General features: G+C 43.1%; 53 protein-coding genes (1 of these 53 running past the window's edge). 18 read left to right on the top strand and 35 right to left on the bottom strand.

Annotated elements, in window-relative coordinates; genetic code table 11:
• The 3 genes in view from LX99_RS12045 to LX99_RS12035 are tightly spaced (at most 31 nt apart) and all read right to left on the bottom strand, a layout consistent with a single transcriptional unit that may run on beyond the window.
• Positions 1 to 628: the 5' portion of an outer membrane beta-barrel protein gene (locus tag LX99_RS12045; protein ID WP_109608119.1), read on the bottom strand. 194 nt of this gene lie to the left of the window's left edge; only the first 628 of its 822 coding nucleotides appear in the window; the start codon lies at positions 626 to 628; its stop codon lies off the left edge, out of view.
• Between the two features lie 31 nt (positions 629 to 659).
• On the bottom strand, positions 660 to 1,466 hold the full coding sequence (locus LX99_RS12040) for a hypothetical protein (protein ID WP_109608118.1): 807 nt from the start codon (positions 1,464 to 1,466) through the stop codon (positions 660 to 662).
• Positions 1,450 to 2,022 (bottom strand): RNA polymerase sigma factor, encoded by a 573-nt coding sequence (locus tag LX99_RS12035; protein ID WP_109608450.1) that lies wholly within the window; start codon positions 2,020 to 2,022, stop codon positions 1,450 to 1,452. Before LX99_RS12035 ends, LX99_RS12040 begins: the two co-directional genes overlap by 17 nt.
• A gap of 117 nt (positions 2,023 to 2,139) precedes the next feature.
• On the opposite strand from LX99_RS12035, the gene LX99_RS12030 reads away from it, so the two are divergent.
• Both LX99_RS12030 and vapC read left to right on the top strand, forming a co-directional pair.
• A complete protein-coding gene (locus LX99_RS12030) occupies positions 2,140 to 2,319 on the top strand; it encodes a type II toxin-antitoxin system VapB family antitoxin (protein ID WP_042727419.1) in 180 nt (59 codons plus the stop codon).
• A complete protein-coding gene (gene vapC / locus LX99_RS12025) occupies positions 2,319 to 2,723 on the top strand; it encodes a type II toxin-antitoxin system VapC family toxin (RefSeq protein ID WP_211319013.1) in 405 nt (134 codons plus the stop codon). The genes LX99_RS12030 and vapC overlap by 1 nt, the downstream gene beginning before the upstream one ends.
• Before the next feature lie 5 nt (positions 2,724 to 2,728).
• On the opposite strand, the gene LX99_RS12020 is transcribed toward vapC, so the two are convergent.
• The 8 genes from LX99_RS12020 to hemC all read right to left on the bottom strand — a co-directional run bounded on the left by LX99_RS12020 (position 2,729) and on the right by hemC (position 11,194).
• Positions 2,729 to 3,262 carry a CopD family protein gene (locus LX99_RS12020; RefSeq protein ID WP_109608116.1) on the bottom strand — a complete coding sequence of 178 codons (534 nt, stop codon included), beginning with the start codon at positions 3,260 to 3,262 and terminating at the stop codon, positions 2,729 to 2,731.
• 314 nt (positions 3,263 to 3,576) lie between these two features.
• Positions 3,577 to 4,602, bottom strand: coding sequence for a uroporphyrinogen decarboxylase (gene hemE, locus LX99_RS12015; RefSeq protein WP_109608115.1), 1,026 nt, complete (start codon positions 4,600 to 4,602; stop codon positions 3,577 to 3,579).
• Positions 4,603 to 4,820: 218 nt separating this feature from the next.
• Entirely contained in the window at positions 4,821 to 5,342 is a 522-nt protein-coding gene (locus tag LX99_RS12010; RefSeq protein WP_109608114.1) for a tetratricopeptide repeat protein, read from the bottom strand.
• The gene (locus LX99_RS12005; RefSeq protein WP_022833401.1) at positions 5,342 to 6,058 is read right to left on the bottom strand and encodes a response regulator transcription factor; all 717 of its coding nucleotides are present in this window, start codon (positions 6,056 to 6,058) and stop codon (positions 5,342 to 5,344) included. Before LX99_RS12005 ends, LX99_RS12010 begins: the two co-directional genes overlap by 1 nt.
• Positions 6,059 to 6,066: 8 nt before the next feature.
• Entirely contained in the window at positions 6,067 to 6,942 is an 876-nt protein-coding gene (locus LX99_RS12000; RefSeq protein ID WP_109608113.1) for a sensor histidine kinase, read from the bottom strand.
• A gap of 49 nt (positions 6,943 to 6,991) precedes the next feature.
• Positions 6,992 to 8,383, bottom strand: coding sequence for a glutamate-1-semialdehyde 2,1-aminomutase (hemL, locus tag LX99_RS11995; RefSeq protein ID WP_109608112.1), 1,392 nt, complete (start codon positions 8,381 to 8,383; stop codon positions 6,992 to 6,994).
• Between the two features lie 155 nt (positions 8,384 to 8,538).
• Positions 8,539 to 9,510: a porphobilinogen synthase gene (gene hemB, locus LX99_RS11990; RefSeq protein ID WP_109608111.1), complete on the bottom strand. Its 972-nt coding sequence runs from the start codon at positions 9,508 to 9,510 to the stop codon at positions 8,539 to 8,541.
• Positions 9,511 to 9,619: 109 nt separating this feature from the next.
• A complete protein-coding gene (hemC, locus tag LX99_RS11985) occupies positions 9,620 to 11,194 on the bottom strand; it encodes a hydroxymethylbilane synthase (protein ID WP_109608110.1) in 1,575 nt (524 codons plus the stop codon).
• A gap of 276 nt (positions 11,195 to 11,470) precedes the next feature.
• Here hemC and LX99_RS11980 point away from each other — a divergent pair, with 276 nt between their 5' ends.
• The 3 genes from LX99_RS11980 (at position 11,471) to LX99_RS11970 (ending at position 15,900) form a co-directional block, all read left to right on the top strand.
• Positions 11,471 to 11,869 (top strand): VOC family protein, encoded by a 399-nt coding sequence (locus LX99_RS11980; RefSeq protein WP_109608109.1) that lies wholly within the window; start codon positions 11,471 to 11,473, stop codon positions 11,867 to 11,869.
• 318 nt (positions 11,870 to 12,187) lie between these two features.
• Positions 12,188 to 14,698 carry an ABC transporter permease gene (locus LX99_RS11975; RefSeq protein ID WP_109608108.1) on the top strand — a complete coding sequence of 837 codons (2,511 nt, stop codon included), beginning with the start codon at positions 12,188 to 12,190 and terminating at the stop codon, positions 14,696 to 14,698.
• 107 nt (positions 14,699 to 14,805) lie between these two features.
• Complete coding sequence (locus LX99_RS11970; protein WP_109608107.1) at positions 14,806 to 15,900, top strand: acyltransferase family protein; 1,095 nt, start codon at positions 14,806 to 14,808, stop codon at positions 15,898 to 15,900.
• A 48-nt stretch (positions 15,901 to 15,948) separates the two neighbouring features.
• Here LX99_RS11970 and LX99_RS11965 read toward each other — a convergent pair whose 3' ends face one another.
• The 3 genes from LX99_RS11965 to LX99_RS11955 all read right to left on the bottom strand — a co-directional run bounded on the left by LX99_RS11965 (position 15,949) and on the right by LX99_RS11955 (position 18,627).
• A complete protein-coding gene (locus LX99_RS11965; protein ID WP_146203109.1) occupies positions 15,949 to 17,358 on the bottom strand; it encodes an ATP-dependent DNA helicase in 1,410 nt (469 codons plus the stop codon).
• A gap of 10 nt (positions 17,359 to 17,368) precedes the next feature.
• Positions 17,369 to 17,686: a hypothetical protein gene (locus LX99_RS11960; RefSeq protein WP_109608105.1), complete on the bottom strand. Its 318-nt coding sequence runs from the start codon at positions 17,684 to 17,686 to the stop codon at positions 17,369 to 17,371.
• Positions 17,687 to 17,784: 98 nt separating this feature from the next.
• A complete protein-coding gene (locus LX99_RS11955; RefSeq protein ID WP_109608104.1) occupies positions 17,785 to 18,627 on the bottom strand; it encodes an oxidoreductase in 843 nt (280 codons plus the stop codon).
• Between the two features lie 237 nt (positions 18,628 to 18,864).
• Here LX99_RS11955 and LX99_RS11950 point away from each other — a divergent pair, with 237 nt between their 5' ends.
• On the top strand, positions 18,865 to 20,013 hold the full coding sequence (locus LX99_RS11950; protein WP_170122687.1) for an IPT/TIG domain-containing protein: 1,149 nt from the start codon (positions 18,865 to 18,867) through the stop codon (positions 20,011 to 20,013).
• A 140-nt stretch (positions 20,014 to 20,153) separates the two neighbouring features.
• Here the strand turns inward: LX99_RS11950 and LX99_RS11945 are convergent, their stop codons facing one another.
• The 12 genes from LX99_RS11945 to LX99_RS11890 all read right to left on the bottom strand — a co-directional run bounded on the left by LX99_RS11945 (position 20,154) and on the right by LX99_RS11890 (position 32,007).
• A complete protein-coding gene (locus LX99_RS11945; protein WP_109608102.1) occupies positions 20,154 to 22,139 on the bottom strand; it encodes a M1 family metallopeptidase in 1,986 nt (661 codons plus the stop codon).
• Positions 22,140 to 22,271: 132 nt separating this feature from the next.
• Positions 22,272 to 22,778: an SMI1/KNR4 family protein gene (locus LX99_RS11940; RefSeq protein ID WP_109608101.1), complete on the bottom strand. Its 507-nt coding sequence runs from the start codon at positions 22,776 to 22,778 to the stop codon at positions 22,272 to 22,274.
• 132 nt (positions 22,779 to 22,910) lie between these two features.
• Complete coding sequence (locus tag LX99_RS11935; RefSeq protein ID WP_109608100.1) at positions 22,911 to 23,261, bottom strand: Spx/MgsR family RNA polymerase-binding regulatory protein; 351 nt, start codon at positions 23,259 to 23,261, stop codon at positions 22,911 to 22,913.
• A gap of 128 nt (positions 23,262 to 23,389) precedes the next feature.
• Positions 23,390 to 25,873, bottom strand: a complete 2,484-nt coding sequence (locus LX99_RS11930) for an outer membrane beta-barrel protein (RefSeq protein ID WP_109608099.1) — start codon at positions 25,871 to 25,873, stop codon at positions 23,390 to 23,392.
• Positions 25,874 to 26,147: 274 nt separating this feature from the next.
• Complete coding sequence (gene atpG, locus LX99_RS11925) at positions 26,148 to 27,035, bottom strand: ATP synthase F1 subunit gamma (protein ID WP_022830201.1); 888 nt, start codon at positions 27,033 to 27,035, stop codon at positions 26,148 to 26,150.
• A 132-nt stretch (positions 27,036 to 27,167) separates the two neighbouring features.
• On the bottom strand, positions 27,168 to 28,742 hold the full coding sequence (atpA, locus tag LX99_RS11920; RefSeq protein ID WP_022830202.1) for a F0F1 ATP synthase subunit alpha: 1,575 nt from the start codon (positions 28,740 to 28,742) through the stop codon (positions 27,168 to 27,170).
• Between the two features lie 42 nt (positions 28,743 to 28,784).
• The gene (gene atpH / locus LX99_RS11915; RefSeq protein WP_109608098.1) at positions 28,785 to 29,327 is read right to left on the bottom strand and encodes an ATP synthase F1 subunit delta; all 543 of its coding nucleotides are present in this window, start codon (positions 29,325 to 29,327) and stop codon (positions 28,785 to 28,787) included.
• A 115-nt stretch (positions 29,328 to 29,442) separates the two neighbouring features.
• Positions 29,443 to 29,937, bottom strand: coding sequence for a F0F1 ATP synthase subunit B (atpF, locus tag LX99_RS11910; protein WP_022830205.1), 495 nt, complete (start codon positions 29,935 to 29,937; stop codon positions 29,443 to 29,445).
• Between the two features lie 102 nt (positions 29,938 to 30,039).
• Positions 30,040 to 30,249, bottom strand: a complete 210-nt coding sequence (gene atpE, locus LX99_RS11905; protein WP_022830206.1) for an ATP synthase F0 subunit C — start codon at positions 30,247 to 30,249, stop codon at positions 30,040 to 30,042.
• Positions 30,250 to 30,294: 45 nt separating this feature from the next.
• Positions 30,295 to 31,377 (bottom strand): F0F1 ATP synthase subunit A, encoded by a 1,083-nt coding sequence (atpB, locus tag LX99_RS11900; RefSeq protein WP_109608449.1) that lies wholly within the window; start codon positions 31,375 to 31,377, stop codon positions 30,295 to 30,297.
• A gap of 14 nt (positions 31,378 to 31,391) precedes the next feature.
• Entirely contained in the window at positions 31,392 to 31,772 is a 381-nt protein-coding gene (locus LX99_RS11895; protein ID WP_022830208.1) for a hypothetical protein, read from the bottom strand.
• Positions 31,773 to 31,776: 4 nt separating this feature from the next.
• Positions 31,777 to 32,007, bottom strand: a complete 231-nt coding sequence (locus tag LX99_RS11890) for an AtpZ/AtpI family protein (RefSeq protein ID WP_022830209.1) — start codon at positions 32,005 to 32,007, stop codon at positions 31,777 to 31,779.
• A gap of 70 nt (positions 32,008 to 32,077) precedes the next feature.
• Between LX99_RS11890 and porW the strand changes: the two genes are divergently transcribed.
• Both porW and LX99_RS11880 read left to right on the top strand, forming a co-directional pair.
• Complete coding sequence (gene porW, locus LX99_RS11885) at positions 32,078 to 35,041, top strand: type IX secretion system periplasmic lipoprotein PorW/SprE (protein ID WP_109608097.1); 2,964 nt, start codon at positions 32,078 to 32,080, stop codon at positions 35,039 to 35,041.
• A gap of 3 nt (positions 35,042 to 35,044) precedes the next feature.
• Positions 35,045 to 37,312 (top strand): transglycosylase domain-containing protein, encoded by a 2,268-nt coding sequence (locus LX99_RS11880; RefSeq protein WP_211319012.1) that lies wholly within the window; start codon positions 35,045 to 35,047, stop codon positions 37,310 to 37,312.
• Between the two features lie 393 nt (positions 37,313 to 37,705).
• On the opposite strand, the gene porN is transcribed toward LX99_RS11880, so the two are convergent.
• From porN to LX99_RS11850, 6 genes are all read right to left on the bottom strand, one after another.
• Entirely contained in the window at positions 37,706 to 38,683 is a 978-nt protein-coding gene (porN, locus tag LX99_RS11875) for a type IX secretion system ring subunit PorN/GldN (protein ID WP_109608096.1), read from the bottom strand.
• Between the two features lie 6 nt (positions 38,684 to 38,689).
• A complete protein-coding gene (gene porM / locus LX99_RS11870; protein ID WP_109608095.1) occupies positions 38,690 to 40,207 on the bottom strand; it encodes a type IX secretion system motor protein PorM/GldM in 1,518 nt (505 codons plus the stop codon).
• 41 nt (positions 40,208 to 40,248) lie between these two features.
• On the bottom strand, positions 40,249 to 41,052 hold the full coding sequence (gene porL, locus LX99_RS11865) for a type IX secretion system motor protein PorL/GldL (RefSeq protein WP_109608094.1): 804 nt from the start codon (positions 41,050 to 41,052) through the stop codon (positions 40,249 to 40,251).
• Positions 41,053 to 41,121: 69 nt separating this feature from the next.
• Complete coding sequence (porK, locus tag LX99_RS11860) at positions 41,122 to 42,438, bottom strand: T9SS ring complex lipoprotein PorK/GldK (RefSeq protein WP_211319011.1); 1,317 nt, start codon at positions 42,436 to 42,438, stop codon at positions 41,122 to 41,124.
• 240 nt (positions 42,439 to 42,678) lie between these two features.
• Positions 42,679 to 43,437, bottom strand: a complete 759-nt coding sequence (locus tag LX99_RS11855) for a uroporphyrinogen-III synthase (protein ID WP_022832696.1) — start codon at positions 43,435 to 43,437, stop codon at positions 42,679 to 42,681.
• 20 nt (positions 43,438 to 43,457) lie between these two features.
• Positions 43,458 to 44,438, bottom strand: a complete 981-nt coding sequence (locus LX99_RS11850; RefSeq protein WP_109608093.1) for a DUF4271 domain-containing protein — start codon at positions 44,436 to 44,438, stop codon at positions 43,458 to 43,460.
• Between the two features lie 736 nt (positions 44,439 to 45,174).
• Between LX99_RS11850 and LX99_RS11845 the strand changes: the two genes are divergently transcribed.
• Both LX99_RS11845 and LX99_RS11840 read left to right on the top strand, forming a co-directional pair.
• Entirely contained in the window at positions 45,175 to 46,167 is a 993-nt protein-coding gene (locus LX99_RS11845; RefSeq protein WP_109608092.1) for a helix-turn-helix domain-containing protein, read from the top strand.
• The gene (locus LX99_RS11840) at positions 46,145 to 46,555 is read left to right on the top strand and encodes a response regulator (RefSeq protein ID WP_022831657.1); all 411 of its coding nucleotides are present in this window, start codon (positions 46,145 to 46,147) and stop codon (positions 46,553 to 46,555) included. The genes LX99_RS11845 and LX99_RS11840 overlap by 23 nt, the downstream gene beginning before the upstream one ends.
• A gap of 591 nt (positions 46,556 to 47,146) precedes the next feature.
• On the opposite strand, the gene LX99_RS11835 is transcribed toward LX99_RS11840, so the two are convergent.
• Positions 47,147 to 47,335, bottom strand: a complete 189-nt coding sequence (locus LX99_RS11835) for a hypothetical protein (protein ID WP_170122686.1) — start codon at positions 47,333 to 47,335, stop codon at positions 47,147 to 47,149.
• 340 nt (positions 47,336 to 47,675) lie between these two features.
• On the opposite strand from LX99_RS11835, the gene istA reads away from it, so the two are divergent.
• The 5 genes from istA to LX99_RS11815 all read left to right on the top strand — a co-directional run bounded on the left by istA (position 47,676) and on the right by LX99_RS11815 (position 53,166).
• Positions 47,676 to 49,043: an IS21 family transposase gene (gene istA / locus LX99_RS11830; RefSeq protein ID WP_245927899.1), complete on the top strand. Its 1,368-nt coding sequence runs from the start codon at positions 47,676 to 47,678 to the stop codon at positions 49,041 to 49,043.
• A gap of 2 nt (positions 49,044 to 49,045) precedes the next feature.
• Entirely contained in the window at positions 49,046 to 49,204 is a 159-nt protein-coding gene (locus tag LX99_RS26060) for a hypothetical protein (RefSeq protein WP_245927898.1), read from the top strand.
• Positions 49,205 to 49,223: 19 nt separating this feature from the next.
• The gene (gene istB, locus LX99_RS11825) at positions 49,224 to 49,970 is read left to right on the top strand and encodes an IS21-like element helper ATPase IstB (RefSeq protein ID WP_109608090.1); all 747 of its coding nucleotides are present in this window, start codon (positions 49,224 to 49,226) and stop codon (positions 49,968 to 49,970) included.
• 604 nt (positions 49,971 to 50,574) lie between these two features.
• Positions 50,575 to 51,459 carry a hypothetical protein gene (locus tag LX99_RS25365; RefSeq protein ID WP_170122685.1) on the top strand — a complete coding sequence of 295 codons (885 nt, stop codon included), beginning with the start codon at positions 50,575 to 50,577 and terminating at the stop codon, positions 51,457 to 51,459.
• Between the two features lie 447 nt (positions 51,460 to 51,906).
• Positions 51,907 to 53,166: a hypothetical protein gene (locus LX99_RS11815; RefSeq protein WP_170122684.1), complete on the top strand. Its 1,260-nt coding sequence runs from the start codon at positions 51,907 to 51,909 to the stop codon at positions 53,164 to 53,166.
• Between the two features lie 83 nt (positions 53,167 to 53,249).
• Here LX99_RS11815 and LX99_RS25640 read toward each other — a convergent pair whose 3' ends face one another.
• A complete protein-coding gene (locus tag LX99_RS25640; protein ID WP_170122683.1) occupies positions 53,250 to 53,399 on the bottom strand; it encodes a hypothetical protein in 150 nt (49 codons plus the stop codon).
• A 415-nt stretch (positions 53,400 to 53,814) separates the two neighbouring features.
• Positions 53,815 to 54,015 carry a transglutaminase-like domain-containing protein gene (locus LX99_RS26470; protein ID WP_407937404.1) on the bottom strand — a complete coding sequence of 67 codons (201 nt, stop codon included), beginning with the start codon at positions 54,013 to 54,015 and terminating at the stop codon, positions 53,815 to 53,817.
• Between the two features lie 135 nt (positions 54,016 to 54,150).
• Here LX99_RS26470 and LX99_RS26465 point away from each other — a divergent pair, with 135 nt between their 5' ends.
• From LX99_RS26465 to LX99_RS11800, 3 genes are all read left to right on the top strand, one after another.
• The gene (locus LX99_RS26465) at positions 54,151 to 54,570 is read left to right on the top strand and encodes a hypothetical protein (RefSeq protein WP_407937403.1); all 420 of its coding nucleotides are present in this window, start codon (positions 54,151 to 54,153) and stop codon (positions 54,568 to 54,570) included.
• The gene (locus LX99_RS11805) at positions 54,561 to 55,766 is read left to right on the top strand and encodes a glycosyltransferase family 2 protein (RefSeq protein WP_211319010.1); all 1,206 of its coding nucleotides are present in this window, start codon (positions 54,561 to 54,563) and stop codon (positions 55,764 to 55,766) included. The genes LX99_RS26465 and LX99_RS11805 overlap by 10 nt, the downstream gene beginning before the upstream one ends.
• A gap of 153 nt (positions 55,767 to 55,919) precedes the next feature.
• Positions 55,920 to 56,909, top strand: coding sequence for a DUF2268 domain-containing putative Zn-dependent protease (locus tag LX99_RS11800; RefSeq protein WP_109608085.1), 990 nt, complete (start codon positions 55,920 to 55,922; stop codon positions 56,907 to 56,909).
• The last annotated feature ends 762 nt before the right edge of the window (positions 56,910 to 57,671 follow it).

Here is a 57,671-nt window from a genome sequence, read left to right as displayed (position 1 = left end):
TCTGCTTTACACGGCCGTTTAACAATATTCCAATCTCCGGACCGGCAACCAACCTGAAGTAGTTACCCCTGTCATCCTCATGGCTGCGGTAGTAAAACGATAACGGGATGCGGAGGTAGCTTGACGAAAAACGGTTTTTGCTGAAATGGATGCTATCCTGCACGTAAGTAAGCACCGGCGCGTTGCGCTGTATGGTAATATCATTACGGATGCGGATATGCGTCCAGTCAAAACCGCCGGATACGTAGATCTTGAAGGCGCTGTTAAAGCGATAGCCAAATTGGAGCACGTCAAAACCAAAGTTGCTGGTTTTCCACTGGCGGTAGCTCAGGAATTTGTTGTTTTGCGACAGGGTGAAGCTTCCGTTATCAATCAGGGTGGCAAAACCAAGGTCGATCCTTGAAAAAGTAATGCCAAATGAAAAGCCCGGCGCTTTGTGGGCATGGTATGCCGTATCCGGATCATTCACGTTAACCTGCGCCACATCATCACCAAAGCCAAGTTTTACTTTAACGTGCTTCCTATGGGTAGTAGTGGTATCTATCTGAGTTGAATCGGGAGTGCTGGTTTGCGCGTAGGCAAAACCAGCGGCAAGGGATATTATGAGGGTAAAAAAGAGACGTTTCATATCTGTTGCAATATATCTTTTCTATTTAATCTTATTTATCTTTTTCTTTTTTCACTTTAATGAAGCCGAGGTTTACACCTGTAATGGTGGCATCGTCATCATCTGTGTTGGTAAACTCAATTACCTTGTCTTTCCGTTTATCCACGGCGGCTATCATCACATTAAACACATCGCCAATACTGCGGATGCGGTGATGTTTCTTTGCCGGTTTTGCATCTGTTGGAGCAGGCCGGGCAGGAACCTGCGCTATTAATGCCTGCTGCGATTTGTCATCATTAAGCACAGCTGGTTTGGGAGTGATAACATTAACCGATGTATCCGGTTTTGAAATGTTAACAACATCATGGTTTACAACAGGAGCTTGCGCAACAACAGGCTGATCTGCAAGGGCATCTACAGGAGGTTTGTTTTCGCTAACGGGCTGTTTTACAGGCTGGGCCAAATTGTTTTTTGTTTTAGGTTTATTTGTTTGCGCTAACGTATTAACAGGTGCTATAACCGGGTTAACTGTTGTTTTGTTTTGAATTGGTGTTGGAGGTGCCACGGCATCATTTTTAACAGCAGCTGGTTGCTTTACAGGTTTAGCTATTTTAACTATTTGGTTTGAATGTTGGGCATCAGCACTTTTAACCGGTTTTTTGGGGATAAACAGTATTCCGGCAGTAACCAGCAATATTACGCCTGCTGCCGCGCTAAGCAGGGGCAATAACATCGTTTTACGCCTGTGGGTATTTAATCCGGAGCTGATGCCTTGCCATACCTCGGCCGACGGTTGTATTTCCAGGTCATCGAGCTGTTGTTTAAACAGCCTGTCCAGTTCCTTATCCTGCATATCCATAACTTTTGCCCTCCATTTTAGCAATTTGTTCTTTCAGTATTGTGCGCGCCCTTGATAGCTGCGATTTGGAGGCACCCTCGGTAATGCCCACAATTTCGGCTATCTCTTTATGCGAATAACCTTCAAGCGCGTAAAGGTTAAATACGATGCGGTATCCCGGCGACAGTTGCTGGATCATGCCCATCAGCACTTTGGCATCCAGGTTGGCCGAGGCTATCGGGTTTACCGAAGGTTCGTTGCCCGCGGCCTCGTCCATATCAACAACCTGCATCATTTTATGATGTTTTCGGTAATACTCGATAGAACTATGAACCATAATGCGCCTAACCCAGCCCTCAAATGATCCGTCGCCCCGGTAATCCTGCAGTTTTTGAAAAACCCTGATAAAACCATTCTGCAGCATATCTTCGGCCTCCATGCGGTCGGTAGCGTAGCGCATGCATACCCCCAGCATTTTCCCGGCAAACTGTTTGTAAAGCAACTCCTGTGCTTTACGCTCGCCTGCCCGGCAGCGATCAATCAATTGGTGAATGGTATAGTTAGGTTCCAAAAACATCATTTATAGGTAAGATGGTGGGGAGATGTAAATGGTTGCATGGGGATTGAAATATTTTTGGTGAATAAATTTAGCAATGAATTTCTAAAATGTGTATATTTATTAAAATTTATGTGTATGAGAACGAATGTAGATTTAAACGACGAATTGATAGCAAAAGCTCAGGAATTGGGTAATATAAAAACCAAGAAGGCTGTTATTGAAGAGGCTTTGAAATTATATGTCACTATTGAAAATCAAAAAAAACTTGCAGAACTGTGGGGTAAAGTTCAACTTGATGATAAAGCTTTTGAATAGTGGATATTGTTTTAGTTGACACATCAGTCTGGATCAATTTTTTTAAGGGCATCGAAACACAAGCAAGTAAGTTTTTAAGGAGTAATCTTGCATATATTGTGGTGGCTACCTGCCCTATAATAATGCAGGAAATGTTGCAAGGCATCGCTTTAGATTCTGAAGTAAAGAAAATCAAATCTTATTTTGATAGCATGACCAAGTTGGCGGAAGACCCCTACGAAATGGCTATTGAAGCTGCCAATTTATATCAGAATTTACGAACAAAGGGGATAACAATTAGAAAGCCGAATGATTGCTTAATTGCGACATACGCAATTAAAAATAATGTTTTGCTTCTACATGATGATCAGGACTTTCAATTTATAATCCAAAACTCGGGGTTGAAGACTGTGAATTTTAATTAACAATCTTATTTCCTCTCCCTAAACCGCTTATAGATTTTCACCGCTATCATCAAGATCACAGCCAGCGAGACCAATCCCACAACGCCGAAAATCCAATTCAAAGCACTTTTAAGTACTACAAGGAAAACAATGGCGAAAAGAAAAATTGTGGCAACCTCATTCCATAAACGGAGTTGAATAGATGTCCATTTGAATACACCATTACGCATCTGTTTTATTTTATTTTGGCAGATAAAATGGTAAACTACCAACCCCAGTACAAAGGTTAGTTTAATATGCATCCAACCAAAATGCAACCAAATTGGTTTCAGGATAAGCATTGTTGCACCCGCCGCTATGGTGAGGTACATAGAGGGGATGGTTATGATATTCCATAACTTGCACTCGATGATCTCAAATTGTTTGGATAGTATAGTACGGTCAGGCTCGGGCTTATCCTGTGCCTCGGTATGATAAATAAACAAACGTACGCTATAAAATAAGCCCGCCATCCAGCAGACTACAAAAATGATGTGTATAGCTTTTACGTAATCGTACATATGTCCCCGCCCCTAAATGGGTGTATTTATTAGCGTTATTCAATGTCCGGCGGTTTACACCCCCACTTGAGAGGGGCGCGGTGGGAAAGAGCGTAAGCAGGGGTGTGTTTCATCCGCGTTCTTATCGCCTTGTTAACACACCCCTCCACCCCTCTCAAGAGGGGAATCGCGCTTCCCGGCCCTCGCCGGTTTATATTCTATAATTTATTTAAAGCCCCTTGTATCGTTGCACTTAGCGCCAATCCCCTCATGTTCTTAAAACTCCCCCTTTAGGGGGCCGGGGGGCTTTGCGCCTCAGTTCCCCCTTTATGGGGTTAGGGGGCATATTCTTTAATCACTTCCACCGCGTACTTCACATTATCAAATGGAATATCCGGCATAATGCCGTGGCCCAGGTTGAAAATAAAGCCGTTCTCTCCTTTCATCCTGTCGAACAAGCGGTAGATGCGTTCTTTAATTACTTTCTTATCAGCATACAAAATATGCGGGTCGAGGTTACCCTGTACTGCGATGCCTGCTGGTAAACGTTTTTTGATGTCTAAAAGATCAACATTCCAGTCGATAGATACCACATCCGGTTTGGCCTCCGCCATTAGTGGCGCGAAAACCGAGCTGCCTTTGCAGAAAGAAATCACCGGGATATCCTTACGGTTTAACTTGCTGATGATTTCGGCAATATAACGGTGGCTAAACTCTTTGTAATCATCCCAAGCCAAAGCCTGTGCCCAGCTATCAAAAATTTGCACGGCGTTTACACCTGCAGCTATCTGCATATTCAGGTAATCTGCCGTAACTCTGGCAATTTTTGCTAACAGCTGATGTGCCATTTCCGGCTCATTGTGCAGCATCAGCTTGGTGCGTTTAAAATCCTTTGATGATCCGCCCTCAACCAGGTAACTCATCACCGTAAACGGCGCACCGGCAAAACCGATTAAAGGGATGCGGCCAGCCAGGCGTTGCTGAATTACTTTAATGGCATCACCCACATATTGCAGTTTATCCAATACATCGGTTTGCAAAGCGTCGATATCGGCCTGTGTGCGCACCGGGTTCGCGAACAGCGGACCAACACCCGCGTTAAAACTCAAGTCGCCACCCATGGCTTCGCCGGTTACCAGGATATCCGAAAACAGGATCGCGCCGTCAATACCCAGCAGATCAACCGGCAGCATGGTAACATCGGCAGCAATCTCCGGTGTTTTGCACATTTCAAGGAAGGAGTATTTGTTTTTGATATCCCAATACTCTTTCATAAAGCGGCCTGCCTGCCTCATCATCCATACCGGCGGGCGTTCTGTAGCCTCTGAAAATGCCGCTTTTATTAATAACGAATCTCTCATAATTTGTGGTAGAAGCAAGAAATCAAGAATCAAGTGCCAAGAAGAAGAGAATCAGGAAGTAAGAAATCAAGATGCAAGAAAGAACTACTCTTCCTTACTCTTATTTTTTGCTTCCCTCGCTTTTTATCTTGTTTCCTGAATCTGTCCTCCCGTCTCTTTATCTTTTTTATTGTCTCTTGCTGTCTTGACTCTTACTTCTTGCTGTCTTGACTCTCTTTTTAGTGCTTTTTCAATTCCTGTTGAAGGCGGTTAATTACCTCCTTCATTTTTGCGGTTATCGTATCCCTGTGCTGCTCGGCCAGTTGCAGGTAGGCTTTGGCTTTTTCGTAGTTGCCGCGCCTTATGCTGATATTGGCCACGCTTACCAACGCGGCTACGTGATCATTTACAGAACGTAGAGGATATTGCGCCGCTATTTCATAATGCCTTTCTGCCCCTTCAAAATCCTGCTTTTGCAGGCATACACCGCCGTATATAAACTCATAATAACCGCGGCGCTTTTTGCTGAGCCATTCGGGTTTCATGATCTGGTTTAGCGAGGCTACCGTTTTATCATAATCCTTAACATGAAAATGTTTGGCTGCTACCACCAACGTACCTTGCCTGAAATAATCCCAGATTAGCAAAATGATCATCATGGCAGCTACAGCGGCCAGCTCATAAATGCGGAAATACAATAACACCCCCAACGATAGCAGGAATACAAAAGCAATGAATATGCGTACCCTGTTGCTGAACATTAATGCTGGTTATCGGTAAATTTATAGCCTACACCGCGGATAGAGTGAAAATAAACCGGGTTTTTAGGATCCGGTTCAAAATACTTACGGAAGGTTAGGATAAAGTTATCGATAGTACGGGTTGACGGGTAAACGTCATAGTTCCAAACAGTTTCCAGGATTTGCTCGCGCGATACAGCGTCGTTACGGCGCTCAATCAGCAGTTTCAGCAGCATGGTTTCTTTTTTGGTAAGCGCGGTGATCGAACCATCTTCATTAACCAGTTCAAACGAGTTGAAGTGGATGGTTTTATCGCCTATTTTATAGCTGTTAAACTCTTTCAGGTCTTCGCCTTTCAGGCTGCGTTTCACCAGGTTGTTCACCCTTAAAATCAACTCTTCCAGGTTAAACGGCTTGGTCAGGTAATCATCAGCTCCTTTTTTCAGGCCCGAAATCTTGTCCTCGTTGGTGTTTTTAGCCGTCAAAAACATGATAGGCACCTCGGTATTTTCAAGCCTGATGGTTTCGGCTACCACAAAGCCGTCAATCTCGGGCATCATCACGTCTAATATCACCAGGTTAAAACGTTCTTCTTTAAAAAGTTGCAAGGCTTTTTTGCCGTTTTTAGCCGGCGAAACCTTGTAGCCCTCAAGCTCAAGGTTAAGCTTAATAGCCTCTAACAAATGCTCTTCGTCTTCGGCCAGTAAAATTCTTTTTTTGTTGGGCGTATTGTTCATCTTGTAATTTAGGTTAATCCAAATGTAACTTCAAAAATGCTGCCAACCGGGCGGTTATCTTTCACCCTGATGCTGGCCTGGTGTTTATCCAACACCTCCTTAACGATGTAAAGGCCCAGTCCGGTGCCTTTGGTGTTACGGGTATCTTCACTGCCTACGCGGTAAAACCGATCGAAGATGCGTGTTTTTTCTGAATCGGCAATACCGATGCCGTGATCTGATACCTGCAAATAAACCTTATCATCTTTCGAGAAAAGTTTTACACCTACCGACGAACACGGACTTGAATATTTTACGGCGTTCTCAATCAAATTAGTCACTACCGAGGTAAGCGCGAACTTATCGCCGATAATTTCCACCTTAGGCTCAATCTCTGCTTCGATGATCTGCTGGTTACAATCGCATTTGGATATTTGCAAACGGTTAACAATGCTGTCAACCAAAACCGAAAGGTTAAAGCTGGCCTTAGGAAAGCTGTACGATTGGTTTTCGAGCTTGGATGCCAGCAGCATGTTCTCCACCATATCATCCAAACGCTCCACATCGTTTAATGATTTATCAATAAAATCGAGAATCTGCTCCCTGGTAAGCTGGCGCTTCTGGATGGTTTGCAAAAGGATCTTGATGGAAGCCAATGGCGATTTCAACTCATGCGTAACCGACATCAGGAAATTCTTTTTCTGCTCCTGTAACCGGCGCTCTTTGTTAAACGAACGGTGCAGGTTAATAGCGCCTATTAAAAACACGGCAATAAACATGGCGCCTTCGCCCATGATCATGCCGGTACGGCGCGGCTGCAGCGTAACCAGCATATAGCCCCACCAAACCAACTCCGCAACAGCGTAGGTAATGAGCGCATAGAAAATTACGAATGTCTTTTTCATTGTACCTCCTCTAAATCTCCTCCAAAGGAGGAGACTTCAAGATTTTATTTTAGCCCTCCCTTCCTGGGAGGGTTGGGTGGGGTTTAAAAACTAAATCCAAACTATCAAATATAGCACGTTTTGTTTTCTCCAGGTCTGTTTTGGTATGGGCTGATGATATAAAGCCAACCTCATAACCCGACGGACCTAAATAAATGCCCCTGTTCAGCAACTCGCGGTGAAGCTTTTTGAATTTCTCCATTCCAGATGCATCTATATCTTCTGCCTTACGAATATACTCTTTATCTGTAAATGCGAACCAAAATATGGAGCCGATGCCAAATACCTTAAATTTATAATTGCGGGCAGTAGCAAACCGCTGAATTGCTTCTACAAACTCTTCTGTTTTATTGTTCAGGTCGCGGTAAAAGCCTGCGCGTAAAAGCTCGCTGAGTTGAGCAATGCCAGCCCCCATGGCAACCGGGTTACCTGATAAAGTACCGGCCTGGTAAACAGACCCTTCCGGCGAAATATTACTCATTATAGCCGCCGATGAACCATAAGCGCCCACGGGCATCCCGCCACCGATAATTTTACCGTAAGTAATGATATCCGGTTTGATCTGGTAGTAACCGGCAGCGCCCTCAAAGCCCACACGGAAGCCCGAAATCACCTCATCAAATATCAACAGGGTACCGTTTTGGGTACAGATGTCGCGCAGGTATTGCAGGTATTCTTTTTCCTGCAGCAATAAACCGTTGTTGGCCGGTACCGGCTCAATAATTACTGCCGCTATCTGGTTTTTAAACTCCTCAAATGCCTTAATTAAAGCTTCCTTATCATTCAAAGCTACCACAATGGTTTCATCAGCTACTGATTTTGGCACACCTGCCGATGAGGTTTCGCCGAAAGTAACCAAACCCGAACCCGCTTTTACCAGCAGGGCATCGGCATGTCCGTGGTAGCAGCCTTCAAACTTCAGGATCTTATCGCGTTTGGTGTAGCCCCTGGCCAACCTGATAGCCGACATTACGGCCTCGGTGCCTGAGCTTACAAAACGGATTTTTTCGATAAACTTGTTGTTTTTGAGGATCAGCTCGGCAAGCTCGTTTTCTAAAGCTGTTGGCGCGCCGAAACTCATGCCGTTTTGCATTACCTCGGTTACTTTTTCGCGTACTTTGGCGTTGTTATGGCCCAGGATGAGCGGCCCCCATGAGCAGCAATAATCTATAAACTCGTTGCCATCGGCATCCCAGATATGCGCACCATCCCCTTTTTGAATAAACAACGGCGTACCGTAAACCGATTTAAAAGCCCTCACCGGCGAGTTAACCCCACCCGGAAAATAAGTTTGCGCCCTGGCATACAACTCTGCCGATTTTTCGCGACTAATATCCGGCTTACCCGTTGTATTTACCGGTTCATCCTCTGCTGAAAACATCTTTTTTATTGAATCAAACATATTTATTTAAGCTTAAAGCTTTTTTTGAGCGTAAAGCAGAAAGCCAAAGGCTTAAAGCTGTTTTTATTAGCTAAAAGCAAAAAGCTCAAGGCTTAAAGCTTTTATTATTGTTGTTTATTGAGCTCTGGGCCTTTAGCCTTCCGCTTTTAGCTCCCCTACAACCACTTATTCTCCAAAACCTCCTTGGCGTGGTAAGTTAAAATGGCGGTTGCACCTGCACGGCGGATGCTGGTGAGCACCTCGGTAATGGCGCGCTGCTCATTAAGCCAGCCGCGTTGTACCGCTGCCTTGATCATGGCATATTCGCCGCTTACGTTGTAGGCAGCTACCGGTAGCTCGGTGTTATCTTTGATCAGCTTGATCACATCCAGGTATGATAATGCCGGTTTTACCATCAGGAAGTCCGCGCCTTCCACCTCATCCAACTCGGCCTCAATCAGGGCCTCGCGTTGGTTTGCAGGGTTCATCTGGTAGGTTTTTTTATCGCCGAATTTAGGCGCCGAGTTCAAGGCATCCCTGAACGGCCCATAAAACGCACTGGCATACTTGGCCGAGTACGACATGATAGATACATTGGTAAAGCCATTATCATCCAGCACATTGCGAATGTAACCCACACGGCCGTCCATCATATCTGATGGGGCGATGATATCCGCGCCCGATTGTGCATGTGCCAAAGCCATTTTACCCAAAACATCTAAAGTTTCATCATTCAGGATCACACCATTCTCTACAATGCCGTCGTGGCCATCGCTGCTGTAAGGATCCATAGCAACATCGGTAATTACGCAGGCTTCCGGAAAGTTTTTCTTTACCTCGCGGATAGCGCGCAGGTATAAACTTTCGTCGCGGTAGCTTTCGGTAGCGAATTTATCTTTCAGTTCCTCGGCAATATTCGGGAACAGATCGAACGAGTTCAAGCCCAACTTCATGCAGCTTTCAATCTCGCGCAGCAAATTATCAATAGAATAACGGAAGATGCCCGGCATTGATGCCACTTCACTTTTCTGGTTTACGCCATCAATAATAAACAGCGGAAAAATCAGGTTAGCCGCGCTAACATGCGTTTCCTGCACCATCTGGCGGATCACTTCACTCTTGCGGTTCCTTCTTGGTCGTTGTAACATAAGCCCCCCAAACCCCCTAAAGGGGGAGTTTTAAAATCAAGTTATTAATTATACACTATATCATTCACCCAACTAATTGTTCCCCCTTTAGGGGGTTAGGGGGCGGGGCTTATATCCCAAACACCGCCTCTGCCAGCCCAACTTCGTCGGGCGAGTAGGGAAGCGTGTATTTTACACCCATTTCGTCAAATTTTTTGCCGGTTGATTTGCCTATCGCCACTACTTTCTGGTAAGGGTCGAGCAGGTTATTGGCAAAGTAGGCTTCCACGTTTGACGGACTGGTAAACACCATCACATCCGCGCCGCTGGCCTCAACATCCTCTTCCAGCACGGTTTCGTAAACGGGCAGGTCGATTATTTTGGTATCGGCCGAAAGCCCCTGCTGAATGCTCCTCATCGGGTTTTCAGCCCCCGGGAACAGCACAATGCTTCCGTTGGCCAGTTTGGCAAATTCTTCGGCTACTTCGGCGGTGTCGGTACCTTCGCCCACATAATCGGTAAAGTGGCCTTTGCGGCGCAACATTTCTTCGCTGCCGCTACCCATTACCCCAAACTTCACCTTTTTAGGAAACTGCGGGTTAAGCTGAAAAAAGTATTCGACAGCGTTTTTGCTCGAAAAGAAGATCCAATCCACATTTCTTAATATGTATGAATCGAGGTGCGTCATTACCGGCACGGTGCGGATCAGTGAGCGCGCCTCTACGGCGATGCCGTGCTTTTCAATCGCTTTGCGGAAATAGCTTTGCTCACCCAACTCGCGCGAAATGAATACGCTTGCAGGGCGCTTGCGGTCCTTGTCAAATTTAGCTACTACCCGCTCGGCAAGGCCTTCGGTGGTTGGCGCTTCTAAAAACAACCTGTCCGGAAACTGGTCGCCTTCTTCAGCTTTCGAGGTGAATACCTGGAACTGCCCCTCTTCTTTACGGCAGTAGCAGCCTAAAGGCAAATGGCAGCCGCCGCCAAATAATTTTAATACAGTACGCTCAACTGCTAATTCCTCGGCTACATCGGCATGATGTAAGGCCTGCAGGGCTTCAAAAAGTTCGTGGTCTGTTTCGCGAATCTGGATAGCCAACGCCCCTTGCGCCGGGGCCGGGATCAGTTCGACAGGGGTAAGTTCCTCAACGTGGAACTCGCTCAGGTCGATCCCTAAACGGGCAACACCGGCTTTGGCCAGCATAATGGCGTCATATTTTTCGTCGCGCAGTTTCCCTATCCGCGTAGGTACGTTGCCGCGCAAATCTTCAATTTCAAGGTCGGGACGGTGGGCCAGCAACTGGGCTTTACGGCGGTTTGATGAGGTACCTACTATACCGCCATATTTAAGCGACAGTTTCTGGTGCACATCAACGCAATCCTTCAATATCAACAACAGTTCAGACGGATCTTCCCGTTCTGAAACTGCCGCGATAATGAGTCCCGGAGGGTTTTCAGTCGGCAAATCTTTATGCGAATGAACGGCCAGATCTATAGTGCCGGCTAATAATTCTTCTTCTAATTCTTTGGTAAAGAAACCTTTGCCTTCCAGCTTATCAAAGCTAAGGTTCAGGATACGGTCGCCCTGTGTTTTGATGATCTTTAACTCGGCGGTAATGTTGATGGCAGCAAGGCTGTCTTTAACAAAATTGGCCTGCCATAAAGCCAATTCACTGCCACGGGTTCCTATAATCAGTTTTCTGTCCAAAAGAATGAATGTTTAACGGTTGCAAATTTAATTTTTTGTGCCGATGATAAGGTACAACAATGGCATGAATTATTGTTAATTGCAACTAAATGACGTATTAAGGTAAAGGAGGAATGTTAAAAGGCCAAAGGTTTTATACTACGGTCCGGATAACGGCTGATGTTTACTGACAGTGTAAAACGGGAGGATCGATTGTGTAAACTATTTTACAAAGCATTCTCACCAACAATACATTAAGAAGCTTATCTTAGTGATCAATAAACCTCACATCTAAATATGAAAAAAGTAACAGGCATTGGCGGCTTATTTTTTAAAAGTAACGACCCAAAATCGATGAACGAATGGTATGCAAAAAACTTAGGTTTCCCTGTAAGCGCGTACGGAACAACTTTTGAATGGCGGCATGATGATGATCCTTCAAAAAAAGGATCAACAACCTGGAGCGCCTTCCCGCAGGATACCAAGTACTTTAACCCATCCGAAAAACCTTTTATGATCAATTACCGGGTAGAAAACCTCTCCGCCCTGATTGATGAATTGAAAAAAGAGAACGTAACTATTGTTGATGAGATTGCCGAATACGATTACGGCAAATTTGTACATATCCTCGACCCCGAAGGCAATATCATTGAACTTTGGGAGCCTAAGGATGAAGAAGAGGGCGCGGCAGAATAAGCTGGTTTAGATATGGTTGGCAGCCTAATTTCTTTTAGGCTGCCAAAATACCCCAGTTGAAATTACGATACCGCTAAACTTCGACCCATAAAGAACCTTCGGCCAACACCCCATTCAGTGTATATTTCCGAACGCTCCACTGTTCGTAAACGGACGATTTAACTTTGGTTTGATATTTTACTGTTTGATATACAGTTTATTATAATGCAGGCATAATATTGGCATGAAAAACGAGCGTTAGCTGACCGGACATTTTTTTTAACATAATAGCTTTAGCTAACAGGGCCTGCTTTATCATTAACACTAAAACAAACACCTATGCTAAAGACCAACCTCGTACTCGCGTTCCGCAACATTTTTCGCAACAAACTGTACTCGGCCATTAATATTATTGGCCTTGGTATGGCAAGCGCTTTTTGTATCCTGATTTACCTGCATGTAAAAAACGAGCAATCGTTTGATAAATTTCATAACGATGCAGATCAGTTGTACAGGGTTGAAGAAACGGGGCTTAACCCACCTAAAGCAGACGATCAAAAGCCGAAAAGTATTTTCTCATTTTTAACCAAAACCGAAGATGAAGAAAATACCCCTGTTACCCCACCGGTTTTAGGTCCCGCGCTTAAGCAAAACTTTCCCGAAATTGAGAGCGCCGTAAGGTTTGATGGCTATTACAAACCGGTTATTAAAGTTGGTAACCAAAGCTTTCAGGAGGACAAGCATACCCTGGCCTTTGTTGATGCCGATTTTTTTAAAACATTTAATTTCCCCCTGCTGCATGGCGATCCGGAAACCATATTATCGGGCCATAACCAGGCTGTAATCAGCGAGCGGCTGGCTAAAAAATATTTCGGCATTGCCGATCCTATCGGTAAAACCGTGCTTATCCCTGGCGATGCCCAGCCTGTGCCCGTAAGTATTGTTGGTTTAATGAAAAACTTCCCAGCCAATTCAAGCATGCAGTTTGATATGGTGATGCCAATTACCTCGATGGACGGTTATGCCGGTAAAATGAAGGATGGGCTTAATACGTTTAATGAGATACTTATTATCAAGCTAAAAAACGGTACGGATATGGCCCGCTTTCAGCAAAAGCTGGACGCCTTTTCTAAAACCTATTTTAAGCCGCTAAATAGCAGCGTTCAAAGCCAGTCGCCAGATACCAAAGTGCCTGATACCTATATCCGCTTAAGGCCCTTTGCCGATGCGCATTACAACACAGGCGGTTCGTGGGAGCATTACACCAATCTTAAAAATATTTATCAGCTGATGTGCCTGATGGTATTGATTTTGGTGATAGCCTGCTTTAATTATGTGTTGCTTACACTTACCAACGCGGTATCAAAATCGCAGGATGTGGGGGTGCGCAAAACTATTGGCGCGGGCAGGCTGCAAATTATTGTACAGTATTATACCCAAACGCAGGTGCTTGCATTTGTTTCGGTAGCGGTGGGTTTTGTACTGGCGGTGGCGGCTATGCCTTTTTTTAATAGTGTTACGGGCGCAGACATCTCGTTAAACAGTTTTTCGTTTGCCGATTTAGGCGTTTTGCTGATGGGGCTTGGTTTACTGCTTGGCCTGCTGGCGGGTATTTACCCGGCCTACGCCATGTCGGGCCTGAAACCTTTAAATATTATGCGCGGGTTTTCGGCTTATCGCATTAATCCGGTGTTATCGAAAGGGCTTATTATGGTGCAGTTTGGTGTTTGTGTGGTGCTGGTGATATCATCGCTCATTATTAACAAACAAATGCGTTTTGTAAGCCAAACCGAAATGGGTTTTGATAAAGACCAGGTAGTGATGGTCGAAAACCCTTATTGGTTTACCGATAAACAACAGGCCACGGCCCTGCAAGCACAGCTTTACCACTGGACCGAAATGCAGCCCTTTATGGCCGGAGCCGTAGCAACCTCATTCGGCTTTGGCGGAGCTAATATGAATACGCACCTCGTGAACGGCGAAAAAGTACAGATAGATCACCTCAATGCCGATTTTGAATACTTTAAATTTAACAAGATCCCCATTGTACTGGGCCGCGATTTTTCGCGCGACATAGCAGCTGACAGCGCGAAGTTTGACCTAACCGACTCGCAAAAGAAATCGGAAGGCACCAAATTGAGGCATAACACCATTGTTAACCAAACTTTGTATAAAATGCTCGGCAAACCGCCCCTGAATGTTTATAACGAAACCATTGGCGGCGTAATTATAGGGGTTTGTAAAGACTATCATAATCGCGATTTGACGCAGGCCATCAAACCTGCTTATCACACGGTAAACCGCGGGCTTACGTTTTTAATCTGGTTCAGGATCAAGCCACATCAAAGCATCCCCCTGGCTATGGAAAAACTGAAAGCCGAGTGGGATAAACTAACCGGTAAGCTGCCTTTTAATTATACTTTTTTAGATGAGGAAGTTGCCAAAAGTTATGATGCTTATTTGAGCTGGATGGCTACGGTTACTACATCATGCATTATGGCTATTATTTTAGCATGTCTTGGTTTGTTTGGGCTGTCGGGACTTACTACCATTAACCGCACTAAAGAGATCGGTATCCGTAAAGTGCTGGGAGCATCGGTAGGCAGCCTGTTTGTGCAGCTTAACCGCGGTACCATGTACCTCGCCGCAGGCGCTTTTGTGATAGCTACTCCGCTGGCCTGGTACCTGGCCAACAGCTGGCTGCAAAACTTCGCATACCGCATTAAGCCCGATTGGCTGTTGTTTGCTACCAGTGCTGTAATATCAGTAATTACTGCCCTGGCTGCAGTTAGTTATCATACCTTAAAAGCAGCCCGCGCAAACCCTGTTGATAGTTTGAGGAACGAGTAATTTTGGACGAGGTGAAAGGATAAAGGTTGAAGGCAAAAGGTAGGAGAAATAGCAAATAATAAGGCTGCTTGGCAACGCGGCCGGAATTACCGCCGTACTTGTGAGTAATGGAATCACAGATACGGCTTTCAACGGCCAGCAGGCCAACACAATTTAACAGTATCCAGGTACTCAGGTTTATAGCGGCACTGATGGTAATTATCTGCCATTCGTCGTTTTATACTCATGAGCGCCTGGTTAAAGAATCGTACATTTATGGGCAGGGCGCCAACGGTGTCGAACTGTTTTTTGTGATCAGCGGTTTTGTGATGATTATCTCGTCGCAAAGCCTTACAGGCGTTAAGGACGGCTGGCAGCGGTTCGCGGTTAAACGTATAGTAAGGATAGTGCCTATCTACTGGCTTATCACCACATTCAAATTACTTTTGTTGCTCAAAACACAGGGCATGGTTTTGCACTCGCAGCTTAGTTTTTGGCTTGCGGTTAAATCCTATTTGTTTATCCCGGCCCTAAATGTGGATGGCGAATACCGTCCGCTTTATGGCGTTGGGTGGACATTGAACATGGAAATGTTTTTTTACATGCTGTTTGGTATTTCGCTCGCCTTTAAGTTTAAACCAATCCATTTTTTTGCCGCGCTTTTTTTGCCCCTGGCTATCCTGTCGTATTTTAAAAAACCGGGATGGCCGGATCTCGCTTTTTATGCAGATCCGGTTGTGCTTGATTTTCTTTACGGAATGATAGCCGCGAAGCTGATTTTAAAGGGGTATAAAATGCCTGCTAAAGTTGCAATCGCTCTCGTTACAATTGGGCTGCTTTATCTGGTTGTTCCTGCCGCTATCGTTTTTCCTAATTTCGGGACTAATCAAATGATTTTCGGTTTAGCGGCCTTTTTAATTATCTATGGGGGTGCATCTTTAGATGGTGCCAGGATACAGTTTAGCAGCAAACTTGTTTATTTAGGTACGGCTTCCTATTCACTTTATTTAATTCACCCGAGTGTGGCTCCGTTAATTCCTGCAGTTTTAAATAGTTTTGGCTATAAACAGCCTTTAATATCAATTGTATTAAGCGTTATTGTAGCCGTTTTTGTCGGCATCGCTTTTTATAAGTTCTGTGAAATGCCGGTTACAAATTATTTAAAAAAGGTGCTTAAAAAGAGCGATATTAAGGGTGACATAGACATTCGCTGCGCACAATAAGTAAGATGCTGCCTCAGTTTTGGCTGAACCGTTACCAGGTAGGAAACATTAAACCACCCACCAGTCGTTCACCAGATTCAGTTCATCTTTGGCCCGTGTAACCGCCGTATACCACCACTTGCAAAGTTCATAGTACGGCGCGCCAAACATACTTTTATCTAAAAAAAGGTAAACTTTGTTCCACTCGCCGCCCTGTGCCTTGTGGCAGGTTACGGCATATCCGTAGGTGGCCTTAAGGCAATTGAGATAAGGGTCTTCGCGCATAGCGGTCAGGTATTCTTCACTGCCAGAGGCTATTCCTTCCGTTTTCATGCGGTTGTTAAAACTCACCATCAAAGCCTTTGATTCATCATTGTCATGGCTACCCTTTAAACTTTCGAGCGCGTTGAGCGATAAGAATAACTTAAACTCTTTTCCGGAGGCTATGGCGGTTACCTGTACCTTTTGAAATTTGATGCCCACTTTTTCAGTAACTTCTTCCAACTGGTCTACCACCACAAAATCGCCATTGGTTAGCGGCACAGCATAATTATTTTGTGTAACCAGCAAAACATCACCCACCTGCAAAGGCACATAACCCGAACCAAAAAGCTCCCGGCGCATATCGCGGTTTATTTGCTGCACCGTTTTATTGCTGCGCGCTATAGCCAGGCATTGGGTTGGGCCGAGGGATTTATAGTTGGCTGCATAAAGCCGGAACATTTCTTCATCCGATTGGTGGAGCTTGACATTACCGAGGTTGCCTGCCGGAATTTTAGGAAACCTGATCCGTTCACGGCTTTCACTCAAATCGCGGATAGCGCCGGCAAGCACCAGTATATCATTATCACCTTTAGTGCGTTCAATTTTTGATAACTGCATTGATATGGGTACTTTCTGCTGCTTTGAAATCCAATCCACATCCAAAGCGGGGCTAAATGATTGCCCAACCGGCGGCAACTGGCAGGGATCGCCCACAAAAATGATCTTGCTTTTCCCCGCTACCTGGAAAAAATCGTTCAATAGAATACCTGAACCAAATACAGCGAAATCGTTATTATCCGATAATTCTCCCGAGAGCATGGAAGCTTCATCGACTATATAAACGGTTGTTTCCTCATCGGGCTGGCGGGTGGTAAACTGTAAGGTCATCTGCCCTGAAATACCGGCCGGCGAATTTTCGGATAACGTTTCCTCATCCAACCCGTCAATCCTGCTGAAATTATAGAGTTCACTATGTACTGTAGATGCGGTGAAGCCTGTTTTACCCCTTAACACAGTAGCCGCCCTGCCGGTAGCAGCAAGCATGCAAAACTTTTTCTTTTTATCCTGCAGCCATTGGGCTATGTGCTGCATTAAAAAGGTTTTACCTGTACCGGCGTAGCCTTTCAGCACAAAAACGTTGGCAACAGGATGATCAAGAAACTTTTGAATTGCCTTGAAGGCAGCTTTCTGATCGGCATTTAACGTAGTAGCCACAATTATTTTGTTAGTTAAAAGGCGTAAAGCCTGCAAACATATCGCCTGCCTCTTTCAGGGTATTCAGCGGTACATAATCACACACTTCCGCATATTCGGCCCACATTTGTTGTACAGCCTGATTATTATGCGCGTTGGCTATGGCTTCGGCGCTGAGCCATTCAAAAACTTCGATGATAGTGCCATCTGTGGCCTCCATAATGATGGACTGGCGATCGGTAACCAATCCTTCCTGCTTAAGGCGCGTTAAATGTGTTCGCATTAACTGTTTCAGCGCCTGCTCCTTACCGGGTTTAGGTTTGTAGGCAACAATTACAATTTGTCCCATAGGATGAATTTTGTTGAGGCAAGTTACTAAAACAAGGTCATTTTTAAAACTTACAGGTATTTGCCGGTTTAAGCGTGACGCTTAAACCGGCAGTTCCTTTATTCACCTTCCGGGAAATCGGCACCGGTAGTTGTATCTTCCCATGCATCAAAATCCCTTTGCAACTCCTGTAATTTGTTACGGGCGCCTTTCAACGCGGCCTTGCCCAGTAATAAACGCAATGGCGGGTTTTCTGCCTCCACTGCCGCAACAATTGCTTTGGCGGCGCGTTCCGGGTCGCCGGGTTGTTTGCCGCTATAACCGCGGATATTGTTTTTGTTGGTTCCGGCAGTTTCCTTATAATCGTCAATAACAATTTTGCTGTTATTGGCCGAACGGCCGGCCCAATCTGTACGGAAACCGCTTGGCGCTATTACCGTAACTTTAATGCCGAGGTGTTTGGTTTCTTTAGCTAAGGCTTCCGAATAACCGTCTACCGCAAACTTAGTAGCGTTGTAAAACCCAACGGCCGGGAAAGCTACCAGGCCACCTATCGAGGCTATGTTAACCACATGGCCGCTGCGCTGCGCACGCATAAGCGGCAGTACGGCTTTTGTCATGTTGGCCAATCCGAAGAAATTAATCTCGAACATGCGGCGAACCTCGTCTTCTTCACTTTCTTCGATAGCGCCGAAATAACCTATACCGGCATTATTTACCAATACATCAATAGTGCCGAATCTTTCCTGCACTGTTTCTATAGCCGCTTTGATCTCGTCAGATTTTGTAACATCCAATTTAAGCGCAACGGCTGTTTCGGGATAAGCTTCTACTATATCCTTCACATCATCGGTATTGCGCGATGCCACGCCTGCTTTATAACCTAAATCTAAAACCAGTTTGGCCAGCTCGCGGCCAAAGCCGGTAGAGCAGCCTGTTATTAACCATACTTTTTTACTCATGATAGCTTGTGTTTTTATATCAAATTAACAGGTAAACGGGCAATTGTTTGTCAGGCGTGTTTCATTGTTGCAGAAGTTGGCAATTATTAGGTATTTTTATACCAAATCATTAATCAAATGCTACACCTAAATCTAAAATTAATTTCGTCTGCCATACTGCTGTTTGTTATTGCTCTTTTGTTTTCATGCTCCAAAAACAGCGAGAATCCAACATGGCCCAAAACAGACCCTCCGGCCTTGGTCATAAGTTCAATCAATGTTAATGAAGGACCTTTTAATACCTTGGTTGAGATAACCGGCGCCGGCTTTAGTACCACCTTAGCCGATAATAAAGTATTTTTTAACGATAAGGAAGGTTTTGTAAAAACAGCTACAGAAACCACACTTACAGCAAACGTACCTGTAGGGGCAGGAAGCGGAGTTATAAAAGTTACGGTAAGCGGCAAAACTGCCACCGGCCCACTATTTACCTATTTGTTAACACCAGTAACCACCACCATTGCAGGCAGCGGAACAGCAGGTGCAAATGATGCTGATGGCACCCTCGCAAGTTTTAACGAACCAATTGGTATAGTAATAGACAATGACGGAAATTTATATGTTGCCGATGCAAAAAATAACAAGATCAGAAAAATAAGCCCAACCGGTACGGTAAGCACGTTTGCAGGAAGCGGTACTGCAGGCCTTGTAAATGGCGTTGGTACAGCAGCTTGCTTTAATCACCCGGATGCGCTAACCTTAGATAATGCCGGAAACATTTATGTTGCCGATGAGTTAAACCATGTGATACGAAAAATCACCCCAACAGCTTCAGTAAGTACTTTTGCAGGCAGTGGTACTTATGGCCTTACAAATGGCTCGTCTGCATTGGCTGCATTTAAAAACCCGACAGGCATTACCCTTGATAACTCAGGTAATTTTTATGTGGCCGATCCGCAAAACAATGTGATCAGAAAAATTGATAATACCGGTATGGTGAACACTTTTGCCGGAAATTCGATATCGGCATTAACCGATGGCACCGGAACAACCGCGAGTTTCAATTTGCCGGTAAGTGTTGCTGCCGACAAAAACGGAAATGTTTTTGTAGCCGATCTGTTAAATCAACGCATCCGGAAAATAACTTCTGCCGGAGTAGTTACAACAGTTACAACAACAGGCGTTCGTATCACATCCTTTGATGGAATCAATGCAATAACTGCAGATGCTACAGGCAATTTATATGTTAGCGCAAACTCATCGGTAATAAAAGTTAATACAGATAACGTTACTACCCTTATGGCCGGTGGCTTAGCTGATGCAGAAGGGCATGTAGTTGATAAAAGCGGCAATATTTTCATTGCCGATACACGGAATAACAAGATACTTAAAATATCATTTCAATAAGCGAGATGTGCAAATCCGGATTAAAGATATTTTGACAACACCGGCGATGATTACTAACAAAAACGGCGATGAGCATTAAACTCACCGCCGTTTTTGTTAACGTCTCCCCTTCAGGGGAGATTTAGTGGGGCATCGGGGTTTTATTTTTTCCAAACGTTATTGTCTGAATTATAATCAGGCAATACTTTGTCAGGATCATAAGTAACCGATTCAATTTCTTCGGTCGACGGATATTTGAACGTCCAGGTGGCGTTACGCTCCCAAATTTCAACCGGTAATTTTATACGGTCGGTTTTACCGCTGGTGGTTTTCACTTCGAGGATCACCGGCATGGCCATTTTACCCAGGTTATTGATGGTGATCAATGAACCTTTGGTTGGGTCGTTATCCACATATTTCACGTCGCTTACTGATACGTCTAAACGCCAATCGTTCATAAACCAGCCTCTCCAAAACCATTGCAGGTTTTCGCCGGCAGCATTTTCCATGGTGCGGAAAAAGTCGTCGGGTTGCGGATGTTTAAATGCCCAGCGGTTAATGTAGGTTTTGAAAGCGAAATCGAAGCGTTCAGGGCCCAGGATCTGCTCGCGCAGCAATACCAACCCAGCGCTTGGTTTTGAATACAACAAAGTGCCGGTATTTCTTTCCTTCAGGTTAGCAGGCTGGCTCATCACCGGCTCCAGATCAGGCTTGGTAAAAAAGTCGCCTATGCGGTGCATATCCAGCGGGCGGTTATTTTTGTATTCGCCGTTATTAAAATCGGCAGTTGAAAGGGTGTTGATGAAAGTGTTAAAGCCTTCGTCCATCCAGCCGTACATACGCTCGTTCGAGCCTACGATCATCGGGAACCAGGTATGGCCAAACTCGTGATCATTTACGCCCCAAAGGCTTGCTTTTCTGGCTTTCGATCCGCAGAAAACAATACCCGGATATTCCATGCCACCAACAATACCGGCAACGGCTGTGGCGGCAGGGTAAGGAAATTCGAACCATTTTTTCGAGTTATACTCGATAGATTTTTTTACGTACTCGGTTGAGCGGCCCCAGGCATCGTTACCATCGCTTTCAACAGGATAAGCCGAAATAGCGGTTGATTTTTTTCCGCTTGGCAAATCCATTTTAGCGGCATCAATAATAAATGCAGCTGATGAAGCCCACGAAGCGTCGCGCGCGTTTTTGATTTTAAAGTGCCAGGTTAAGGTTGGCTTACCGGCCGGGCGTGATTTTGGATCAGTAACCTCGTTAGCGCCGCGGATAATCACGGTAGTCTCGCTTTTTTCGGCAGCTGCCCAACGTTTTAATTGCTCAGGAGTATAAACTTCCTGTGGATTTTGCAACTCGCCCGATGCTACAACAATATGGTTTGCAGGAGCGGTAATACTCAGGTCAAAATCGCCATACTCTAAATAAAACTCGCCCGGGCCGCTGTATGGCAGGGTATTCCAGCCCATTACATCATCATACACACAAACACGGGGATACCACTGTGCAATGGTGTAAATTTTACCGTTTTTGGTTTGCAGGTAACCCATACGGTCTGAGCCGTAGTTTGGCGATACAAACGAATATTCAATTTTCACTTTAGCCTGGCCTCCGTTGGCAGCAATATCTTTGGGTAAAAAGATCTGCATGCGGGTATCGTTAATCAGGAATTTAACATCGTTGTATTCGCCTTTGGCGTTGGCTACTTTTACTGATTTAATTTTATAACCGGCATCAAAAGCCTCGCCCCTGCCCCAGTTACGGCTACCCGAAGGCGGCACAATGGCGGTGCCCCTCGAATCGAGCTTAAACAAATTCTGATCCAGCTGCATCCACATAAAGCCCAAAGTTTGCGGACTGTTGTTGGTGTAGGTTAAAGTTTCAGAACCGGTAATTTCGTTGGTTTGGTCATCAAGTTTGGCGGCCAGTTGGTAATCGGCACGGTTTTGCCAGTATTTGGCACCCGGTTCACCGCTGGCGGCCCTGAATTCGGTACCGTTTTTAGTGTAAAAGCCCGGACCAAAAGTTTCGTGGTAATCATACACCGAGCCCTGCGGGGTGGTGGATGATGCCTGCTGTGCGTTACCTACGGCGGCAGCCAATGTAAGGGCAAGGCTGCAACCTGCCATCAGTTTTAGTTTCATTGTTCAGTCAAATAAATTGCGTAAAGGAACAAGTATACTACAAATTAAGGAGATGCGAAAGTTGGGTAAAACGATTGTTACGGTTTTATTAACGAGGAAGGGTAGATTTAATTCGAGACTCTTAGCTTCATTTTATTTCGAATGTTTTTGCATAAAATGCAACACATTCCTGAAATAAGCTTCCAAATTTTCGTAATAAATGCTGCCTGGTATCCAATTGGCAAACTTCAAATACTTCCAATTAACTGCGCCTGGCAAAGGAGGAACAAGTAAAAAATACTGTTCCGCATCAATCCCTGCAACTACTATGCTTCGTTCCAGGTCAACACGTTCATCCAATTCTGTTTCATTCCAAATTTCCACCAAAAAGGGATCTATATTTTTCAGGAAATCCACCCGATCTGCCGGTTCAAAGCCCGGCTCAATATCGTTGGGCGCAGAAAAACCATTGGCTATTAACAAAAAATCCTTGTAATCAGCAGGAAACGCTACGCCCAATCTATCTTCGGCAGCTTTTATCTCATTTTCTGAAGCCGGTGGTTTACCTAACCACTCTGTTTGAATCTGTTCATCTGTTAACAGGTTCCACCTGTCTTCCGGGATAGCTAAACGGGATATTTCTTTAAGGATGTATTTCATGTATTTGTTATCATTCACTAAAGATAAAATAAAAATCACATCGCCGAATTCCCCGGGATTGGTGTTGTCACGGTTGTCACCAACAAAGGCATACGGGCTTGCGATATTTGATGCTCGTAAGCCACCGCTCTCTTACCTCCCCAAAAAATGATCGGCGTAAACCTTTTCATCAAATCCAAAATAAAGGAAACCGCCATCCTCAATAACCGGGCGTTTAATCATACTGGTTTTTTGCTGCAATAGTTGCAGGGCATCGGTATTGGTTTTGATGCTTTCTTTAACAGCCGGGTCGAGCTGTTTCCAGGTGAGGCCCTGTTTGTTCATAAACTTTTCGTAGCCTGCCTTGGTATCCCATTCCTGAAGCTTTTCGGTGCTTACGCCAAGCTTTTTAAAATCCTGAAAATCGTAGGCTACATTATTTTGTTTTAGCCAGTCGAGGGCTTTTTTTACTGTGTTGCAATTGGTTATTCCGTAAACTTTCATGGGGTAAATTTAATCATTAAAACTACAGGCCTATCAGCGCATAAACAAAACCTGCAGGCCTCTGCAACAGAAAAGGCGCCTCACGGCGCCTGATGGTTATTAATAGTTGTATATGCTCAAATAGTTAATTATCCGTTACCGCCGCCATTGCTTTTGCCGCCGCCTTTGGTATCATCATTGTTAATACCGCGCTGATTCTTTTTAATCTCGCTGTTGAGCTTACCGAATTTAAAGTTAACCCTCACAGCAAAGTTTCGGTAGCGGTTATGGAACAACGATTCCTGGTCAAAATCGGCGGTATGGGTGGTCGACCGGAAAGTGCGGTACCTGCTGTACGGGTTATTGGCTACTGCCGATATGGTAAGCTTTTTATTCAGGAACTCTTTGGAGAGTACGTACGAGTTAAAAATAAAATTGCTCGATTTGCCCTGCAGCGTAACATCGCCGCTAAAAAAACCGGCATCAAGCCCCAGGCGGTAGCCACCGTCAAATTTATAGGCTAAGTTGGCGAAAGCATTGCCTGTGTACCCATCATTTTTATAAAACCGGCCATTATAGGTACCCTTTAGCCAGATGTGCGAAACCTGCCCGTTAATATTAATCGTAAACTTTTTAGTGATAGAATAATTGGTATTTAGGTTTAAACCTAACGAACGGTTGCTGCCCAGGTTTTGATATGTGGTGAAGGTAACAGTGTCGATATGATCGCCCATATTATTCTGGACGAGACTGGTTACATTCTGGATAGCATTGTTGGAGAACGCGTAGCTCAAGCCAACATTGATTGACCCTTTAGAGAAATTGCTGTAATTCAACTCGAAGGTATTGTTCAGTTCCGGCTTCAGATCAGGGTTACCGGTGGTGATAAATTTGGGGTTTGATTTATCGATAAAAGGGTTTAACTGGTAAATACCCGGCCTTTGGATACGTTGGGTAAAACCAAGGCTCAGGCTGCTGCTTTTCAGCGAACGCTGGATGGATACCGACGGGATCAGGTTGTTATAACTTTTATCAAGTGGCGTACCGGTAAATACGGCATCCACCTGGGTGTGCTCCAGGCGTAAACCTGCTTTACCCGTCCATTTATCAAACTTTAACTGGTACGAGTTATAGGCGCTGTACACATCCTGGTGATAATTAAACTCGCCGGTTTGGCCTGCGTTTACATTGTATATGGCGTTGGGAGCCGCGGTGGTCGAGTCTTTATCTTCACGCCTGTAATCGCTGAAGTTATTACGGAGGATCACTTTGGCCCCTGCCTCGATGCTGATCTTTTTTACCGGGTAGGCATAATCCAGCTGGAAGGTATGTTCGCGGTTACCGGCGTTATTGTACTGCCTGAAATCGGGTTGAATAGCGTTATAATAATGATCCCTGTCGGTAAACAGGTTATCGCTGTAGTTTTTGCCCGGTCCGTAGCTGTATTTGTACGATAAGGTCAGCAACTCATCTTTATGCCCCTTAAAACCCAACTGGTAGTTGATGGATGCGTCCAGTCCCTGGTCGTGGTTATAACCGTTGGTAGTTAAAAAATAGCCCTGCGTTAAAGCGTCGGCCGCGTTGATTTGTCTTAAGCGTTGGGCGCCATTCTGATCAAACTCGCCATGAAAAAACTCAAACGAACCGGTAAGCAGGTTCAGCGTATCAATTTCATAACTCATTTCGGCATTGGCGTATCGGTATTTTCCGCCGAACGAATTATCGCCCGTTTGCAGAATTGTTGACTGCGGATTAAAAAAAGTTTGTTTGGTGGTTGATGTATTGGTGTTACGTTTTTGATTCCCGAAACCCGCATAACCCGAAATACCGAATTTACCTTGTTTGGCGGTAATATTAAGGTTATAACCCGCTCCCCAAACGGTGTTGTAACGGGAGTTTACGCTGCCATTAAAGCCCTGGTCGGCATTTTTTTTGGTGATGATGTTGATGATACCGGCTAAACCTTCAGCATCGTATTTTGCAGGTGGCGTGGTGATCACCTCAATTTTTTCGATATTGGTTGCAGGCATGGCTTTCAACACATCCGACGGGTTTTTAGCCATCAGCGCCGATTCTTTTCCGTTAATCAGGATCTTGTATTTGCCACTGCCCTTTAATTTGATGTTATCGTCGCCATCAACAGCTAAAAGCGGCACTTTCCGCATCATGTCTAATGCTGATATGGCTTTGCTTTCCGGGTCGGCAGTTACATCGTAGCTCAGCCGGTCAACCTCCTGCTTCATTACCGGTTTTACGGCGGTAATGGTTACCTCGTTCAGTTGTTTGTTAGATGTGGCTACCAGGATCCGACCCGCATCAAAGATACTCCCATTAAGTTTTACCGGGATAATTTTGGTAGCATAGCCAACCGAGGCCACTACCAATTGGTAGGTTTTGCCTTCGGGTGCTTTCAATTCAAAGCTGCCGTCATCTTTGGCAAGGGTGCTTTTTACAGGAGCTTTGGTAGCAGCATCCTGCAGGGCAACGGTGCCATAGCCTAAAGGCTTGTTAGCCGCCGAATCGATCACTGTTCCCTTCACCGTTATATTTTTAACAGGCACTGTTGTGGTAGTTTGGGCCATTGCCAGGCCCGTTACAAAACAGCATAACACTGTTAGTAAAACTTGTTTCATAATTGCGATTTTGGTGATAAGACGTGTAAGATATCCGACCGTTACAATGAAAAATGTGCGTTTAACACTTTTTAACTTCCGGCCGCTATAAGCGAGTTGGAAGTAACAGAATAGTTACCATAGCTAATAATTTAGGCCATTAAGTGCAGTCGGCAGCATTTCAGCATGTAGGAGTTTTTAACCGTTGGTATTTTGAACACCGGCGTTGTGGCTGAACAAATAAAAAAGGCTCTCCTCACGGAAAGCCTTCTTCTATATAAAAGTACTCTTAAACTTAGTTACCGCCTGATAGGGCTGCCGCACCGCTCACAATCTCGGTAAGCTCGGTAGTGATGGCTGCCTGACGGGCCTGGTTGTATGAAAGTTTTAGTGATTTTAAAAGCTCACCGGCGTTTTCGGTTGCTTTATCCATCGCTGTCATACGGGCACCATGTTCAGATGCGTTCGAATCCAAAACAGCACGGTATAACTGGATCTTGATATTTTTAGGGATCAGTTGTTCAACAATTTCCTGTTGTGAAGGCTCAAGGATGTAATCAACGTTAGCTGCTTTGGCTTCTTCCTTCTTCTCAGGTTTTGGCACCGGCAATAACTGCTCGGTGATCAGGTATTGTACAGCCGCGTTACGGAAGTGGTTGTACACCAATTCCACACGGTCGTAATCGCCGTTTACAAAACCCTGCATAATGGCTTCAGTAATTTTTGAAGCATTTTCAAAGTTCAGATCCGAGTACAACTCATTGTTGTTACCAATAACGTTGTACTTACGCCTTTGATAAAACTCCTGTGCTTTTTTACCGATGGCAACGATAGATACGTTACCGGCAGCCAATTGCTTAGGATATTTCTCGGCAATTAAGTTATTGGCCGTTTTGATAACGTTGGTGTTGAAAGCACCGGCCAAACCACGGTTTGATGATACCACAACTACCAAAACACGCACCGGTTCGCGCTCCTGCAGATAAGGCGAGGTATTATCTTCCAAACTTGCCGACAGGTTAGCCAACAAATCCTTCAGCTTACTTGCATAAGGGCGCAATTGGATAATAGCGTTGGTAGCACGTTTCAACTTGGCAGCCGAAACCATTTTCATGGCCTTGGTAATCTGCTGGGTTGAGGTTACAGATTTGATCCTGTTTCTTACTTCTTTTAAATTAGCCATTCTTTACGATGTGCAAATTTTAAATGTGCAGATGTGCAAATTGCCCACCGCACCGATTTATTTAATTAAAATCATTTGAAGAGATATGCTGATCTGCACATTCGCACATCAGCATATCTGCACATCAAAAGATTAATACCTTGCTGCCAGTTCTTTAGCTACTGTTTCCAGTACGCCGGTAAGCTGGTCGTCAAATTTACCTGCTTTAAGGGCAGCTAAAACTTCAGGGTGACGGGCTTCTAACTGGTCGGTAAATTCGGTTTCAAATTCCCTCACTTTATTTACCGGTACGTTACGCATTAAGTTTTTGGTACCTAAGTAAATGATAGCAACTTGTTTTTCTACAGTAACCGGAGAGTATTGACCTTGTTTAAGGATCTCTACGTTACGGATACCTTTGTCCAACACGTTTTTGGTTGAAGCGTCAAGGTCCGAACCGAATTTAGAGAAAGCCTCTAACTCGCGGAACTGGGCCTGATCCAATTTCAAGGTACCGGCAACTTTCTTCATCGATTTGATCTGCGCGTTACCACCTACACGTGATACCGAGATACCTACGTTGATAGCAGGACGAACACCGGCGTTGAACAGGTTCGACTCTAAGAAAATCTGACCATCGGTAATCGAAATTACGTTGGTTGGGATGTATGCAGATACGTCACCGGCCTGTGTTTCGATAATCGGAAGCGCTGTTAATGAACCACCGCCTTTAACGATATGTTTGATGGACTCAGGAAGATCGTTCATTTGCTGCGCGATCGAATCGTTTGAGTTGATTTTAGCGGCACGCTCTAATAAACGGCTGTGCAGGTAAAATACGTCACCAGGGTAAGCCTCACGGCCCGGTGGACGACGTAATAATAATGAAACCTCACGGTAAGCAACAGCTTGTTTCGACAAATCATCATAGATGATCAGGCCCGGGCGACCTGTATCACGGAAGTACTCGCCAATAGCAGCGCCTGCAAACGGAGCAAAGAACTGCATGGTAGCAGAATCTGAAGCGTTAGCGGCAACTACGATAGAGTAAGGCATAGCGCCGTTCTCTTCTAACGTACGAACGATGTTGGCAACAGTTGATGCTTTTTGTCCGCAGGCTACATATATACAGATAACAGGCTGGCCTGCATCATAAAATTCTTTCTGATTGATGATGGTATCGATACAAACCGCGGTTTTACCGGTCTGGCGGTCGCCGATTACCAACTCACGCTGGCCACGACCAATAGGGATCATCGCGTCGATAGCTTTGATACCGGTTTGTAATGGCTCGGTTACCGGCTGACGGTAGATTACACCCGGCGCTTTACGCTCAAGCGGCATCTCGTAAGTTTCGCCGGTGATGGGTCCTTTGCCATCGATAGGGTTACCTAAGGTATCCACAACGCGGCCAAGCATGCCTTCACCTACTTTAATAGATGCGATCCTGTTGGTACGTTTAACGGTATCACCTTCTTTAATATCGTCAGATTTACCCAACAATACCACACCCACGTTATCTTCTTCAAGGTTAAGTACGATGCCTTGCAATCCTGTGCCAAATTCAACCAACTCGCCCGACTGTACTTTAGTTAATCCATAAACGCGTGCGATACCATCACCCACCTGGAGTACAGTACCCACTTCTTCTAATTCAGATTCTGACTTGAAGCCGGCCAACTGCTGACGCAAAATTGCTGATACTTCGTCTGGTCTTACCTCTACCATTGTTTAAAATTTATTTAGAGTTTTACTTTTAATACTTATTAATTATGCCTGAACAGCAAATTCTTTTTTCAATTTCCTAAGGCTTGCAGCAATACTGGTATCAACCTGCCTATCGCCAATGGTTAGTACAAAACCACCTATGAGGGCCGGGTTTATTTTAGTTTCCAACAACACAGTACCGCCAATTACTTGCTGCAACTCGGCAATCAATGTAGCCTTGTTAGCTTCAGAAAGCGGAGTAGCCGACGTTACCTGCGCTTTGGTAATATGATTTTTAACATTGTACTGGTTAATATATTCACCTGCCGTAAAGTACAAAACTTCGCCGCGGCCTTTGTTAACCATTAGCTTAAAAAAAGCGATAGTAGCCTTGTTCACCTTGCCCAAAAAAATCTCATCAAGAATTTTTATTTTTTTTGAGTGAGAGATGATCGGGTTGGCCAATACGGCTACCAGCTCGGGGCTGCCCTTCAGGGTTTTAAGAAAAAGGTCCATATCGGCTTTGATCTCCGCAACAATACCTTGTTCCTGGGCAAGATCAATGATCGATTTCGCGTACCTGGTTGCTACCGTTATTTCTGACATGCTGTTTTAATTTCGGATTTCGAATATTCGATTTCGGAATTTTTTATTTGAATTAAGGAATTAAAAATTTGGATGCCCTGCCGGACGTAAATCCGAAATCGAACATCCGAAATCCCTACAATTTCACTTCTTTTAATAACTGGCTTACCAGTTCGTCTTGTTTTGCCTGATCTTCAAATTGCTTGCGAAGGATTTTCTCAGCAATCTCTAAAGATAAAGTAGCTACCTGGTTTTTAACATCTGCCAAAGCAATTGCTTTTTGGTTGTTAATTTCCACACGGGCAAGTTCAATCATGCGGGCGCCTTCTTTGTGGGCGGTTTCTTTAGCTTCGCTGATAATGCTTTCTTTCACTTTGCGGGCTTCAGAAAGGATCAGGTCGCGCTCGGCGCGGGCCTGTTTAATTAACGATTCGTTTTCGTTAGTTAAACGGCTCATTTCTTCTTTAGCAGCCTCGGCTTTTAACAAAGCATCTTCGATAGAACGCTCACGCTCGGTGATGGCGCCCATAATTGGTTTCCAGGCAAATTTAGCTAAAATAAAAAACAGAAGAGCGAAAGCTACTGTAGTCCAAACAACTAAACCTAATTCCGGGGTAACTAATGGATTCATTTTATATTGACCTCTTTTTTTTCTCTTTCAATTAAACATTTTAATAAGAACCGCTCCGGCGCCAACCGCTCCGGCCGCGGTTCTAAATTTTAATGGGGTTGATTATTTCAAGCCCAGGAATGATACTACCACACCGAACAGAGCAGCACCTTCAATAAGAGCTGCAGCAATGATCATGGCAGTTTGGATTTTTGAAGCAGCTTCCGGCTGACGTGATATACCTTCCATGGCTTTACCACCAACCTGACCGATACCGATACCAGCACCGATTACCGCTAAACCTGCACCTAATGCAGCAATACTTCCAATCATGATTTTTAATTTAAAATGTTAATATATATTATAGTTGTTTACTAATTAATGATGGTGCTCCTCTATGGCAGTACCAATAAACAATGCGGTAAGCAATGTGAAGATAAACGCCTGTAACATCGCTACCAATAACTCAAGTACATCCATAAATACTACGAAAGCAACCGAGACTGGCGCGATAGCTACCGATTTGAATACGAATATCAATGAGATCAGGGCAAGTACAATGATGTGACCTGCGGTAATGTTTGCGAACAAACGGATCATTAACGCGAATGGCTTTGAAAAGATACCCAACAACTCAACAACCCACCATAAAGGCCATAACCAAACAGGCACAGTGCTCGGCACAAAAATATGTGCCCAATAGTGTTTATTACCATTAAGGTTGACCACCAGCAAGGTAATTACCGATAACACCATGGTTACCGCAATATTACCGGTAAGGTTTGACCCACCCGGGAAGAACGGCACCAAACCAATCAGGTTGTTGATCAGGATAAAGAAAAACACTGTTAATAATAACGGCATAAAGCGCGCGTATTTGTAACCAATATTCGGCAACGCGATATCATCACGCACAAACAAAATTATTGGCTCAAGGAACGATTGTAAGCCTTTCGGCGCTTTGCCTGCACGTTTTTTGTAAGTTGATGCTACGCTCAGGAACACCAACAGCAAAATCACCATCGATAGCAGCATGGAAGCTACGTTTTTAGTGATCGACAAATCATAAACTTTGGCGGTGGCATCCTCGGTTTTATCCTCGCCGGTTACCGCCTTTATTTTATCATGAATAAGGGCATACTTGTAATATTTGCCTTCATGGATTTTTTCGCCTTCTTCAAATACCGACGACATGAAAACTTCAAGCCCTTTATCAGTATAAAGTATTACCGGAAGCGGCATTGCGAGTTTTCCACCTATGTGGAAATAATGTGAATCCGAAATGTGCTCCATAATGGTTTCAGTCGGATCAAATTTGCCCTCTTCTTTAGTTTCAGTGGCCGGTTCAGCGGCATTTTTTTCTTGAAAAGCGAAAGCCTTTACAGATACAAACAGCGAAAAAACGCTTAAAACGATACCTAAGGTGATTTTTTTTGAGTTCAAAACAGGCCTAAAATCCATTAGCAGAGAGTTTTTTACTTTATTTTTTGGTTGCGCAAGGTACACAACAAACCGTAAATTTCAAAGGCTATGTTTAAGAAATACACGTAAAAAAAATCGGCCAGAAAAATCCCGTTGTCAGGTTTAACCTTCATGAGGAAAAACAGGGCGAAAAACATAGCGGCTAAAATTTTAACCGTAGTAGCCGCCAGGAAGGTTTGTGTATACAGCGAGTAGTTGATTTTACCTACAAAATTCACCATAAAAACGGTGATAAAAGTGAGCGCCGAGATAAAAAAAAAGATAAGCCAGAAACGGGGTACAAGCCAGCCCGAATGGCCGGTATAAGTAAGTAAAACCGGGGGTACCGCAGTGATAATTACAAACAGAAAAAAGGATAGGATAACTCGCAGCAATTTTTTAATTTTTTACAGATCGGATAACAAGAAATAATGCGATAAATACACCCGCAAGCGAAAGCGCGGCGGTAACCCATTTTACCGTATGCCCGGTACGCTCATCAATTTTATAACCCGCGAAAGCGCAGACACCAATAATTACGATCATCTGGAAAGCGATACCTGTAAACCTGGCGTAGCTGCTAACCTGCTTGCCCGTATCATTTTTATTACCCCGTTCATTTTCTGGCATGCGCAAATTTATTAAACCTATTGTATAATCTTTAGTATTTTAGCAATGCTTTTTAACCCACCGTATTACATTGAGGCGAGGAACATCAACCATTACACCAAAAACCGGCATTTTTTTCCTGTTTGCTTTAATAGTTACGGCAGTTGGCTGTTCGCTCGAAAAGCAAAGCGGCTTTAACCGCGCTATGCAAAATCTTACGGCGCATTATAACATCCTGTTTAATGCCAACGAGATTTTACGGCTGAAACAGGAAAGCTATGCCCTGGCCTTTCCGGATGCCTATAACGAATTGTTGAGCGTATATCCCGATACTACTGCTCAAACAGGCACCCCGGATAAAGATCTGGAAGAGGCGGTTAAAAAAGCCAACAAGATCATCAGCATCAAAGAACAAAGCCATTACCTGGGCGATGCTTACCTGGTTTTAGGCAAGGCACGCTACCTGGAAGCTAATTATTTTGACGCGGTTGAATATTTTAATTATGTGATCCGCTCGTTTGGCGATGAAAAAGGGCAGGCTAATCTGAAACAGGAAGCATTGGTTTGGAAGGCCCGTGGCCTGATGTACCTTAACCAGCTACCCCTGGCCCAAACAACCATCGATACGGCCATTCGGAACATCAACCCCAAAAAAAGTATCAGCGCTGATGTTTTCGCTACCAAACTGCAGTACGATATCATCACCCAAAACTACACCGAAGCCGAGGAGATGGCCAAACAGGCTATCAAATACAGCCGTAACCAAAACCTTACCCTCAGGTGGACTTTTATACTGGCACAACTGCAGGAGCTTAACCTTAAAGCGGGCGACGCTTATCAAAATTATACTCGCATTGTTAAAAGCAATGCCAGTTTTGAAATGGCTTTTAATGCCAACCTTAACCGCATCGGCATCCAGGATAATCAAAACGGTATTAAGGCCGGTAAAATATCGTTGTTACGCAGTTTGCTTAAAAACGAGGATAACGCGGACTTTTACGACCAGATTTATTACCAGATAGGCGAACAGCAATTCAAAGCCAACGACATTGAAAACGCCCTTAAAAGCTATCAAAAATCGGTAAGGCTGAGCACCAAAAATCAAAACCAAAAGGGCCTCTCCTATCTACGCATAGCCGAGATCAACTTTAAAAACAAGGCCGACTACGCAAGTTCAAAGTTATACTACGATAGTACGCTTCGTAACCTGCCGGTGAATTACCCGGGCTATCAGCTTATCCGCAAAAAAGCCGATAACCTGCAGGTTCTTACGCGCCTGCTGGAAACGATCTCGCGCGAGGATACCCTGCAGATGCTGGCCTCGCTCGACGAAAAAACAAGGGATGCGCGGATTGATGCCATGGTGGCCCGTAAAATGCGCATCCAGCAACAACTGACCCTTGCCGAAACAAACAACGCCGGTAACGGCGCCCCTCTAAGCAACAATTACGACAGTGACAACCGGCAATCAGCCTCAAAAGGCCGAAACAACGGCAGCACCTTTTATTTTTATAATAACAGCGCCGTAAGCCAGGGCTATAATGATTTTAAGCGGCTTTGGGGTAACCGTAAACTTGAAGATAACTGGCGCCGCAGCAGGCGTTCTAACGCCGTTGTATCTACCGGGGCCTCGGGTATAGCGCAAGTTTCCGATCCTGACGCACCTATAGGAACCGCGGCATACAACGCCACCAATACCTCGGCAGGCGCCTACCGGCAGGAACTAACCAAAAACCTGCCGCTTACCCCGGCTTTGCTGCAGCAATCAAACATGCGCGTATATGATGCCTATTTTGAAATGGCCAATTTTTACCGCGACGTGCTGGAGGATAAAAAAGAAGCTATCGCCACTTACGAAGCCCTCCTGGCCCGCTTTCCGCAAAGCAACGACAGGCCATCCATTTATTACAACCTGTACAGGCTGTATGCGGGTATTGATGAAAACAAATCAACAGGCTATAAAAACCGGGTACTGAAAGAGTATCCGGAAAGCGTATTTGCCAGGGTTATCACCGACCCGGATTATGCCCGTAAACTTGATGATGTAAATGCTGAGTTTAACGGCTATTACAACCAGGTTTATCAATTATATGCCGAAAAACAATATGCCCGGGTGGTTAGCAGTGCCGATGAACTGCTAAAAAAATACCCTGACAACCGCTATTCGGCCCAGTTATATTATTTAAAAACCATCGCAGCCGGGCACCAGGAAAAACTGGCTCCTTTCCAAACCGATCTGCAACTTATCGCCGCAAAATATCCGCAGGATAAACTGGTAACGCCATTAGTTAACCAGCACCTGGCTTATATCGACTCCAACCGGGCCGAGATTGCCGCCCGCCCCGTGGTTTTATATAACGACGATCCGAACGAGATCCCGTTTACGCCGCCCGTGGCCTATCAAAAACAAACGGAATACCGCAAGCCGTATGTTGCCGAAGCCGTAACCCCGCAGCAACGGATAGAACGTGACAAACAAATAGAAACGGCGAAAGCCCCCGCGGCCAAAATCGGGCAGGAGGCAGCTCCGCAGCAAGCAAAAATCAATGATATCCGGATTCCGATGCCTAAACATGATATCCCGCCGATGTCAAACGCACCTGACCTTGTGATGCAGTCAGCCCCGAAAACAAAAGACAGTGTGGTAACCAAACCGCCGGTAGCTATCAGTAATGTACCCACTGTTAATTATATATTCAGCAAGCGCGATAGCAGCTTTTACTTTTTTGTTATAAATGTAGCTACAGGTACAACTAATCTGGCCTCATCCCGTTTCGGTATAGGGCAATTTAATAGAACGCGTTACGCTAACACACGTATATTTCATCTAATTAAAAGTGTAGGAGACGATAACCAGCTGATATATGTTGGCCGTTTTTACAGTTTGGAGGATGTTAAAGCCTACGCAAGGGCAATTATACCGCTGATGCCTGATATTATGAAGGTACCCAAGGAGAAATACAGCTTTTTTATTATTACGAAAGAAAATCTGGATAAATTAGCAACCCCGAAAACATTGGAGAGTTATATTGACTACTACCAGAAATATTATTAAAAAATGAGAATCACTAATACCGGATATAACCCGAAAAACACCCTGCAGCCCGCGGATATCAGAAGATACAACTGGTATATATGGCGAACTGTAATAGCATTGTTTGCCTTTGTGGTGATCATGATCACCTTAACCATTTTTGATGTATTTGGCCAGCTGCCTTCCTTCCGCGATCTGGAAAACCCTAAAAGCAACCAGGCTACCGAGATTCTCTCGTCAGATAAGCAGGTTTTAGGTACTTATTATGTTCAAAACCGGTCAAACGTTACTTACCGTGAGCTATCGCCCAACGTAATTAATGCCCTGGTAGCAACCGAGGATAAACGCTTTTATGAGCATTCGGGCATTGATTTCGGTCGGAGCTTTACTATTTTCGCTCACCTGCTTATTGGCGAAAAGCAAGGCGGCAGTACCATCACGCAGCAACTCGCGCTCAACCTCTTTTCCGAGCGGTCGGCCAATCCATTTAAACGTATTATCCAGAAATTGCAGGAATGGGTTACCGCTGTTAAGCTGGAACGCCACTACACCAAGGAAGAGATCCTGACGATGTACCTGAACACGGTTGATTTTGGCGCCTATAATACCTTCGGCATCAAATCTGCAGCACGCACTTATTTTAATACTACCCCCGATAAACTAACGCCCGATCAGGCCGCTTTGCTGATCGGCATGGTTAACGGGCCAGGCATTTACTCGCCTATCCGTCATCCGGATAATGCCATCAAACGCCGTAACCTCGTGCTAAATCGCATGGCCGAGCAAAAGTACCTGAGCGAAGGCCAGGCAGAAGACTTTAAAAGAAAACCGCTGGGCCTGGATTTTCACCAGAACAATCATTTTGACGGTTTGGCGCCTTACTTCCGTTCGGTTTTGAAAAAAGAGGTTCAGAAGATTTTTAAAGAACAAAACATCAACCGCCCGGATGGTACCCCTTACGACCTTGACCGCGACGGCCTGAAAATATACACCACCATTGATGCCACCATGCAGCAATATGCCGAAGAAGCACAAAAAGAGTATATGAAGGATCTGCAGGCGCAGTTTAACAACCATTGGCGCGGCCGCAACCTGTACAAAAGCATCCATAATTTTAAGTTTTTACTGGACCAGGGGATGCAAAAATCCGACAGGTACAAGCAGTTGAAACAACAGGATAAAACCGACGAGGAGATCCAGGAAAACTTCAATACCAAAACAACCCTCAACCTGTTTACCTGGCATGGCAACATCGATACGTTGATGCGACCCATAGATTCTATCATATACAGCAAAATGCTGCTTCGTAACGCCCTCATGAGCATGGACCCTACAACCGGCTATGTTAAAGCATGGGTGGGTGGTACTAATTTCGAGCACTTTAAATACGACCAGGTAAAAAGCGGTACGCGCCAGGTAGGCTCAACAGCTAAACCTTTTACCTATGCCGTAGCTATTGATAATGGCTATTCGCCATGCCTCAAAATCAATAACGTGCCCGATACCATCCGCGGTTACGGTGCCCCATGGTGCCCACGCTCATCGCCGGCCGAAACGCTGCCGGGTTTCATCACGCTGAGACAGGCATTGGCACACTCGCAAAACTGGGTTACAGCCCATATTATGGGCGAAGTTAAACCCGAACCTGTGGTTGAGCTGATTAAGAAAATGGGCATCACCTCCAATGTTCCGCCGTACCCATCTATTTGCCTGGGTACTTTCGATGCCTCTGTTTTTGAAATGACTGCCGCTTACTCAACATTTGCCAACCATGGCTTATGGACCGAGCCTACCTATATTTTACGTATTGAAGATAAAAACGGAAACGTATTATACACCCATACACCACGCGTGGTGCAGGCCATGAACCCGCAAACCGCCTATGTAATGACCTATATGCTTAAAGGCGTTATTGAAAATGGTACCGGTTCGCGCCTGGCCTATAAATATGGCTTGCGCAACCCTATTGGCGGTAAAACGGGCACCACCCAAAACAACTCCGACGGCTGGTTTATCGGCATCACCCCCCAGTTGGTTACAGGCTTGTGGACAGGCTGCGAAGACCGGGACATTGCTTTTCAAAGTACACGCCTGGGTGAAGGTGCCAACAGCGCCCTGCCGATCTTTGCTTTCTATATGAAAAAGGTATATGCCAACCCGGCCCTGGGGATCAAAAAAAATGTAGACTTTGATGCCCCGGCAAACGGCGTAAGCATTGAAATGAACTGCGACGTATATAACCAGCAACAGCAAGGCAATAATAGCGAAGTAGATAATAAGTTAGGGTTTTGATAGCAAAGGGAGAGATCGAATAGAATAGCTTCTGCCGCTTGAGAGGATATTGGTATTAAGTGATATATTTTGACAGCAATGCCGTTAAGGCAGGCATTGTATTGGTTCATGTGCTGATCAGTTTATACCGCTTATTATTGTTCATCATTATATATAATACCGAAAACATTCATAGGTTTCCTTATTTTTAAGGACGCGATCACAGAGGATTTCAGCGTAGTCTAAGTTCAAATGGTGATTATAACGCCCCTTGTTTAACCGTTCCTTTTCTTAGCCTTTCCCAATCTCACAAGTCGTTTACATTCACAGGCAGCGCCCTCCCAGACGAAAAAATACCGGTATAATACAAGCGCGGTAAAAATCACCGCGCTTGCATTATAAAATCCCTTTAGCTTAATACTGCCAGAGGTTAAGCTCCCAGTCCATCAGCTCCTTTTTAATCCTTTCAGATTCATAAAGCCTGTCTATACCCTGCGCATAATCTTTTATACGCTCGTCTTTATCATTGCTTTCTTTAACAATATAGCTGGTAAAAATGCGCTTCATAAAAACATCGTCAAAGCTTAAGCCGGTAGCATCATTATTACGGCTGATAACCTCTTTGGTTGCCAGTACCGCACGGGCGTCGGGAAAATAAACCCAAAACGCCGGCTGAAAATCAATATCCAGCGAGCCTGCACCTTTAGGTTTAATCAGCGGTGCTATACCTATAATCCGCGGCTCAAATACAGAACGTTGCTTATCAAAAATCCAATCTTCCTTAATACGGAATTTTAATACGCTATCGGGATTAAACTCACCGGCCACCATTTGTGATGATATCACGTTGTTATCTTTATCGCGTTTTTCAACTACGCTGCTGTCTGATGCCAGGCGGCCGCGGGCCTGGGCACCAGTTAACGGCGTGCTGAACTCATCGCCCCCAACATCATCCTTTTTACCCGGGGTGGGGTCGTAAGCGGTAAGTTCGCCTGCAACAATGGCATCCAGCAGTACGTCAATTAAACGGCGCTTGGGTGATGCGAGGTACTGGTTCATTTTTTCGCGAACATCAATCTCGCGCCATACCCGTTTTGAAAAAACCACGTCATTTTCGCGCACATTTGGATATGGCGTAACCCTTGCACTAAATATGTTATTCTTTTTATAATAGCCATCAAGCGGCCTTTCAAAAGGCTTTCCGTTTATTTTCCTGATAGAATCGGTGCCGCCGCCCATTGGCTGCTGACTGGTCACGTTATCCGGCTGAACCTGAGTTTGCCGGGCTGCCGCTGTCTTTTTAGCCGGAGTACGTTTAGTACGCTTTTTTTGAGCATAAGCGCCGCCCACGCAAGCCAGGCAAAGGATAATAACTAAAATCTTCTTCTTCATACGCGTTTAGTTTGCCGATATAACAATCGGATCAAGTGACCTTGGTTGACGATCAGGGCCTACAGCTACGATATCCTTAAATACAACCGTAGTTCCGGGTGTAACCGTATTTAAAGCGCTATGCATGGCGCTTGTTAACTCGCCGCTGCTGCCCGATAAAATGATAGCATCCTGACGTGGCTTAACAACCAATAAAGTAAAGTGTGTTACGTTAAACTTGGCGTCGAAATCAAAGTTATCCAGTTGCGCGAAAAGCCTGTCCTGCGCTTTAATATTGGCAGAACTGGTGTTACCGCCGCTTTTACCTGCAAATTGAGGCTTAGGATCAGGGATCCGTTTGATGCGGAACTCGTTTGAACCTAATACCATTCCCTTTTCGCCGGTAACTGTGATGGTTGCTTTACCAATACTGCTTACGGTAGCTGTGAAATGGCCGCCCGAGCCGCTCAAAGAACCACTGCTGATACGCGCATTGATACTGGAAGTTAGTACACCAGGAGCCGAAACCGAGATCGGGTTAGGCACACCGATGTAAAGTACATTCATTTTATCCGGAGAGATAACCGCCGAGGGTTTCGCAACAGTATACTCCTGCTTAAAAGGATAGGCGTCGTCTTTCCCGGTTGTATTGTTTTTAACTCGGATAAAGCCTTCAAAACTATGTTTGCCTTCGCCACTTGCGGTAACTGTATAATTGCCCTTACCATCGGTTACCGCTACCTTGCTGCCGTTAATTGTAATGTCCGGGTTTGATTTTGAATCGTACGCTGTTAAAAAGATTTGAGCGGTGTACGGCTGGCCTGCTATAATATAGCTGCTTGGTGCTACCACAACTGCGCTGAATTTATCAAGTGTAACCTGCGCCTGATCTATTTTACCTAATACCTTCTTAACTACTTCGTTCTCTGCATTTTTATTATCGGCTTCAATTTTAGCTAAAGTGGTAAGTGTTGCTCCCAGCGGAATACCGTCACCAAAATTTGCTTCCTCCCATGATTTTTTAACATCTCCATGTGTTTTAGGAGCAACAGTGTTTAGCGAAAACTGTACACCAACGCTATCCTTGTCTAAAACTTCAAGTAACTTCCGGCGTGTTTCGTCAATTTTAGCTTTTAACTTTTCGCCATTTTTTTGATTTATCATGATGCGCGGCGAGATGTCAAGATTATCACGTCCATCAACGTCGTCTATTTCTGGATTAATCCCTCCACCCTCAGCTATCAGTTTCGCTTTTAACTCTTCAATATAAGTATTCAATTCGGCAGCAATAGCACTTGCTCGCTTAGCCTTTTCATAAATAGGCTTAGCTCTATCTGCCTGTTCTTTTAGTTTAGTAGCTTCAAACGCACTGTAAGTGGCCTGCAGGCCGGTATTAACGTTTTTGGTTGATGCATCCAAACTGTTTGTTATATTTTTAAATGCGTCTAACAGGCTATCCGGTACATTAAGGGCTATAAGGCCCAATAGTACCAGGTATAATATACCTATCATTCGCTGTCTTGGGGTTTCCTTACCTCCGGCCATCTATTTTAATTCTTTTCTTGTAATCAATCAATTAATTATAATTAAACGCGCGGCTGGTTCATGGCAGTAAGCATATTGCCATAAATCGAGTTTAATGATGCCAGGTTTTTAGCCAAACGGCCAACCTCTTCCTTAAACTGTTTCGAATCGTCCATCGATTCGTTAAAGTTGTTCATGGTAAGGGCAAGGTTCTGGTAAAATTTATTCATTGATTTTAAGTGTGCGCTCGAATCCTGCAATTCAAGTTCGTATACAGCATTTAAAGCCGAGAGGTTTTTAGCCAGTTGGTTAACCTGGTCATGGTAAGCTTTTGAATCAACATTTGAATTGGCCATTTCAACCAAATTGGCCGACGCCTTTTCGAAAGAGTTGCTCAACTTATCATAACTTTCGGTGGCTGCTTTAACTTTACTGGTAAAAGCTATGGTTGCTTCTCCGGCATCGGTAACGCGCGAAATAGCAGCTACTTTATCGCCAAATGAACGCAGACCATCGCCAAGACTGCGAACCAGTTCAGGACCAATTTTGGCGTCCTCCATCATTTTATCCAAAGCGGCAGTAGTTGACGGACCAGGATTGCTGCTAAAGCCTCGCACAGTAGCTTTTGGCAGTTCACCCTGAAAATCTTCGCTTAATTCGGGATACACCCTAACCCAGTCAATTTCCTTGTCTTCGCGTTGAAAACCTAAAATAAAAAACAAGATAGCTTCAGTTATAAGTCCAGCCGCTATCCAATAGGTGGCACCAGGCCAGTGTAATATTTTAAACATTAACCCTATAATCACCACTGTAGCACCCCATGATACGATGTTACCTATTCCGTAAGGTTTTTTCTTTCCAGCCATAATAATTCAGAGATAAACTTTTTTTATTAATTGTTTTTTTGATTTGTGCGATGATAAGCTAACGTATGGTTAGCGTTTGTCTTTAATATCCCGGCCCAGGTAATGGGTCACGCAGCGGAAACCGATGTATGATTTAGCGGTGTCCTGGTACTCATAAGTGCGGGTTGAGTTTTGAAGAAAATAACCTATGTCTTTCCAGGAACCGCCGCGTACAACTTTACGTTTTAATACTTCAGGGTCGGTTGATTTGGCTTCATAGTTAAAAGTTGGTGCGAGGTCATGCACAAAAGAAGAGGCCGATTCGTCGAACGCAGATAGTGTCCATTCGGAAACATTGCCTGCCATGTTATACAAACCGTAATCATTAGGGAAATAAGAGCGTACGTTTACGGTATAAGGGCCCCCATCATCGGTGTAGTTACCACGGCCTGGTTTAAAGTTAGCCAGTAAACATCCTTTGGCATTTTTAATATACGGGCCACCCCATGGGTAATCGGTACCAATCCTGCCGCCACGTGCAGCGTATTCAAACTCGGCCTCGGTTGGTAACATATATGGGGCGCGGTGTGGCAGGTGGCGTTTATCTTTATAGGCATCGTTGTAACGGGTACGCCATACGGTGTAGGCACGGGCCTGTCTCCAGGTAACACCAACCACCGGATAGTTGCGGAATGCAGGGTGCGAAAAGTAGCTTTCAACCATAGGCTCATTGGCCGCATACGAAAAGTCGCTTAACCAAACCAGGGTGTCAGGATAAACGGGAACTGTATCGCGGAAAATGAAATCGGAACGGTGTTTACTTTTATCGTTATGATAGTTGGCGGCATCACGCAAGGTATACAGCGCGTAATTATATTTTAAAACACGAACGTCAACTTCATCGCGGTCAAATACCCGGTCGTCGCCCTGGTAGTACATGCCCTGCAGCTTCTGGGAGTTATTGGCTTGCCCCTTTTTATTGCTCCAGATAGGGTTTTTCTTTACGTAATCCCAGTTGATATATTTTTTACCGTTAGCGTTTTTACCGGCACCGCCCTGGGGCTGGATGTAATACTTGTTATCGTTAATGTATTTTGAGATAGCAATAGAATCTCGGACCCAGTTTACAAACATTTTGTACTGGCTGTTGGTGGTTTCGGTTTGATCCATAAAAAATGGCTGGATGGTAACCTGCTTGGTTTGGGCGATCTGCGAAAAAGTTACGTCCTGATCGGTTTGCCCCATCAGGAAACTGCCGCCCGGGATATAAACCATGCCGTAGGGCACCTCGGCCCTGAATGAACGCGCCGGAACGCCTACTACCTCACCCCTGTCTCCGCCGCCACGGCCGCAGCCACTTAAAACACCTCCCGCTAAAACAACAATTAAAAAGTATATTTTCTTCATTTCCAAATTCAAAATCAATTAGGTTACCGTAATGCAATACGCCGCCCGAATATATTACATTTTGTGCAATGTAAACGATAAAAAAAAGATAAAGTGGCAGTAAAATACCTCAAAATCGCTAAACATGCGCTAAAGGCAACACATTTAACCTTAAGCTAACTAATTGCTAATACATCAATTAGTTAGCTGTTATACGGTATAATACAACTGAAAGTTGCAAATGTTGGGAGAAAAGGAAATTTATTTATTAACCAGCTTCACATATTGCTCAATGGCCATGGTCATAGATGGCGCAACGGGCGTTGGCGCGGGGATATCTAATATTAGCCCGGCTTCAAGCACTGCTTTGTGTGTAGTGGCGCCGAATGCGGCTATGCGGGTATTATTCTGTTTAAAATCAGGGAAGTTTTTGTACAGCGACTGGATACTTGAAGGACTGAAAAACGCGATTACGTCATAAAAAACATCAGCCAGATCAGACAGATCGCTGCACACCGTGCGGAAAAGTACAGCAGGCGTAAAGTTATACCCGTTTTCCAGCAGAAAGCGTTGAGTTTCTTCGGCAGCAACGTCTGAGCAAGGATAGAGAAATTTTTCTGACGAATGTTTTTTCAGCACTTCAGCCAGATCGGCAGCGGTTTGCTTACCGAAAAAGATTTTACGCTTACGGTATTGAATGTATTTTTGAAGGTAGAGCGCGATAGTTTCGGAAAGGCAAAAATATTTCATTTCTACAGGCACCTCGAAACGCATCTCTTCGCAAATACGGAAAAAATGGTCGGCCGAGTTGCGGCTGGTGAAAATTACGGCCGTAAAATCGGCCAGGTTAATCCTTTCTTTCCTGAAATCTTTAGCAGGCACGCCCTCAACATGAATAAATGATCTGAAATCAATTTTCAGGTTAAGCTTTTTTGCCAGCTCGGCATAAGGATTTTTGTCGTTGTCGGGTTTAGGCAAAGTAACCAGTATGCTTTTAACCTTTTTCTTTCTATCTTCCAAATCAGAGTGCTTTTAATAACCTAAATTTTAATATTCAATGCCTTTATTAAAATCAAAACAGGGCAAATTTCGAGGGCACAAAGATACGTAAATAAATAAAATTTATGAAACCGAAAAGTAGAAATTATGTTCACGCTGCTCCGTAAGTATTGCCAAATAAAAATTATGATGATGATAATAAGGGTTAATGTAAGTAAAAACGGGATATACTGAGCCCCCAGCAGGCTGAAACATATCACAACCGGTAAAAAAACAAACGCTATATTAAAGTAAGTAAGGTGTAATATGTTTAAATATTCACTTACCAGCTTATTAATATCAAAAATAAAGCCCAAAAATTTAAGTATTAAAAATTTAAGCGAGAATAATACAATAACAACCACTACCAGGGTTATAAATAAGCTACTGCCTGCTATACGGTAATAAACCCCTTTATAGGCCGCCAGCTGGTATAAAAACAGGCTGAATGTGGTGCAAAAAAGCAAAAATAACCCAATAAATGCCCATGTGCTTACCGGCCCCTCCTCTTTACCTGCGATGGAAAGTACCCGCTTGCTGTAAAACGAAGTATACACGTTGCTTACGTCTTTACTTAAAACAAGGTTCAAAATAGCGGTATATAATAGCATACCAATAATGGTAATAATAGCCCAGGGGTCGCGTACTGCCCTGGCATGGCCTTCCATTACCCGGTTTTTTGATTGCGAATGCAGATCGAGAAAACCGTAGCCATGATAAAGTTCATTTTTAAAAACGCTGTCGGCATATTGCGCCCGCATAGCCGCGTCGGGCGGGCGCAGGTAGCGCATCGAAACAGAATCGGCTATAAATTGATCACGGCTTTGCATGGCTTTGGCTACTGAATCCAACACCGAATTACCCGGGCGGAAAGCATGTACCCGCGTTGTAACCGGAGTATCAACTGCTGTTGTATCCCGCTGCGCAAAGGCCGCAGAGCAAAATAGTAATACATTAAGGCAACAACAAATAAATAAACGCATTTTTAAAGCTTAAACCCCTGCCTGGTAATTTGCTGCAAAAATAGGGTAATTATCCGAACCCGAATTTCATCAAATGAATAAATTTTATCTGATCGCAAAGGATCGCCCCGCGAAGAAAATTATTATCGATTTACAAAACCTTTTGATTTTTTTCCGGTTACTTCCAGGTATTTTGGAGGTACCAACCTGGGGTTAATTCACCTATAATGAACTGCTTAAGCCATAGGGAAGAAGCTGGCAAAAGGGCTTAGGTAAACATAATCAAAACCCGCCGTTAACTTTTAGATAAAAAAAGATAAATGGACTTGTTTAGCCTTGCAACACCTCTATAAACCAATATGTTAATCAAATACCAGCAATACCAAAGTTTTCTCCGTAGCTTAAAAAAGAGCCTATCAGGTATCGTTTGGGCCTAATGCTTACTCCTATTTTGTTTAAAATTGCGCATCCTTTTATTTATTGTATGGAAAGCAGTTTTACTTTATCAGAAATTTCTAAACCACAAATTAACAAATGTCCAAAATGCGGATCACTGATAGACCGCAGGCCCAGGTCGCCGTTCTTCAAGCGCTTTTTTCCTTACATCAAAAAATACTTTTGTTATAAATGCAAGCGCTCTGTTTATGTGAGACGCCCAGGGAAATCTGCAGAAATTCCCGAAAACAACAATTCGCTATGATCTATGTCTGAATTCAATAATGCAGTATAATTAACCGAGTTGACCGCAGAATAAATTATGGCGTTATTAACAAAATGGCGAAATATCAACCTTAGTCATGAGGCGCCGTTTATATACCTACGTTATTGTAAAAGCTATTCCAGTTTGTCGGGGCTGGTTATTAAAAGTAAGTTTTACTTAAACGAGGAATACGCATCGGGAGAAGTGTTTTTTGAAAAAATACAGGAAGGGTTTGGCATGCTTGCTATGGAAATAAAAGCAAAGCAAAACACCCATTACTATGTGATGCCCAGGAATAAAACCGATTTATATTCGGTAAATTTTTTTTCAGGATCAAAAAAGATAGGATATAAAAACGGCAGCGATATTTATTGGTCAGATAATCATGTACTTTCATTTGACCCGGGCACTTCTCACGAAATTTATCTTGAAGCAGACACGATATTAAAATGCAGCAGGCTTATTTATACCGATACTTTTCTTAGTGCCCTCACAGATACGGATCAAAATGTTTCATCAGCGATAATCAGCATCTTCAAAAACCTTGGCAACCGGAGAGCTGTTAAAGCCGAGCTTTTTCTTCAAAACCGCCTGTTTAACATTTTACGGTACGAGCGCGATCAGGCGCATTACCGGGCCTCGCTTTTTAGCGCGGTTTACGGTTTAACAACCTCGTTCATCAAACTTTCGGCAATTAAAAAAGATACCGTGAATAACGATTCGAAAACGCGTAATGTTTACATCATGTCTAAAGCTGTGATGATACTTGAAGCGCACTTATCGGAAGGCTTTCCCGGAATTTTAAAGCTGGCCTCAGAATGTAATATATCTGTTTCTAAACTCAAAAGAGATTTTAAGGCAACCTTCGGGATAACGCCGCTTAATTATTTCAGAAACCTGCAGATTAATTATGCAACAGCCTCTTTTAACGGGCGGGAAAAAACGGTTAAACAAATAGCTAATGAGCTGGGGTTTAAAAAAAGCAGCACTTTTTCTACATGGTATAAAAAATTAAATAATCATCAGCATGGCATGGCGAACGAACTTTGAGGAAACAAATAAATCAATAACGGTTGCCATCATTGACGATGATGAACTACATACCGCTTTAATTACCAGGCAATTGAAACGGGCAGAGATGGACGTAAAATTTTATGCTCAAAACGGTATGTGCGGGATAGCGGCATTACAATCCATGTTAACGCTGCCCGAAGTAGTGATAGTGGATATAGAAATGCCCGTGATGAGTGGCTTTGAAGTGGTTAAATATTTAAGGCAAGCGTGGCCGTATTTACCAATTATCGCCTACTCTTCACTAACCTCTGCTGAGGTGCATCAACGTATCATGGCTGATGGCGCTAACATGTTCATTTTAAAACAGCCGGTTGCGTCGAAACTGATCAGTGCGATTAAAATATTGTCGGCCGTAAAAAATTAAAAAAATGCCTGTCCGGAATCGCAAATATGAAAATGCCCTTCAGTTTATTTTTGGCGCACTGATATTCATTGCATTGTGCTATAAGATTTTAGTTTTAGTCATAAGCGCTATAAGATCAGCTTATAATTGTTTATAAACAATTAAACCTTTTGCATGTTGATGTTAATCTGTAATCCAAAAACCGCCGTTAAAGCGAACGAACAGATAATCCCTGTCATACCCGCGAAGCAGGCACCGGAAATTCAATTGCTTTACTACATCAAAACGACATAAGCGTTCGGGAACCGTAACGCAGCACAGGCGTTTTATTACTTTTGTTGCATGGCCGGAATCAAATATTAAATTGATTTATAAGTACTTACAATCTTAAAGCAACAAACAAGTAACAAAAGTGACGAACAAAATTCAAAAAATTTAGCCTGCATGGCATGCAAGAGGTCATCGGTTCGACTCCGATATTCCCCACCTTGATAATCAGGGAGTTACAAAACAATGTAGCTCCCTTTTTTTATCCGATAAAACCGTGATTAAACATCAAGTGGTTTCACTTAGTTTAAGTTAGGCAGTAAAATCAAAGAAATTGCCCAGAATTTATCCTTTTAAACTCAAAAAGTCTAAACCATTTTTGATCATATCCCTAATTTCATTGTTCGGACTTTCAAGTTTTTTCAATACTTCATCCAAATCATTAGTCTCGTTTTTCTTCACCGTTTGAAAAATGGCAAATCTAAAAATCTCAATAATCGAAGGTAAGGTTTTATTCAACTTAGCCATGGCCATTTCATTGCTGATTCCAGAATGTTGAATATAATTCCTTTGCTCATATACCTCCAATAATATTCCAGCATAGAATGATTTTAAATCTGATACGAGCTCAAAAATCTTTCTTTTATTGTAGTTGGATAAATGATGAGTTATAAAGGGGCTATTGATTATATCTGGAGATTCTGTTGAACTTGACCACTATGTTCCGGGACAAACTGACCATCTATTCCGGGCGAAACTGACCACCTGATTCCGGGGCAAACTGACCACCGCAAACACGTAGCAAATGCTGTAGAAGAGACCATCATTTGAGGGCAAATACACCTTCCTAAGAATGGCAAACTTAACAATCAGCATGAGTAAGATCAGAAAGATATTAAAGATGTACAGCCAACAGCGGCCTTTAATGACCATAGCTGCCCAGGCTGATGCATCGAGAAACACGGTAAAAAAGTATGTAGCAACATTAAAAGCCAGTGGCCTCATCTTTGATGAGGTTAATGCACTGAACGACAAAGAACTGGAAGACCTGTTCGGAAAGTCTAAAGAACACCCGCCTAACGCACGTATGCAGTCCATGCTGCGCTGTTTCCCCCACGTCGATAAAGAGCTTAAAAAGACCGGCAGGAACCGGCAGATCCTATGGGAGGCCTACTATAAAGAGTTTCCTGACGGGTATCAGTACAGTCAATTCTGCTTTTATTATAACCAGTGGAAAGCCAGGGTCAACCCGACCATGCATATGGATCACAAAGCCGGTGATAAGCTTTATGTGGACTTTGCAGGCGAAAAGCTAAGCTATACCGATAAGGATACCGGTGAAGTTATTGCAGTAGAGGTCTTTGTGGCTATCCTCGGAGCCAGCCAGTTAACCTATGTTGAAGCAGTTATGAGCCAACAGAAGGAAGACTTTATTGCTGCCTGTGAGAACACCCTGCACTTTATTGGTGGCGTTCCTGCGGCCATTGTACCCGATAACCTGAAGGCAGCCGTAACCAAAAGCAGCCGCTATGAGCCCACCCTGAACGAAACGTTCGAAGACTTTGCAGATCATTACGGCACGACCATACTACCAGCGCGGGCGTACCGCCCGCGTGATAAAGCGTTGGTAGAAGGTGCCGTTAAGATCATTTATACCAAGATCTATGCACCGATCAACCGGGTTACCTATCATTCTCTAAAAGAGTTGAATAAAGGTATCTGGGAAGCATTGGAAACCCATAACAGTCAATTACTTAAAGGTCGCAACTACAGCCGAAGGCTACAGTTTGAAGAGATCGAGCGGCATACGCTGATGCCGTTGCCTGTCCTGCCTTACCAGTTCAAAAAGCACTTCTACGCTAAAGTGATCAAGAACGGCCATGTCAACCTCGGCCCGGATAAACACTATTACAGTGTGCCATATCGCTTCATCGGCAAGCGGGTTAAGCTTTTGTATTCCAGTACTATCGTAGAGATCTACTCCAACTACGAGCGCATTGCTTTGCACAAACGGGCAAAGAACCCTTACGGTTATAAGACCGACAAAGACCACATGGCTACTACGCACCGCTTTGTAACCGACTGGACGCCTGATAAGTTCTTAGAATGGGCTGCTTCCATCCATGAGGATGTCAGACTGTATACCCTTAAGATACTTGACCGCAAACAGCACCCGGAACAGGCTTACAAGTCCTGTCTGGGGTACTTGGCTTTGCGAAGAAAGCAGGTAACGAGCGGTTAATAATGGCTTGCCAGCGTGCACTCAGCTATGGTATTTACAACTGTAAAACCATACAAACCATCCTGGAGAATAAGATGGACGGCTATGAGGAAAGCTTGTTTGCCGATGAGCTGCCGATGCCTAACCACGATAATATCAGGGGAAAAGACTATTACAAATAACCATTAAAACAACAATAACATGAACACAAGTACATTAGAAAAGATGAGGAAGATGAAGTTCTTCGGTATATTCCATGCTTTCAAAAGCAGCATGGAAACGGGTAAAACTAACGATCATACAGCGGATGAGCTACTCGCTCTGTTGGTAGATGCAGAATGGGACGACCGGCAAAACAGGCGTATAGAAAGGACAATACAATATGCCAAGTTCCGCTATAAAGCTTCTGTAGAGGACATGCATTACCATGCCGAACGAAGTATCGACCGCAACCAGATCATGCGCCTGGCAGACTGTACCTTCATTGACCGCAATGAAAACGTACTGGTTACTGGTAGTACCGGCATTGGTAAAAGTTATGTGGCTTCTGCTATTGGCTATCAGGCCTGTATGCTGGGCTACAGGGTATTCTACGCCAGTACCCCCAAGCTATTCGCTAAACTGAAGATGGCAAAAGCAGACGGCTCCTATATCAAAGAGCTGGCTAAACTCGAAAGGACACAGCTGCTCATACTGGATGACTTCGGTATCCAGCCTTTTGATGCACAAAGCAGGGCTGCGCTAATGGAACTTATCGAGGACAGGCATGGCAAGACCTCCCTTATCATTACCTCACAGCTACCGGTAAGCAAATGGTTTGAAGTGATTGGTGAAAAAACGGTTGCTGATGCGATCCTTGACCGGATCGTTCATGATGCGCATCGTATCGAACTGAAGGGGGAATCTATGAGGAAAAAACGTAGTGTTGAACCAGCAAAAAGCTACTAATGGAAATACCTTTTAAATAACTATTTTGTACACGCTTTTATAGCATTTGCTGCAACCCAAAAGTCAGCTAACCCAGTGGTCAATTTGGCCCGGAAAAGGGTGGTCAACATATCCATAACATACAGATACGCTTCAAAATTCAAACTTTGACAGGAATTATGATAATCATATAGAAAGCATTTACAATGAATTTCGGGCGCAGGCCGATCTTAAAAAACTGTTTTTCAAATCCGCTGGCATTTATGATATCAGCATACTATTGACTAATACAATAAAGATAAAGGAAGATATAACCAATAATGTCATAACAGATCATAATGTCTCGTCTGGAACTTATATAATTAATAACTATCTAACTAACAGAAGTCGCTACACGACTACGGATGACGTTCCGTCATTATCGTTTTTCAGAATATTCAATAAAAATTTTACCAACAGGTTCCGTAAGTCGCTCTTCCTTGGAACTGATATTCAGGAACAATTTTATAATCAACATAATACTTCACAACATAAGTTTCAGAACTTTAACCACTGCTATGCGTTTTTCCTGCCGCAAGCTGATATAACCTATACGGATGACCAGTTTGGCGACCATTTAATAACATTGAAATCGAACTATTCCTCAAGTATTGGTTATCCGACAGTCAACCAGATCACGTCGCTTATTGATAGTACAAATACTTATTTCCAACAATATGGAAATCCAGACGCCCGGCCTTTTTACAAGAGAGAGCTGTCGTTCAACTTTTCCTATATTAACTTTCGATCAAAAGGATTATTCGACAGCTTTGTAACGTACGTAAACTTAGGGAGCTTGCGAAATGCACTTGTTGATAGTATCATTTACGATGGGGCCGGTCGTGCCGCCAATTATTCGATTAATGTCCCTGATGCCAAATATTTAAAAACTAAAACTGAATTTTATAAAGCTGTCAAAATGAACAAAAATCAATTACAGGTGAACGGAAGCACAGTTTTTACTGAAAGTGTGCAGCCTCAATATATTAACGGTTTAGTCACCCATGTGAAAAATTTCTACAATGAGAATGTCTTAAATCTACTCTATACATTAGGGCATACTTTTGCTTTAAAAGCTTCACAGTTTTTTTCCTGGTATCGTTCAGACCAATTCGGTGCGAACAATGCCCAATTAAGAAATTCCGTTCAACGGACAATTGTCAGTGGGAGTATGAATGTTCCTGGCCAGATTACTTTTAGTAGCAATATCACCTTCAATAAAATCACTTCATCGTATGTACCTCCAAGTACTTTTAATATTTGGAACGCCAGCGTAACCTACAGATTTTTGAAAGGCAATAAAGGTGAGATTAAATTCTCGGCTCTCGACCTACTTCGTCAAAATAAAAGTGTGATAAATTATGGGGCGGGTAACACACTTACTATAGGCAACGTAAATGTTTTAAAACAATACTATATCTTAACTCTTGCCTTTTATCCGCGGAAGTTTGGAAGAAACGGAAATCAATAATCACCACTGCTCGGCTGTTTTATTTCGTAGTTAGTTGAGGTGAATAACCCGGTATCCTGAATTTTAAAAAAATCGCAAATCATGAAACTGACGAAGTAATTGAACTCTTTCCGTTGCGCTGACATAGGAGAAGAATACGCTGGTTTTTCAATAAGGCGTTTTATCATCAACGATCATCTTGTGGTCATTTGTTTAAAATGAATTATTATTTTGTATTGAGGGATAATAGAACCAACTGGACGGACTAAAGATTGAAGGCCATTGGACAACTCGGTAAAGTAGAATTTTAATTGCCTTATACTACAAAAGAAGGTGAGTAACAGCTTACGCCACCTCTGAGGGCTAAATTTCGTAAATTGAAGAATGAATAAAAGTATTATAGCTATTATTTTTAGCACAGTGATGTTATGTTTTTACGGATTTAGGAATAAGTTTCCGTTATTAACATTGGATTCAGGAAGTTTTATCAATTCTGGCTTTGACAGGACTTTACTAAACCATTCGACTTCTTTTTACGGCTTATTTATTGCTCACATCAGTTGGGGAAAATCTATATGGTTAGTGATTCTCGGTCAATCATTATTACTTTCAGTAACCTTAGCCTTGTGTTTTAAATATTTTTTCCATGAAAGAAATAGAGCAGTACTTTATGTCTCCTATGTATCTATCATTACATTACTTTTACCTGCATCTTTGATTACCAGCACGATATCGCCGGGAATATTTTCATCCATCACCATTCTAATCCTAGGTGTATTTTATTGCGCCGATGGATTGTCAAAACGGGATTTATATTTGATCGCTTTTATTCTTATAGCATGTTCATTTGTCGATTTTATTAATATTTTATTCATTTTACTTTTCAGCTGCTGCTATAAATTAAAATTTGTTTTGAGAAAAAGGAAAATTATAGGCGGTTTTCGCAGCTTTAAATTTAAAAGATCCGGCGTTTTATCTTGTATTGCTTTGTTAACACTTATATCGATTTTCTTTAGTCGCAGGATTTCTCAGAGCAAAAGTGAAGCTGATTTGGAAATAATTACGGCCAAATTCTGTTATTTTCGAAATACAGGAATACTTCTCGATTATCCAAATCAAACTCATGTCAGTAAATTACTCGTGCCGGCTATTCTCCACAAAGGAGGAACTCATTTTTATGATTTCTCTTCAATTGGTGTTGACCCCAATTCAACGAAGAAGATTGTAAGTCAAATACAAATTGAGAAGGCACTCAATTGGAGAATCTTGATTAGAACTATACAAAATTTCTACACTCGTTTAACGAATTTTGGAATTGAAAGTTATGAAAAGCCGGATGTGAACTCGGAAAGTTTTGATTCTATTTATCATTGGTATAACTGGGAGTCGCGGGAATGCATGATTTCTCGCCAGTTCCAGAATTGGCTTTGGCTCGACTATCTAAATTATTCGCAAATGATCGTTATTCTTTCAATTGCTATTGGTTTTGCGTGCTTGGTTTTTTTACGTACTAAAAAAGATGTTACTCTAACTTCTTACTCGATAGTCGCAATCATTGTTTACTGCTTTATCAGCGCTGCAATTTACGGCGGTGATAAAAAACCTGACTCACAAATAATATGGATACTTTCTCTTCCTTTTTTCGGGCATCTATGTAAAACACGTCTGGGAAGGTTAGGTTTAGCGAATGGGCAGAAATCATCAGTAAGCCAATCAAAGGAAGTATAGAGAATGGGAAATTACGGAAATAAAAGGATTGCTAAAGCGGCCGCAATTCTCGCGACAACTATTTTATTGTGCTGGATGGCTTTTTATAACAGATATCCTTTAACGTTTAATAATGATACAGGGTCGTACATTGAATCGGCATTCAATGGCTTCGTCCAACTTGATCGACCGATATTATACGGACTCTTGATATTTTGCTCCAGCTTATCAACGTCATTATGGCTTGTAGTCATTTCACAAGGATTAATCACAGCCTTAGTTATATATTATTACTTCCGATACTTAATTGGGGGAGAGCGGTTTTTATATTATTATATTGCTTTCATTTGCATGGCATCATTTTTCATGGGGGCTTCATTCGAAGTTAGTTGGATAATGCCAGATATATTTACTCCTATTTTAGTTCTTTGTATTGGACTTTTGGTATTTGTCAGAGATTTGAAAAGCAGAGATCATATAATAATATCGTTAGTGGTTATTCTGAGTAACGGGGTCCATAATTCACATTTTTACATATCAATATCAATCTTGTCCATCTTATTTGGTGGGTGTTTTTTTAAAAGAGTTAGATACGGGTACAATATAATTGGGCTTGGCTTGAAACGTAGCGTTTATATTCTTGGCCTCGTGCTATTTAGTCAAATATTTCTAAGCGGGGTTCACTACTTTTTCAATAGTGGATTTACCAGCTCTCGCGGAGGAATCATATTCCTGATGAGTAACGCAGTGGAGATGGGGTTGATAGATATTTATCTTGACGACAATTGCCAATGTCATCAATTCAAAATTTGCGCATATAAGGATTCTTTGCCTAATAATTTCATATGGGATGGAAATAGCCCATTGCAAAAAACAGGTGGCTGGGTGGTTAATGATAAAGAATACACTTACATACTGAAAGACATCGTCACACGGCCAAAGTATTTAAAGACATTTCTTTTTCAGTCGGGGCTATATAGCATCAAACTTTTTTTTAACTACGATATGGAAGAAATAGCGCCGGCTGCTGAACGTGTCAAGCGTGCCGTCGCGACCAACTATGACGAGGAATATACTGTATTTTTGGAATCGCGGGAAAACACCAATCATTTGAAAGTGGACTTTATGAACTTTACGCAGGATGTTATTGTTGCGATATGCTTGGTCTTATACTTTTTTTCTTTTTTAAATAAGAAAGTAGATCGACGTACACGAATGGTGATGGTGTTCTTTTTAATAGCGCTTATAGTGAACGCCTGGATATGTAGCACATTTTCAGGCGTGTTCCCACGTTATCAAACCCGTGTTATTTGGCTGCTACCATTGCCTTTATTTTTATATTTAGGCAAGGTTGGTTGCTTTTCGGACTTTTACAGTTTCCTATTACCATCTATATACAATTTAAAACCTAAATCGTGGAAATAACAATTTTAATGCCCTGCCTAAATGAAGAGCAGACCATTGCAATATGTATAAAAAAAGCTCAATTTTCAATCGAGCGTTATCAATTAAATGCTGAAATATTGGTGTCTGATAATGGCAGTGCAGATAATTCAGTATCCTTGGCTATTGATGCGGGTGCCCGGGTTATAATTGTAAAGGAAAGAGGATATGGAAATGTATTGCGTGCGGGGATCGAACATGCGAAAGGACAATATATTATCATGGCGGACTCCGATGACAGTTATGATTTCTCTGAGATTTTTCCGTTCGTCTTGAAATTACGGGAAGGCTACGACCTTGTTATGGGAAACAGATTCTTAGGCGGGATTGAACCGAATTCAATGCCTTTTCTGCATCGCTATTTAGGTAATCCCGTATTATCATTTGTAGGCAGGTTGTTTTTTAAGATCCCGGTAGGAGACTTTCACTGTGGAATAAGGGGGGTTAACCGACAAGCTATGGCAAGTATTAATTTATTTACAACAGGTATGGAGTTCGCATCTGAAATGATCATAAAGTGTTCGTTAAGTGGACAGAAAATAACTGAAATACCGGTCAGGCTTTATCCCGACGGACGTTCCCGTCCTCCTCATTTACGGACGTGGCATGATGGCTGGAGACATCTCCGCTTTCTTTTTCTTTACTGTCCTACATGGCTTTTCCTTTATCCTGGCTCCATATTAATGGTCGTGGGAATTATGATCACCACATTGTTGTTACCTGGTCCTGTGCCTCTCGGACACGTAACTTTCGATGTTCATACGATGGTTTATTCAGCCTCCGCAATTGTTATTGGTTTCCAAACTCTTACCTTTTACTTTTGCTCGAAACTATTTGCTGCAAAAAAGGGGTTCGATTACAAAAATAGATGGGTCGGGGAATTCAATCATTATTTCACTTTAGAACGGGGGTTGATAGCGGGAGGGATCATGTTGATTTTGGGGTTGTCTCTGACGTTATATGCGATTCATATGTGGATTGGAAAGTCTTTCGGAACTCTTCAGCCATCTAAAATGTTAAGACTCATCATTCCTGCCGTTACATCTTTAATGTTAGGTACGCAAATAATATTTAATAGTTTTTTCGCTAGTATGTTAAACCTTAATTTGAAATACAACAAGAGTATACCTGTGGTAAATCAAACAAAGGAACAGATAATTTTGGCAACTATAGTATAAGTTTCCTTTGATTAGACAATGTAAAGCGGCCATTATAAAGTTAAAATTCTGGTTATGAAAGTTTCATCGCATAAATACATAGGAAATGCAGAATTTGCGTTGCAGGCGAACATGCAATCCACCCTCGGGATGCGGTAATAATGATAATAAGTTATGATTAAAAGAATTCTATTAGTTTTCGGTACGGTTTGTCTTGTCATGGCAAGCTCACTCGCACAACAAAAATCGCTGATTGAGACCTCGGACATTGATTTATTTTGGGAGGTATACGATAAAGTCATCGCAATACCTGATTCTGTAACTGCGGTTCAACTAATTCAGCATGAATATATCGATAAAGGTTCTGAAGCTTTGTCCGCGATAAAAAATTTCAATTTTTTTGAAAGCAGGGATCTATATAAGTTGATAAAAGATAAACATGAATATTTAAATTCGATAAGAAAGGCAACTTTAAGCGTAAAAGCGGATAGTGCTAAATATCTGGCGATTTTTGATAATTTTAAAAAAACTTATAATAATTACAGCTATCCCAAAATACGATTCACTATGGGGGCAATGCTAATCGGAGGATTTAATAAAGGAGATAATAGTATTGTTATAGGAACAGAAATTGCAACAGGCACAAGAAAATCAAAAATAGAGTCTCTTAACCCTTACTTTAAAATGATCGTTTCCGACAATCAAAGTATAGAATTTTTGGTCGCTCACGAACTTGCGCATACTCAGCAAAATCCCGGCTATTTAGAAAATATGAACCTCCTGTCTCTTTGTTTAATGGAAGGTTCTGCAGACTTTATTGCTGATTTTCTGTTAAACAGGAAGAATACCATGCCATACACAATTTATGGACGGAAACATGCCAAAACATTGAAGAAGTTATTTATAGAACATATACAATCTGATAACCAATCTGATAAGCAATTTATTTTTAACAATTGGTTATATAATGCTAAATTATTCATTTCAGGCGCGATTAGCACAAGGCCAGACCTCGGATACTATATCGGATATGAAATTTGTAAAAGTTATTATAGACAAGCAGGAAATAAAAAAAAAGCGATTGCTGATATTTTGAATATCAATTACGATGATAAGAATTCAGTAACAAAATTTTATGGCAAAAGCGGATTTGCAAAAGATTAATTTTAGTCTTAACGGTAGTATGATGATCGTATGTGGTTGTAAGGAATAACGGCATTGACAAAGCTTTAATATCAAAAATTCCAGGAACTAACTTGTTTTGTAAATGCTGACTTCTGATAACTTTAACAACCATCTCACTTACTACTCGATGGTATGTTCTTTGCTGATCGTGAAGAAAACTGCCTTGTCGTACAATTATTCTCCCTGGGTCAATTCTATATGGAACGATATTACGTTGAAATAAGTTACCAGGACTGTTATACAATTGATACCTGACGACACATTGCAAAATTTTTGAAAGGCGGATTTTAAATTGCAAGAATGACTATAATGAAGTACTTGGCTCGGAAGATGGTTATATACCAAATGAAATTGTTTCATACCTGGTAACGATAGCAGGAGCAAATTACTCATTCATCAAGGCGGCTACCTTGCGATTTATGTTGCTTAAATACATCAACCAGCATAACGGGCTTTTCTGTTTTGCCCAGGAACCGATTTTTAATTTTTTCCGCAGTAAATAAATGAGGGAAGTGGACGTGGATGCCGTAGTTATTTTTTATAGAAAAAGCAGCTCCCGGGCTGCTTTTTCCATTTATTTCTTCAATTATAAATTGAAGCTCATTCTCAAAGATTTTTGAGACCTCAAATAATTGAGATAGTCACAATTTAATCTGACAATTACGATTAATTAACGCACGTAACAGAGATTAGCATTATGACAATCCAAGCAAAGATCATCAAAAACAAGATGGGCATATT

Origin of the sequence: Mucilaginibacter oryzae (assembly GCF_003148845.1) — a bacterium.
Lineage (GTDB): Bacteria > Bacteroidota > Bacteroidia > Sphingobacteriales > Sphingobacteriaceae > Mucilaginibacter > Mucilaginibacter oryzae.
This window is presented reverse-complemented; position numbering and strand designations above follow the sequence as displayed.

Bases quoted from the DNA above. Each gene is read 5' to 3' on its own strand.
- LX99_RS25640 (WP_170122683.1), bottom strand. From the start codon at position 53,399: ATGACTACAAGCCATAATGACGTTGATAAGCTGGAGCAAAATATCAAG.
- LX99_RS11840 (WP_022831657.1), top strand. From the start codon at position 46,145: ATGGCATGGCGAACGAACTTTGAGGAAACAAATAAATCAATAACGGTT.
- hemB (WP_109608111.1), bottom strand. From the start codon at position 9,510: ATGTTACAACGACCAAGAAGGAACCGCAAGAGTGAAGTGATCCGCCAG.
- LX99_RS11945 (WP_109608102.1), bottom strand. From the start codon at position 22,139: ATGAAACTAAAACTGATGGCAGGTTGCAGCCTTGCCCTTACATTGGCT.
- LX99_RS12035 (WP_109608450.1), bottom strand. From the start codon at position 2,022: ATGTTTTTGGAACCTAACTATACCATTCACCAATTGATTGATCGCTGC.
- porN (WP_109608096.1), bottom strand. From the start codon at position 38,683: ATGAAGAAGAAGATTTTAGTTATTATCCTTTGCCTGGCTTGCGTGGGC.
- LX99_RS11935 (WP_109608100.1), bottom strand. From the start codon at position 23,261: ATGAAAGTTTACGGAATAACCAATTGCAACACAGTAAAAAAAGCCCTC.
- LX99_RS11955 (WP_109608104.1), bottom strand. From the start codon at position 18,627: ATGAGTAAAAAAGTATGGTTAATAACAGGCTGCTCTACCGGCTTTGGC.
- LX99_RS11980 (WP_109608109.1), top strand. From the start codon at position 11,471: ATGAAAAAAGTAACAGGCATTGGCGGCTTATTTTTTAAAAGTAACGAC.
- hemL (WP_109608112.1), bottom strand. From the start codon at position 8,383: ATGTTTGATTCAATAAAAAAGATGTTTTCAGCAGAGGATGAACCGGTA.
- LX99_RS11960 (WP_109608105.1), bottom strand. From the start codon at position 17,686: ATGGGACAAATTGTAATTGTTGCCTACAAACCTAAACCCGGTAAGGAG.
- LX99_RS26465 (WP_407937403.1), top strand. From the start codon at position 54,151: ATGGAAGAAATAGCGCCGGCTGCTGAACGTGTCAAGCGTGCCGTCGCG.
- LX99_RS12000 (WP_109608113.1), bottom strand. From the start codon at position 6,942: ATGAAAAAGACATTCGTAATTTTCTATGCGCTCATTACCTACGCTGTT.
- istA (WP_245927899.1), top strand. From the start codon at position 47,676: ATGAGTAAGATCAGAAAGATATTAAAGATGTACAGCCAACAGCGGCCT.
- LX99_RS12020 (WP_109608116.1), bottom strand. From the start codon at position 3,262: ATGTACGATTACGTAAAAGCTATACACATCATTTTTGTAGTCTGCTGG.
- LX99_RS11835 (WP_170122686.1), bottom strand. From the start codon at position 47,335: ATGGCCATGGCTAAGTTGAATAAAACCTTACCTTCGATTATTGAGATT.
- atpF (WP_022830205.1), bottom strand. From the start codon at position 29,937: ATGAATCCATTAGTTACCCCGGAATTAGGTTTAGTTGTTTGGACTACA.
- LX99_RS12030 (WP_042727419.1), top strand. From the start codon at position 2,140: ATGAGAACGAATGTAGATTTAAACGACGAATTGATAGCAAAAGCTCAG.
- LX99_RS11850 (WP_109608093.1), bottom strand. From the start codon at position 44,438: ATGCGTTTATTTATTTGTTGTTGCCTTAATGTATTACTATTTTGCTCT.
- LX99_RS12040 (WP_109608118.1), bottom strand. From the start codon at position 1,466: ATGGATATGCAGGATAAGGAACTGGACAGGCTGTTTAAACAACAGCTC.
- atpG (WP_022830201.1), bottom strand. From the start codon at position 27,035: ATGGCTAATTTAAAAGAAGTAAGAAACAGGATCAAATCTGTAACCTCA.
- LX99_RS11975 (WP_109608108.1), top strand. From the start codon at position 12,188: ATGCTAAAGACCAACCTCGTACTCGCGTTCCGCAACATTTTTCGCAAC.
- porM (WP_109608095.1), bottom strand. From the start codon at position 40,207: ATGGCCGGAGGTAAGGAAACCCCAAGACAGCGAATGATAGGTATATTA.
- LX99_RS11890 (WP_022830209.1), bottom strand. From the start codon at position 32,007: ATGCCAGAAAATGAACGGGGTAATAAAAATGATACGGGCAAGCAGGTT.
- porL (WP_109608094.1), bottom strand. From the start codon at position 41,052: ATGGCTGGAAAGAAAAAACCTTACGGAATAGGTAACATCGTATCATGG.
- LX99_RS11970 (WP_109608107.1), top strand. From the start codon at position 14,806: ATGGAATCACAGATACGGCTTTCAACGGCCAGCAGGCCAACACAATTT.
- atpB (WP_109608449.1), bottom strand. From the start codon at position 31,377: ATGGATTTTAGGCCTGTTTTGAACTCAAAAAAAATCACCTTAGGTATC.
- LX99_RS11845 (WP_109608092.1), top strand. From the start codon at position 45,175: ATGGCGTTATTAACAAAATGGCGAAATATCAACCTTAGTCATGAGGCG.
- LX99_RS26060 (WP_245927898.1), top strand. From the start codon at position 49,046: ATGGCTTGCCAGCGTGCACTCAGCTATGGTATTTACAACTGTAAAACC.
- porK (WP_211319011.1), bottom strand. From the start codon at position 42,438: ATGAAGAAAATATACTTTTTAATTGTTGTTTTAGCGGGAGGTGTTTTA.
- atpA (WP_022830202.1), bottom strand. From the start codon at position 28,742: ATGGTAGAGGTAAGACCAGACGAAGTATCAGCAATTTTGCGTCAGCAG.
- hemE (WP_109608115.1), bottom strand. From the start codon at position 4,602: ATGAGAGATTCGTTATTAATAAAAGCGGCATTTTCAGAGGCTACAGAA.
- LX99_RS12010 (WP_109608114.1), bottom strand. From the start codon at position 5,342: ATGTTCAGCAACAGGGTACGCATATTCATTGCTTTTGTATTCCTGCTA.
- LX99_RS12005 (WP_022833401.1), bottom strand. From the start codon at position 6,058: ATGAACAATACGCCCAACAAAAAAAGAATTTTACTGGCCGAAGACGAA.
- LX99_RS11880 (WP_211319012.1), top strand. From the start codon at position 35,045: ATGAGAATCACTAATACCGGATATAACCCGAAAAACACCCTGCAGCCC.
- atpH (WP_109608098.1), bottom strand. From the start codon at position 29,327: ATGTCAGAAATAACGGTAGCAACCAGGTACGCGAAATCGATCATTGAT.
- istB (WP_109608090.1), top strand. From the start codon at position 49,224: ATGAACACAAGTACATTAGAAAAGATGAGGAAGATGAAGTTCTTCGGT.
- LX99_RS11800 (WP_109608085.1), top strand. From the start codon at position 55,920: ATGATTAAAAGAATTCTATTAGTTTTCGGTACGGTTTGTCTTGTCATG.
- atpE (WP_022830206.1), bottom strand. From the start codon at position 30,249: ATGATTGGAAGTATTGCTGCATTAGGTGCAGGTTTAGCGGTAATCGGT.
- LX99_RS11930 (WP_109608099.1), bottom strand. From the start codon at position 25,873: ATGAAACAAGTTTTACTAACAGTGTTATGCTGTTTTGTAACGGGCCTG.
- LX99_RS11940 (WP_109608101.1), bottom strand. From the start codon at position 22,778: ATGAAATACATCCTTAAAGAAATATCCCGTTTAGCTATCCCGGAAGAC.